Source organism: Mycobacterium sp. E735 (assembly GCF_001666955.1).
Classification (GTDB): domain Bacteria; phylum Actinomycetota; class Actinomycetes; order Mycobacteriales; family Mycobacteriaceae; genus Mycobacterium.
In genome coordinates, this window is record NZ_LZIX01000022.1 from 1 (window position 1) to 56,459 (window position 56,459).

Annotated in this window: 55 protein-coding genes and 2 pseudogenes (1 of these 57 running past the window's edge); 32 read left to right on the forward strand and 25 right to left on the reverse strand. The window is 69.1% G+C overall.

What is annotated here, in order from left to right:
* Nucleotides 1-103 precede the first annotated feature (103 nt).
* A pseudogene (locus tag A5704_RS29675) lies at nt 104-202 on the forward strand (hypothetical protein); the annotation flags it as partial.
* A 143-nt stretch (nt 203-345) separates the two neighbouring features.
* Here the strand turns inward: A5704_RS29675 and A5704_RS02105 are convergent.
* The 4 genes and pseudogenes from A5704_RS02105 to acsA all read right to left on the reverse strand — a co-directional run.
* Nucleotides 346-543: pseudogene (locus A5704_RS02105) on the reverse strand (biotin/lipoyl-containing protein); the annotation flags it as partial.
* Between the two features lie 11 nt (nt 544-554).
* Entirely contained in the window at nt 555-1,532 is a 978-nt protein-coding gene (locus A5704_RS02110; protein ID WP_067780321.1) for an alpha-ketoacid dehydrogenase subunit beta, read from the reverse strand.
* A complete protein-coding gene (gene pdhA, locus A5704_RS02115) occupies nt 1,529-2,500 on the reverse strand; it encodes a pyruvate dehydrogenase (acetyl-transferring) E1 component subunit alpha (protein ID WP_067887165.1) in 972 nt (323 codons plus the stop codon). Before pdhA ends, A5704_RS02110 begins: the two co-directional genes overlap by 4 nt.
* Nucleotides 2,497-4,296, reverse strand: a complete 1,800-nt coding sequence (gene acsA, locus A5704_RS02120; RefSeq protein WP_067761155.1) for an acetate--CoA ligase — start codon at nt 4,294-4,296, stop codon at nt 2,497-2,499. Before acsA ends, pdhA begins: the two co-directional genes overlap by 4 nt.
* A 177-nt stretch (nt 4,297-4,473) precedes the next feature.
* Here acsA and A5704_RS02125 point away from each other — a divergent pair, with 177 nt between their 5' ends.
* From A5704_RS02125 to A5704_RS02180, 12 genes are all read left to right on the forward strand, one after another.
* Nucleotides 4,474-5,460, forward strand: coding sequence for an NAD(P)H nitroreductase (locus tag A5704_RS02125; RefSeq protein ID WP_067887168.1), 987 nt, complete (start codon nt 4,474-4,476; stop codon nt 5,458-5,460).
* Nucleotides 5,461-5,502: 42 nt separating this feature from the next.
* The gene (locus tag A5704_RS02130; protein ID WP_067761152.1) at nt 5,503-5,772 is read left to right on the forward strand and encodes a DUF1918 domain-containing protein; all 270 of its coding nucleotides are present in this window, start codon (nt 5,503-5,505) and stop codon (nt 5,770-5,772) included.
* Between the two features lie 7 nt (nt 5,773-5,779).
* Nucleotides 5,780-6,019 carry a hypothetical protein gene (locus A5704_RS02135; protein ID WP_067761150.1) on the forward strand — a complete coding sequence of 80 codons (240 nt, stop codon included), beginning with the start codon at nt 5,780-5,782 and terminating at the stop codon, nt 6,017-6,019.
* Between the two features lie 156 nt (nt 6,020-6,175).
* The gene (locus A5704_RS02140) at nt 6,176-8,215 is read left to right on the forward strand and encodes an erythromycin esterase family protein (protein WP_156675510.1); all 2,040 of its coding nucleotides are present in this window, start codon (nt 6,176-6,178) and stop codon (nt 8,213-8,215) included.
* A gap of 22 nt (nt 8,216-8,237) precedes the next feature.
* Nucleotides 8,238-9,224, forward strand: coding sequence for a 1-phosphofructokinase family hexose kinase (locus A5704_RS02145; protein WP_067887242.1), 987 nt, complete (start codon nt 8,238-8,240; stop codon nt 9,222-9,224).
* Nucleotides 9,225-9,289: 65 nt separating this feature from the next.
* A complete protein-coding gene (locus tag A5704_RS02150; protein WP_067761147.1) occupies nt 9,290-10,060 on the forward strand; it encodes a universal stress protein in 771 nt (256 codons plus the stop codon).
* Between the two features lies 1 nt (nt 10,061).
* Nucleotides 10,062-10,886, forward strand: a complete 825-nt coding sequence (locus A5704_RS02155; protein ID WP_067761145.1) for a universal stress protein — start codon at nt 10,062-10,064, stop codon at nt 10,884-10,886.
* 58 nt (nt 10,887-10,944) lie between these two features.
* The gene (locus tag A5704_RS02160; protein ID WP_067761143.1) at nt 10,945-11,616 is read left to right on the forward strand and encodes a response regulator transcription factor; all 672 of its coding nucleotides are present in this window, start codon (nt 10,945-10,947) and stop codon (nt 11,614-11,616) included.
* Nucleotides 11,617-11,800: 184 nt separating this feature from the next.
* Nucleotides 11,801-13,450 (forward strand): GAF domain-containing protein, encoded by a 1,650-nt coding sequence (locus tag A5704_RS02165; protein WP_197508434.1) that lies wholly within the window; start codon nt 11,801-11,803, stop codon nt 13,448-13,450.
* Between the two features lie 85 nt (nt 13,451-13,535).
* On the forward strand, nt 13,536-14,063 hold the full coding sequence (locus tag A5704_RS02170) for a GNAT family N-acetyltransferase (protein ID WP_067887177.1): 528 nt from the start codon (nt 13,536-13,538) through the stop codon (nt 14,061-14,063).
* A gap of 12 nt (nt 14,064-14,075) precedes the next feature.
* The gene (locus A5704_RS02175; protein WP_067887179.1) at nt 14,076-14,954 is read left to right on the forward strand and encodes a universal stress protein; all 879 of its coding nucleotides are present in this window, start codon (nt 14,076-14,078) and stop codon (nt 14,952-14,954) included.
* A 34-nt stretch (nt 14,955-14,988) separates the two neighbouring features.
* The gene (locus A5704_RS02180) at nt 14,989-15,357 is read left to right on the forward strand and encodes an STAS/SEC14 domain-containing protein (RefSeq protein ID WP_067887182.1); all 369 of its coding nucleotides are present in this window, start codon (nt 14,989-14,991) and stop codon (nt 15,355-15,357) included.
* Between the two features lie 7 nt (nt 15,358-15,364).
* Here the strand turns inward: A5704_RS02180 and A5704_RS02185 are convergent, their stop codons facing one another.
* A complete protein-coding gene (locus A5704_RS02185; protein WP_067887186.1) occupies nt 15,365-16,159 on the reverse strand; it encodes a universal stress protein in 795 nt (264 codons plus the stop codon).
* A 120-nt stretch (nt 16,160-16,279) separates the two neighbouring features.
* A complete protein-coding gene (gene otsB / locus A5704_RS02190; protein WP_231968726.1) occupies nt 16,280-19,984 on the reverse strand; it encodes a trehalose-phosphatase in 3,705 nt (1,234 codons plus the stop codon).
* 118 nt (nt 19,985-20,102) lie between these two features.
* On the opposite strand from otsB, the gene A5704_RS02195 reads away from it, so the two are divergent.
* From A5704_RS02195 to A5704_RS02215, 5 genes are all read left to right on the forward strand, one after another.
* On the forward strand, nt 20,103-20,990 hold the full coding sequence (locus tag A5704_RS02195) for a universal stress protein (RefSeq protein ID WP_067887245.1): 888 nt from the start codon (nt 20,103-20,105) through the stop codon (nt 20,988-20,990).
* A gap of 15 nt (nt 20,991-21,005) precedes the next feature.
* Complete coding sequence (locus A5704_RS02200; protein ID WP_156670280.1) at nt 21,006-22,466, forward strand: bifunctional aminoglycoside phosphotransferase/ATP-binding protein; 1,461 nt, start codon at nt 21,006-21,008, stop codon at nt 22,464-22,466.
* Between the two features lie 107 nt (nt 22,467-22,573).
* Nucleotides 22,574-23,563 (forward strand): NAD(P)H nitroreductase, encoded by a 990-nt coding sequence (locus tag A5704_RS02205; protein WP_067887191.1) that lies wholly within the window; start codon nt 22,574-22,576, stop codon nt 23,561-23,563.
* Between the two features lie 50 nt (nt 23,564-23,613).
* The gene (locus A5704_RS02210) at nt 23,614-24,717 is read left to right on the forward strand and encodes a 3-oxoacyl-ACP synthase III family protein (protein WP_067761178.1); all 1,104 of its coding nucleotides are present in this window, start codon (nt 23,614-23,616) and stop codon (nt 24,715-24,717) included.
* Complete coding sequence (locus A5704_RS02215) at nt 24,701-25,609, forward strand: 3-oxoacyl-ACP synthase (protein WP_067887194.1); 909 nt, start codon at nt 24,701-24,703, stop codon at nt 25,607-25,609. The genes A5704_RS02210 and A5704_RS02215 overlap by 17 nt, the downstream gene beginning before the upstream one ends.
* Nucleotides 25,610-25,625: 16 nt before the next feature.
* Here the strand turns inward: A5704_RS02215 and ppsA are convergent, their stop codons facing one another.
* Both ppsA and A5704_RS28160 read right to left on the reverse strand, forming a co-directional pair.
* Nucleotides 25,626-28,046 carry a phosphoenolpyruvate synthase gene (gene ppsA, locus A5704_RS02220; RefSeq protein ID WP_067781871.1) on the reverse strand — a complete coding sequence of 807 codons (2,421 nt, stop codon included), beginning with the start codon at nt 28,044-28,046 and terminating at the stop codon, nt 25,626-25,628.
* Between the two features lie 25 nt (nt 28,047-28,071).
* Entirely contained in the window at nt 28,072-28,224 is a 153-nt protein-coding gene (locus tag A5704_RS28160) for a hypothetical protein (RefSeq protein ID WP_156670279.1), read from the reverse strand.
* A 108-nt stretch (nt 28,225-28,332) separates the two neighbouring features.
* On the opposite strand from A5704_RS28160, the gene A5704_RS02225 reads away from it, so the two are divergent.
* Nucleotides 28,333-29,709 (forward strand): wax ester/triacylglycerol synthase family O-acyltransferase, encoded by a 1,377-nt coding sequence (locus tag A5704_RS02225; RefSeq protein ID WP_067781873.1) that lies wholly within the window; start codon nt 28,333-28,335, stop codon nt 29,707-29,709.
* Here the strand turns inward: A5704_RS02225 and A5704_RS02230 are convergent.
* The gene (locus tag A5704_RS02230; protein ID WP_067761117.1) at nt 29,704-30,384 is read right to left on the reverse strand and encodes a PAS and ANTAR domain-containing protein; all 681 of its coding nucleotides are present in this window, start codon (nt 30,382-30,384) and stop codon (nt 29,704-29,706) included. The two genes, A5704_RS02225 and A5704_RS02230, sit on opposite strands and share 6 nt — an antisense overlap.
* 88 nt (nt 30,385-30,472) lie before the next feature.
* Nucleotides 30,473-30,922 (reverse strand): Hsp20/alpha crystallin family protein, encoded by a 450-nt coding sequence (locus A5704_RS02235; protein WP_067761176.1) that lies wholly within the window; start codon nt 30,920-30,922, stop codon nt 30,473-30,475.
* A 145-nt stretch (nt 30,923-31,067) separates the two neighbouring features.
* On the opposite strand from A5704_RS02235, the gene A5704_RS02240 reads away from it, so the two are divergent.
* Entirely contained in the window at nt 31,068-31,430 is a 363-nt protein-coding gene (locus tag A5704_RS02240) for a helix-turn-helix transcriptional regulator (protein ID WP_067761115.1), read from the forward strand.
* A gap of 73 nt (nt 31,431-31,503) precedes the next feature.
* Nucleotides 31,504-32,037, forward strand: coding sequence for a DUF1360 domain-containing protein (locus A5704_RS02245; protein ID WP_067761114.1), 534 nt, complete (start codon nt 31,504-31,506; stop codon nt 32,035-32,037).
* Between the two features lie 5 nt (nt 32,038-32,042).
* Here the strand turns inward: A5704_RS02245 and A5704_RS02250 are convergent, their stop codons facing one another.
* The gene (locus A5704_RS02250; protein ID WP_067781875.1) at nt 32,043-33,353 is read right to left on the reverse strand and encodes an NAD(P)/FAD-dependent oxidoreductase; all 1,311 of its coding nucleotides are present in this window, start codon (nt 33,351-33,353) and stop codon (nt 32,043-32,045) included.
* Nucleotides 33,354-33,665: 312 nt separating this feature from the next.
* On the opposite strand from A5704_RS02250, the gene A5704_RS02255 reads away from it, so the two are divergent.
* The 5 genes from A5704_RS02255 to A5704_RS02275 all read left to right on the forward strand — a co-directional run bounded on the left by A5704_RS02255 (nt 33,666) and on the right by A5704_RS02275 (nt 40,571).
* Nucleotides 33,666-34,373 (forward strand): GAF and ANTAR domain-containing protein, encoded by a 708-nt coding sequence (locus A5704_RS02255; protein WP_067761110.1) that lies wholly within the window; start codon nt 33,666-33,668, stop codon nt 34,371-34,373.
* Between the two features lie 60 nt (nt 34,374-34,433).
* A complete protein-coding gene (locus tag A5704_RS02260) occupies nt 34,434-35,615 on the forward strand; it encodes a zinc-dependent alcohol dehydrogenase (protein WP_067761108.1) in 1,182 nt (393 codons plus the stop codon).
* A 69-nt stretch (nt 35,616-35,684) separates the two neighbouring features.
* Nucleotides 35,685-37,835 carry a glycogen debranching protein GlgX gene (gene glgX, locus A5704_RS02265; RefSeq protein ID WP_067761106.1) on the forward strand — a complete coding sequence of 717 codons (2,151 nt, stop codon included), beginning with the start codon at nt 35,685-35,687 and terminating at the stop codon, nt 37,833-37,835.
* Nucleotides 37,836-37,957: 122 nt separating this feature from the next.
* A complete protein-coding gene (locus A5704_RS02270; protein WP_067781887.1) occupies nt 37,958-39,712 on the forward strand; it encodes a sensor domain-containing diguanylate cyclase in 1,755 nt (584 codons plus the stop codon).
* 91 nt (nt 39,713-39,803) lie between these two features.
* Nucleotides 39,804-40,571: an SDR family oxidoreductase gene (locus A5704_RS02275; RefSeq protein WP_082954751.1), complete on the forward strand. Its 768-nt coding sequence runs from the start codon at nt 39,804-39,806 to the stop codon at nt 40,569-40,571.
* Here the strand turns inward: A5704_RS02275 and A5704_RS02280 are convergent.
* From A5704_RS02280 to A5704_RS02290, 3 genes are read right to left on the reverse strand one after another with little or no spacing between them, the layout of a single operon-like run.
* Nucleotides 40,568-41,536: an aldo/keto reductase gene (locus A5704_RS02280; RefSeq protein WP_067887197.1), complete on the reverse strand. Its 969-nt coding sequence runs from the start codon at nt 41,534-41,536 to the stop codon at nt 40,568-40,570. The genes A5704_RS02275 and A5704_RS02280 overlap by 4 nt on opposite strands.
* Before the next feature lie 9 nt (nt 41,537-41,545).
* Entirely contained in the window at nt 41,546-42,550 is a 1,005-nt protein-coding gene (locus A5704_RS02285) for a sensor domain-containing protein (protein WP_067887201.1), read from the reverse strand.
* Between the two features lie 53 nt (nt 42,551-42,603).
* The gene (locus tag A5704_RS02290; protein WP_231968730.1) at nt 42,604-43,629 is read right to left on the reverse strand and encodes a hypothetical protein; all 1,026 of its coding nucleotides are present in this window, start codon (nt 43,627-43,629) and stop codon (nt 42,604-42,606) included.
* A gap of 147 nt (nt 43,630-43,776) precedes the next feature.
* Between A5704_RS02290 and A5704_RS02295 the strand changes: the two genes are divergently transcribed.
* Together A5704_RS02295 and A5704_RS02300 are read left to right on the forward strand one after the other, a co-directional pair.
* Nucleotides 43,777-44,337, forward strand: a complete 561-nt coding sequence (locus A5704_RS02295) for a hemerythrin domain-containing protein (protein WP_067761092.1) — start codon at nt 43,777-43,779, stop codon at nt 44,335-44,337.
* A 74-nt stretch (nt 44,338-44,411) separates the two neighbouring features.
* Nucleotides 44,412-45,062: a UdgX family uracil-DNA binding protein gene (locus A5704_RS02300; RefSeq protein WP_067887207.1), complete on the forward strand. Its 651-nt coding sequence runs from the start codon at nt 44,412-44,414 to the stop codon at nt 45,060-45,062.
* Nucleotides 45,063-45,077: 15 nt separating this feature from the next.
* Here the strand turns inward: A5704_RS02300 and A5704_RS02305 are convergent, their stop codons facing one another.
* The 5 genes from A5704_RS02305 to A5704_RS02325 all read right to left on the reverse strand — a co-directional run bounded on the left by A5704_RS02305 (nt 45,078) and on the right by A5704_RS02325 (nt 50,533).
* A complete protein-coding gene (locus A5704_RS02305) occupies nt 45,078-46,868 on the reverse strand; it encodes a thiamine pyrophosphate-requiring protein (RefSeq protein ID WP_067761087.1) in 1,791 nt (596 codons plus the stop codon).
* A gap of 392 nt (nt 46,869-47,260) precedes the next feature.
* Nucleotides 47,261-48,307, reverse strand: a complete 1,047-nt coding sequence (locus A5704_RS02310) for a DNA topoisomerase IB (RefSeq protein ID WP_067761084.1) — start codon at nt 48,305-48,307, stop codon at nt 47,261-47,263.
* A 107-nt stretch (nt 48,308-48,414) separates the two neighbouring features.
* Entirely contained in the window at nt 48,415-48,813 is a 399-nt protein-coding gene (locus tag A5704_RS02315; protein ID WP_067761081.1) for a heme-binding protein, read from the reverse strand.
* A gap of 262 nt (nt 48,814-49,075) precedes the next feature.
* Nucleotides 49,076-49,492 carry an STAS domain-containing protein gene (locus tag A5704_RS02320; protein WP_067887209.1) on the reverse strand — a complete coding sequence of 139 codons (417 nt, stop codon included), beginning with the start codon at nt 49,490-49,492 and terminating at the stop codon, nt 49,076-49,078.
* Between the two features lie 234 nt (nt 49,493-49,726).
* Nucleotides 49,727-50,533, reverse strand: a complete 807-nt coding sequence (locus A5704_RS02325; protein WP_067887211.1) for an SDR family oxidoreductase — start codon at nt 50,531-50,533, stop codon at nt 49,727-49,729.
* A gap of 184 nt (nt 50,534-50,717) precedes the next feature.
* On the opposite strand from A5704_RS02325, the gene A5704_RS02330 reads away from it, so the two are divergent.
* Together A5704_RS02330 and A5704_RS02335 are read left to right on the forward strand one after the other, a co-directional pair.
* Nucleotides 50,718-50,954, forward strand: a complete 237-nt coding sequence (locus tag A5704_RS02330) for a general stress protein CsbD (protein WP_067761077.1) — start codon at nt 50,718-50,720, stop codon at nt 50,952-50,954.
* Nucleotides 50,955-51,079: 125 nt separating this feature from the next.
* A complete protein-coding gene (locus tag A5704_RS02335; protein WP_067887214.1) occupies nt 51,080-51,355 on the forward strand; it encodes a DUF3349 domain-containing protein in 276 nt (91 codons plus the stop codon).
* A 12-nt stretch (nt 51,356-51,367) separates the two neighbouring features.
* Here A5704_RS02335 and A5704_RS02340 read toward each other — a convergent pair whose 3' ends face one another.
* From A5704_RS02340 to A5704_RS02360, 5 genes are all read right to left on the reverse strand, one after another.
* Entirely contained in the window at nt 51,368-52,132 is a 765-nt protein-coding gene (locus A5704_RS02340; protein ID WP_067761073.1) for an endonuclease/exonuclease/phosphatase family protein, read from the reverse strand.
* Between the two features lie 66 nt (nt 52,133-52,198).
* Complete coding sequence (locus tag A5704_RS02345; RefSeq protein WP_231968728.1) at nt 52,199-52,825, reverse strand: cyclopropane-fatty-acyl-phospholipid synthase family protein; 627 nt, start codon at nt 52,823-52,825, stop codon at nt 52,199-52,201.
* The gene (locus A5704_RS02350; protein ID WP_067761071.1) at nt 52,822-53,595 is read right to left on the reverse strand and encodes a PIG-L deacetylase family protein; all 774 of its coding nucleotides are present in this window, start codon (nt 53,593-53,595) and stop codon (nt 52,822-52,824) included. The genes A5704_RS02345 and A5704_RS02350 overlap by 4 nt, the downstream gene beginning before the upstream one ends.
* Before the next feature lie 7 nt (nt 53,596-53,602).
* On the reverse strand, nt 53,603-54,544 hold the full coding sequence (locus tag A5704_RS02355; protein ID WP_067761068.1) for an acyl-CoA dehydrogenase: 942 nt from the start codon (nt 54,542-54,544) through the stop codon (nt 53,603-53,605).
* Nucleotides 54,541-55,266: a glycosyltransferase family 2 protein gene (locus A5704_RS02360; RefSeq protein ID WP_067761066.1), complete on the reverse strand. Its 726-nt coding sequence runs from the start codon at nt 55,264-55,266 to the stop codon at nt 54,541-54,543. Before A5704_RS02360 ends, A5704_RS02355 begins: the two co-directional genes overlap by 4 nt.
* A 104-nt stretch (nt 55,267-55,370) precedes the next feature.
* On the opposite strand from A5704_RS02360, the gene A5704_RS02365 reads away from it, so the two are divergent.
* Nucleotides 55,371-55,946 carry a nucleotidyltransferase family protein gene (locus tag A5704_RS02365; protein WP_067887217.1) on the forward strand — a complete coding sequence of 192 codons (576 nt, stop codon included), beginning with the start codon at nt 55,371-55,373 and terminating at the stop codon, nt 55,944-55,946.
* On the opposite strand, the gene A5704_RS02370 is transcribed toward A5704_RS02365, so the two are convergent.
* Nucleotides 55,940-56,197 carry a Rho termination factor gene (locus tag A5704_RS02370; protein WP_067761060.1) on the reverse strand — a complete coding sequence of 86 codons (258 nt, stop codon included), beginning with the start codon at nt 56,195-56,197 and terminating at the stop codon, nt 55,940-55,942. The genes A5704_RS02365 and A5704_RS02370 overlap by 7 nt on opposite strands.
* A gap of 154 nt (nt 56,198-56,351) precedes the next feature.
* Between A5704_RS02370 and A5704_RS02375 the strand changes: the two genes are divergently transcribed.
* A protein-coding gene (locus tag A5704_RS02375; protein ID WP_067761058.1) for a chemotaxis protein CheB crosses the window boundary here: on the forward strand, nt 56,352-56,459 show its 5' portion. Its footprint extends 900 nt past the window's final position; 108 of the gene's 1,008 nt are visible here — the first part of the coding sequence; it begins with the start codon at nt 56,352-56,354; its stop codon lies beyond the right edge, outside the window.

A 56,459-nucleotide genomic window follows, 5' to 3' on the forward strand; every position in this document is an offset into this window, starting at 1 on the left:
CGCGGCGGCCAAGCCGGCCGCGTCCAAGCCCGTCGCCCAGCCGGGAACCAAGCCGACGGCGGCCGACCGTGCGACACAGATGCGCAAGTCGATCGCCGCGGCGATGAGCCGGTCCAAGCGGGAGATCCCGCACTACTACCTGGCCGAAGAAATCATGCTGGAGAAGTCGTTGTCGTGGTTGACGACGCGTAACGCGCAGCGATCGATCGACGAACGAGTGCTGCCGGCCGTCCTGCTGCTCAAGGCCGTCGGCGGCGCGGTCGCCGGCTTGGCGGCCGCCTTCGGCGCCGGCGTGGCCTCGGGCCGCTTCTCCGCCGTCTCGCCGGCGGCCGTCAGGGTGGCCAAAGTCGTTCCCACCTGGACGGTTTCGCCCACGGGCACGACGAGCTCGTCGACGATGCCCTCCTGCCAGCATTCGACCTCGACCGCGGCCTTGGTGGTCTCGACGATGGCCACGACCTGGCCGCGCGTCACCTTGTCCCCGGGCTTGACCAGCCACTCGTTCAGGGTGCCTTCATCCATGTCGGAGCCGAGCGAGGGCATCTTGAATTCGATCACGGCTGTTCCCCGAACAGGCTCTGCACGGCGGCGACGATCTTGGCGGTCTGCGGCAAAGCGGCCTCTTCGAGGTGCTTGGCGTAGGGAATGGGCACCTCGGCGCTGCACACCCGCGCCACCGGCGCGTCCAGGTCGTAGAAGGCGCCCTCCATCACGCGTGCGGTGACTTCGGCGGCGAGGCTGCCGGTGCGCCAGGCCTCGTCGACCACCACCGCGCGATGCGTCTTGCGGACCGATTCCAGGACCGTGGTCTCGTCGAGGGGGCGCAGCACGCGCAGATCGATGACCTCACAGTCGATTCCGGCCAGGGACAACTCGTTGGCGGCGTCGAGCGTCTTCGGCAGGCAGCCGCCGTAGGTGATCAGCGTGACGTCGGCGCCGGTGCGGCGAACCGCCGCGTGCGAGATGTCGGTCGGGGAGAGGACGTCGACGTCGGTCGAGGTGTTGTAGAGCTGAACGTGCTCGAAGATCACCACCGGGTCGGGGTCCTCCAGCGCGGGCGCCAGCATGCCGTACGCATCCTCGACGGTGGCCGGAGCCAGCACCTTGATGCCCGGAATGTGGGCGTACCACGGCTCGAGACTGTGCGAATGCTGCGCGGCGAGCTGGCGACCGGCGCCCGTCGCCATGCGCACGACGATCGGCACGGAGAACTGCCCGCCGGACATATGACGCAGGGCCGCGGCGGTGTTGACGATCTGGTCGAGCGCCAGCAGGCTGAAGTTCACCGTCATGACTTCGACGATCGGCCGTAACCCGTTGAGGGCCGCGCCGATTCCGATTCCGACGAAGCCCAGCTCCGACAGCGGCGTGTCGCGCACGCGCTCCGGGCCGAATTCTTCCAGCAGGCCCTTGGAGGCGGCGTACGTTCCCCCATAACGCCCCACGTCTTCCCCCATCACCACGACACGCGGGTCATCACGCAGGGCGTCGCGCAGGCCGTCGTGCACGGCGGTTCGATAGCTGGTCTTCATCGCATTGCCTCTTCGGTCAGCACGTCGCGCTCGAGATCCGCCACGTCCTCCCACGTTCCGGCCTCGGCGTAGGCCACCGCGGCCTCGATCTCGGCGACGGCCGCGTCTTCGATCTCACGCACCTCGGCGTCGGAGAGCGTGCCGTCGCCCACGCACTTGTCGGTGAACGCCTGGATCGGGTCGCGCTCGCGCCATCGCTCGACTTCCGCCTTGTCCCGGTACAGTTCCGGGTCGAACATCGAGTGCGCGCGGAACCGGTAGGTGCGGAATTCGATGAAGAACGGGCCACCGGTGTCGCGAACGTGGTCGACGCCCTGCTGCGCGGCGGCATGGCATGCCTCGACGTCCATCCCGTCGACCGCCAGCGTGGGAACCCGGTACGCGGCCGCCTTGACGGTCAGGTCGGTCTGCGACTGGGCGCGGTCCAACGCGGTGCCCATCGCGTAAAGGTTGTTCTCGCAACAGAACAGCACCGGCAGGTTCCACAGCACCGCCATGTTCAGCGACTCGTGGAACGCGCCCTCGGCCACCGCGCCGTCGCCGAAGTAGCAGGCGGTGACCCGCTTCTGCTGCAGCATGGCGTCGGCCAGCGCGATGCCCACCGCGAGCGGCAGGCCGCCGGCGACGATGGCGTTGCCCCCGTAGAACCGCTTGGCCGCGTCGAACAGGTGCATGGAACCGCCGCGGCCCCGCGAGCAGCCCTCCTGCTTGCCGAACATCTCGGCCATGATCGAGGTCATCGGGATGCCACGCAGCAGCGCGTGCGCGTGTTCGCGGTACGTCGCAACCACCGCGTCGTCGTCGGCCAGTGCGCGCAGGGACCCCGCGGCCACGGCCTCCTCGCCGACGTAGAGGTGCAGGAATCCGCGAATCTTGGCCGCGCTGTACAGTTCCGCGCACTTCTCCTCCATGCGCCGCACCCGGATCATGTCGGACAACAGCTCATGGGCCAGTTTCGTATCGGTCATGATGGCACCCCTTCGGCGTGCTGGACGGGGCGCTGCTCGATGGTGGATGTATCACCTTCGGGCAGGCCGAGTTCGCGGGCCTTCAGCAGGCGCCGCATGATCTTGCCGCTGCTCGTGTGCGGCAACGAGTCGACGAATTCGATCTCCTTGGGCGCCACCGTGGCCCCGAGCCGTTTGCGGGCGTGGCCCATCAGTTGCAGCCGCAGGTCCTCGTCGGCCAGGACGCCGTTCTTCAGCGTGACAAAGGCCTTGACCATTTCGCCGACCGTCGGATCGGGTATGCCGATGACGGCCGCCTCGGCGACGGCGGGGTGATCGGTCAGCGCGCTTTCCACTTCGAACGGACCGATCAGGTGTCCGGCGGACTTGATCACGTCATCCTTGCGGCCGACGAACCAGAAGTAGCCGTCGGCGTCCTTCTTCGCGAGATCCCCGGACAGGTAGAGGCCGTCGGCGAACGCGTTGCGGTAGCGCTCTTCGGCGTTCAGGTAACCGCGGAACATCGATGGCCAGCCGGGCCTGAGCGCGAGCTCACCCTCCACGCCGGGTTCGTCGACGACCTCGACGGGCCCATCGTCGTCGCGGTGCACGATGAAGGCGTCGACCCCGGGCAGCGGCCGGCCCATCGACCCGGGCTTGATGTCGAAGGCGGGCGTGTTGGCGATCATGATGCCGCCCGTCTCGGTCTGCCACCAGTTGTCGTGAATCGGCAGGCCCAGCACCCGCTTTCCCCACCAGACCGCCTCGGGGTTGAGCGGCTCGCCGACGCTGGCGATGAACCGAAGCCGCGGAAAGTGGTAGCGCGCGGGCAGTTCCGGTCCGGCCTTGATCAGCATCCGGATGGCGGTCGGTGCGGTGTACCACACGGAGACGCCCTGGTCCTGCAGGATGTGGTACCACCGTTCGGCGTCGAATTCCGCCTCGTCGACGATGGAGGTGACCCCGTGCAGGAGCGGGCTGATGATGCCGTAGGACGTGCCGGTCACCCAACCGGGATCGGCTGTGCACCAATAGGTGTCGTCGGGATGCAGGTCGAGCGCGTACAAGCCGGTGACGTAGTGCATCACGACGGCGCCGTGCACGTGGATGGCGCCTTTGGGCGTGCCCGTGGTCCCGCTGGTGAAGTGCAGCAGCGCCGGGTCGTCGGCGGTGGTCGGTTCGATCGGCGCGTTCTCGTCGGCCGCGTCCAGCCATTGCCAGAAGTCGAGCGTCCCCGGCGGCGCGCCGCCGCCCTGGCCGTCGTCGACCACGAAGACGTGCCGGAGCGAGGGGAGCCGATCGCGGATCTTGGCGACCTTGCGCTGGTAGATCGCCCTCGTGGTTACCAGCACGTCGGCCTGCCCGATGTTGACTCGGGTGGCGATCGGCTCCGGCCCGAAGGCCGAGAACAACGGTGAGACGACGCTGCCGTTGCGCAGCGCGCCCATCATCGCGATGTAGAGCTCCGGGGTGCGGCCCATGAGCGTGAAGACACGGTTGCCCTTGTTGATGCCCAACGAGCGCAGCGCGCTGGAGAACCGCCGGGAGAGCCGGCCGAGCTCGGCGTAACTGAGGTCTTGGGTGGCGATCACGCCGTCCCAGGGCCGGTCCGGGACGAACCGCAGGGCCGTGCGCGTGGCGGCCGGACCAGCGGTGTGACGATCGACGGCGGCGTAGGCGATGTTGCACAGGCCGGGGCCCATGCCCTCGCACGGATCCGGCACATCGGACCAGTGGAACTGGGCGCGCTCGTGTTCGTAGTCCGTGAGGTTGGGCCGAACGGAGAAGTCGGTGGCCGTTTTGCGGATGACGTCCATGACAGGGTCCTCGCTTCGGGTAGTCGCCTTCATCGTTTGCCGCGGGGCATCGCCGCAATAGAGACAAAGGTCATCAGTCGACCCCGGGTCCAATGACCCGACGCTGGGGACCAAGGACCCTGGCGCGCGCTGCCCGCATGCCCGAGGGTCCAGGTAGGAAAGGAGGGGCGACGAGCGATGACCCCGACGTTGGTCGACACCAAGGTGCTCACCAGGGCGGTGGAGCTGGCCTGTCGCGCCCCTTCGCTGCACAACACCCAGCCGTGGCGATGGGTCGCGGGCGGCCCGAGCGTCGACCTGTTTGCCGACCCGGACCGCACGGTGCCCTCGGCCGACGGCTCCGGCCGCGAGTCGATCATCAGCTGCGGCGCGGTGCTCGACCATTTCCGGGTCGCGATGGCGGCCGACGGGTGGGCGACGAGCGTCGACGAGTTTCCCAACCCCAACAACCTCGACCACCTGGCCTCGGTCGACTTCCTCCCGACCGACTACGTCGCCGCGGCCCGGCGCGATCGCGCCGCGGCGATCCTGCGCCGCCGGACAGACCGGCGGCCGTTCGGCGCACCGAGGGACTGGGCGTCGTTCGAGCCGGTGCTGCGGAGCGCCTTCGACCCCGGCCTGGTCTCCCTCGACGTGCTCGCCGACGACGCGCGGCCGCGGCTGGTGGAGGCGGCGCGTCTCACCGAGGCGCTGCGCCGCTACGACGACGTCTATCACCACGAATTGCGTTGGTGGACAGCGCCGGGCAGGCACGACGACGGCATCCCCACGGCCGCACTGGTGAGCGACGCGCAGCGGCGCGCCGTCGACGTGAACCGCCGGTTTCCCGCCGACGCGAACGCCCGGCCCGGTTCGGCGGGACTCCAAGATCAAGCGGAGGTGCTCGTCCTGTCCACCCCGGGAGACACCCGTGCGGACGCATTCCTGTGCGGCCAGGTGCTTTCCGCGATCCTGCTGGAATGCACCATCGCGGGTCTGGCGACGTGCACCGTCACCCACGTGACGGAGTTGCCGGCCAGCCGCGATATGGTCCGTCAGCTGATAGCCGACACCGAAGCGGTGCCCCAGGTCTTGATCCGGGTGGGCACCGCCTTCGCGGGCAAGGGCGGCCCGGAACCGACGCCGCGGCGGCCCCTCGGCGATGTCTTGGAGATACGCCGCTAGGGCGGCCCGGATTATGGCCATGGATTTCGAAGGGAGTCGACGATGATTGCCGATGCCGGGGACTGGCTCGTCATCAAGAGCGGCACGATCGGTCGCCCGGATCTGCGCGGGCTGATCACCTCCGTGCGTTCCCCCGATGGTGAACCGCCCTACCGGGTGCGGTGGCTGGCCACCGGGGAGGAGGCGACCGTGTTCCCGGGCCCGGACGCCATCGTCGTCACCGCCGCCGAGCAGCAGGCCGCCGACGAGCGGGCACGAGCACGATTCGCCGCGGTGCAGGCCGCCATCCGGGATCACAGCCGAGTCGGGTAGCAGCCAAATGCCTTCTACCACAGACGGATGCCCGTCGATAACCGACGCCGACGTCGACGAGCTCGCCTTTGAATTTCTGCACTCGCCCTACGCCGGCCACACCTACGTCGACTGGCGTTTGGACCAGCGCCTCGACGGCTTCCTGCGCCACCGCGGGCTCGTGCGGCTCACCCAAGACGGTGACGCCTACGGCCTCATCCTCAACCGGGTGATGGCCTACATGGCCGAGCTGCGCCGGAAACGGTGACCCGACGAACGACCCGTAAGCCTGGGACTTCGGTCCCTACCGCCGATTACGGCGGACTGGTCGGATGAAAGTCGTCAATGGTGAAAGGGATCGAGGAGATTGCCATGGCGACCCTTCCCGTCCGCCCGCCGAGCGGCCTAGTGACCGCGGTGCGCGATGACCAGAGCAGCTGACGCGACCCGGCGCTCGCCGCGCCGCGTGTTCCGCGACCGCAGCGAGGCCGGCCGGGTGCTGGCCAACCTCCTCGGGGCCTACCGCGATCGGCCAGACGTGATCGTGCTGGGTCTGGCGCGGGGCGGCATACCCGTCGCGTGGGAGGTGGCGGCGGCGCTGCGCGCGCCGCTGGACGCCTTCATCGTGCGCAAGCTCGGCGCGCCCGGCCACGAGGAATTCGCGGTGGGAGCACTGGCGAGCGGGGGCCGCGTGGTGGTCAACGACGACGTCGTGCGTGGCCTGCGCATCACCCCGCAGGAGTTGCGCGCGGTCGCCGAGCGTGAGGGTCGGGAATTGATTCGGCGCGAGGCCGCCTACCGCGACGGGCGCCCACCCGTGGAGGTGGCCGGCAAGACGGTCATCCTCGTCGACGACGGATTGGCCACCGGCGCAAGCATGTCCGCGGCGGTGCAGGCGCTGCGCGAAGCCGAGCCGGCGCACATCGTCATCGCCGTGCCGGCGGCCCCCGAGTCGACGTGCCGGGAATTCGCCGGGCAGGTCGACGACGTCGTGTGCGCGAGCATGCCCACCCCGTTCCTCGCGGTCGGGGAGTCCTTCTGGGATTTCCGCCAGGTCACCGACGACGAGGTCCGCCGGCTGCTCGCCACGCCGACGACCGGGGCGTCGCGGGGCGCCGCGGCGCGGACACCGGCCGACGTGATCAGCCGGGTCGCCATCGACGCGCCGGCGGGCGTGCCGCCGCAAGCGGCGCTGGACGCGCTCGTCGGTGACGCGCGCATCGTGCTGATCGGCGAAAGTTCGCACGGCACACACGAGTTCTACGAGGCCCGGGCCGAAATCACCAAGTGGCTGATCGAGGAGAAGGGTTTCTGCGCCGTCGCGGCCGAGGCGGACTGGCCCGACGCCTACCGGGTGAACCGCTACGTTCGCGGCATCGGCGAGGACACCACCGCCGACGAGGCGTTGAGCGGCTTCGAGCGCTTTCCCGCCTGGATGTGGCGCAACACCGTCGTCCGTGACTTCGTCGAGTGGCTACGCACGCGAAACCGGCTGCACGAGAACAACGGCCAGCGGCAGGCCGGCTTCTACGGCCTGGATCTCTACAGCCTGCACCGGTCGATGCGGGAGGTGATCGGCTACCTGGACAAGATCGACCCCAAGGCGGCGGCGCGGGCGCGGGAACGCTACGCCTGCTTCGACCACGCCTCGGCGGACGACGGTCAGGCGTACGGCTTCTCGGCGGCCTTCGGCGCGGGCCCGTCGTGCGAGAAGGAAGCGATCGATCAACTCGTCGAGATCCAGCGCAACGCGCTGGCCTACGCGCGCAGGGACGGCCTGCTCGCCGAGGACGAATTGTTCTACGCCCACCAGAACGCCCAGACGGTGCACAACGCGGAGGTGTACTACCGGGCGATGTTCAGCGGCCGGGTCACCTCGTGGAACCTGCGGGACAAACACATGGCGCAGACCCTCGACGCACTGCTCAAGCATCTGGACCGTCACGACGACGTGCCGTCCGCGCGAATCGTGGTGTGGGCCCACAACTCCCACGTAGGCGACGCCCGCGCCACCGAGGTGTGGGCCGACGGACAACTCACGCTCGGCCAGCTGGTCCGGCAGCGGCACGGCGACGAATCCCGCCTGCTCGGCTTCAGCACGTACGCGGGCACCGTCACCGCCGCCAGCGACTGGGGCGGCATCGCCGAACGCAAGGTCGTCCGCCCGGCCCTCAACGGGAGCATCGAAGAACTCCTGCACGAAACGGGCAGGGCGGCGTTCCTGGTGTCACCGCACCTCAACCCCGGGGCCGCGGAGCCCCTCGGCGCGGTGCGCCTGGGGCGTGCCATCGGGGTGATCTACCGCCCCGAGACCGAACGGCAGAGCCACTACTTCCACGTCCGGCCCGCCGACCAGTTCGACGCGATGATTCACATCGACCGGACGCGGGCGTTGGAGCCGTTGGAGGTCACCAGCGTGTGGATCGCCGGCGAGACGCCGGAAACGTACCCGAGCGGCCTCTAGGCACGAAGCGATGGAGATACAGATGCCGGCCGATCGGGCGCTGAGCCGAAGAATCGTCACGTTGACCATGAATCCCGCGCTCGACATCACCACGAGCGTCGGCGTGGTGCGGCCGACCGACAAATTGCGCTGTTCGGCGACGCGCTACGACCCGGGCGGCGGCGGCATCAACGTCGCGCGGATCGCGAAGGTCCTCGGCAGCCCGGTGCTGGCGGTGTTTCCGGCGGGCGGGTCGCACGGTGGCCTCGTCACCACCCTGCTCGGCGAGGCGGAGGTGCCGTTCCTGCAGATCCCGATCGCCGCCCAGACCCGCGAGAGTTTTTCCGTCAACGAGACCAGCACGGGCCAGCAATACCGGTTCGTCCTGCCGGGCCCGGAGCTCAACGCCTTCGAACAGGAGCAATGCCTCGCCGAACTGCGGGCCGCCGCCCAGACGGCCGAAGTCGTCGTGGCCAGCGGCAGCCTGCCGCCGGGCGTCCCGGCCGACTACTACCAGCGGGTCGCCGACATCTGCCGGGAGCTGGGCGTGAAGCTGATTCTGGACACCTCCGGCGGCGGCCTGCAGCACATCTCCTCGGGCGTGTATCTGCTCAAGGCGAGCGTACGCGAGCTGAGGGAATGCGTCGGCCGCCGACTCGCCACCGAGTCCGAGCAATTGGCCGCCGCCCATCAGCTGATCGACAGCGGCCACGCACAGGTCGTCGTGGTGTCCCTGGGGTCCTACGGCGCGCTGCTCGCGACAGGCCATGCCAGCCAACGCTTTCCGGCGGTCCCGATGCGTAGCGGCAGCGGCGTCGGGGCCGGCGACGCGATGGTCGCCGCGATCACGGTGGGTATCACCCGTGGGTGGCCGCTCGCCAAATCCGTTCGGTACGGGATCGCGGCGGGCGCGGCGATGCTGATGACGCCCGGTACGGCGGTCTTCGAGCGCGTCGACGTGGAGCGGTTGTTCGAGCTGGTGGCCGAACCCGCGGAGGTGGGGCCGAACGACTTCGCAGCTGGGGCCTAACGGCCCCTCCGTCGCGGGGCGCCGGCGCAATAGCCTTGAAAGCGAATGGAACCCTAGGAGCCGACATGAACCAGCTGGACGCCAAGGCCGTGGTCGTCGGCGTCAACGGCTCGAAAGCCGCGGTGAACGCCGCGAAGTGGGCGATCGACGAGGCGATCGGCCGGCAGATGCCGCTGCGCCTGGTCTATGTCATCCCCCCACGAGGGGGCCACGCCGGGTCGGGCCCCACCTCGGAATGGGAGGTCGAACGCGGCGAAATCGCGCTGTGCGAAGCGGAGTCCGCCATCCAGAGCGAGCGCAAGGCGGTCGAGATCGAGACGGCGATCGTCTCCGGTGACCCCGCGCAGGCGTTGATCGACCAATCGCTGGACGCCGCCCTGGTGTGTGTCGGCACCGCCAGGCGGGGATGGGCGTCCGACGGGCTGTTGGGCCCGACCGCGGCCGGCCTGGTGGCGCGCGCGCACTGCCCGGTCGCGATCATCCGCACCAATCCCGACGGGTCGCCGACGGAGCTCGGGGTGATCGCCGTCGTGCTCAACGACGAGCCCGACAACGACGAGGTGGTACACCAGGCCATGGAGGAAGGGCGCCGCCGCCACGCCACCGTCCGGCAGATCGACCGGCGGCTGAACAGCTGGGTCCGCCGCTACCCGGACGTCCACGTCCAGACCGTCGCTGCGGGCACCGGCGCCAGACCCAGCGAGAAGCCCGGTGGCACAATCGAACTCGCGGTGGTCGGCAGTGCCGATGCCGACGAGATCGCGGGGCTGGTCACCCCGAACTGTCATCCGATCGTCGGCTACCCCGACTGCTCGGTGCTCGTGGTTCGCCACTGAGATGACGGAGACCGCCCGAACCGAGTCGGTCGTCGCCGGTATCGATGGTTCCAAGGCGGCGATCCGCGCGGCGCTGTGGGCGGTCGACGAGGCGGTGAGTCGTGACGTTCCGCTGCGTCTGCTCTACGCGACCGAGGCCGAAGGCGGCGAACAAACGGCGGAGCTCGCGGTCGGCCAGGCGGTCAGCGCGATCCGCGCCGCGGGCAGGCCGGTGGCGATCGAGACGGAAATCGTCCACGGACCCGCGGTCGGGTCGCTGATTCGTTCGTCGGCGTCGGCGGTGATGGTCTGCGTGGGAGCCGTCGGGCTGCGCCACTTTCAACCGGGCCGGGTCGGCTCCACCGCCGCGGCGCTGGCCGTCTCGGCGCACTGCCCGGTGGCGATCGTCCGCGGCCGCGACGACCACCACCGGCAATCCGGAGGAAAGGCGGTCGTCGAGATCGACGGGTCCCCGGACTCGGTGCTGCTGGACGCGGCCGTCGACGAGGCGCTGTTGCGTGGCGCCGCGCTCCAGGCGGTCGTCTCGCGGCGCACCGCGCAGAGCGAGCATGGCGTGTGGGGCAGCGAGGCCGATCGGCGGGCGCTCGCCGACCTCGATCGCCGGCTCGCCCGCTGGAAGCGAAGCCATCCGCAGCTGCGTGTCGAATCCGTGGCGATCCACGCCGGACTGCTCGAATACCTCGCCGCCCCGGACGGGCCGGTGGGGTTGGTGATCGTCGGCGCCCACAACCGTCGGCACGTGGCCGAACTCGTCGGACCGGTCGGCAGCTCGGTGATGCAGGACGCCCGGTGTTCGCTGTTGGTGGTGAATCAGCAACATTTGTGAACTCGGACGATGATGGATGTGTGATATTGAGGTCATACGACCATCGGAAGGGTTCTTAATGGTCAAGGTTTTCCTGGTCGACGACCACGAGGTCGTCCGGCGCGGTCTCGCCGACCTCCTGGCGTCGGACCCCGAGCTCGAAATCGTCGGCGAGGCGGGTTCCGTCTCCGAGGCGAAGGCGCGTATCCCGGCGCTGCAGCCCGACGTCGCCGTGCTCGACGTGCGGCTTCCCGACGGCAACGGCATCGAGCTGTGCCGGGACCTGGTGTCCGATCACCCCGACCTGCGGTGCCTGATGTTGACGTCCTTCACCTCCGACGAGGCGATGCTGGAGGCCATTCTGGCCGGCGCCAGCGGCTATGTGGTCAAGGACATCAAGGGCATGGAGTTGGCCCACGCCATCAAGGAGGTGGGCGCGGGCAAGTCGCTGCTGGACAACCGCGCCGCGGCCGCGCTGATGGCGAAGCTTCGCGGCGCGGCCGAACGCGAAGACCCGCTGTCCGGCCTCACCGAGCAGGAGCGAACGCTGCTGGGGCTGCTCAGCGAGGGCCTCACCAACAGGCAGATCGCCGCACGGATGTTCCTCGCCGAGAAGACGGTGAAGAACTACGTGTCGCGGCTCCTCGCCAAACTCGGCATGGAGCGCCGGACCCAGGCGGCGGTGTTCGCGTCGAAGCTGGATCAACGGCCCGGCCATTCCCAACCGCCAGCGGACGCGCCTGCCGACTAGCCGGCAACCGCAACACGTCACGTCATCGACGGGAACTCTTCGCTTGGGCGCTTGACAAATTGCGACTACGCTGATTTTGCCATCTGACATTGAGCAAAAGTGTCGTGGAGGTTTTGACGGGTTGAGGAGCGACGACGGCGGCTCGGCATTCGCCGGACTCGGCCAGCGCGGGCTGGTCGGGAGGATGCACGAGCAGCTCGACGAGTTGCTGGCCGCCCGCGACCAGATGGAGCAGTTGCTCCGCGTCATCGTCGAGATCGGTGCGGGCCTCGACCTCGACGCCACGCTGCACCGGATCATCGGCGCCGCCCGCAAGCTGACCTCGGCCCCCTACGGCGCGCTGGCCATCCGTGACCTCGAAGGAAACTTGCTGCGCTTCGTCCACGAGGGCATGGACGCCGACACGGCCTCCCGCATCGGTCACCTGCCGTTCGGCAAGGGCCTGCTCAGCCTGTCGCTGCTGGACACGCCGGCCCTGCGGATGACTGATCTGACCGCCCATCCGGCCGCCGTCGGGTTCCCCGAACACCATCCTCCGATGCGCGCCTTCCTCGCGGTGCCGATCACCATCCGGGGCAACGTGTTCGGCAACCTCTACCTCACCCACGTCGATCCGGTGCGGGTGTTCTCCGAATCCGACGAGGTGGCCGCCCGCGCGCTGGCATTCGCCGCCGCCGTCGCGATCGACAACGCGCAGGTCTTTCAACGCGAGCGGACGGCCGTCAAGTGGATGGAGGCCAGCCGTGAGATCACGACCGCCCTGCTCTCCAGCGCCGCTCCGCACCGGCGCCCGCTGCAGCTGATCGCCGAACAGGCCCGGGTCCTGACCGACGCCGAACAGGCGATCGTCCTGGTGCCCGGCGATCCCGACCTGCCCGACGACGAGGTCGACACGCTGGTGGTCTCCGCGGCCGTCGGGGTGCACGCCGACGAGGTGGTCGGCCAACGGGTGCCCGTGGACGCGTCCACCAGCGGCACCGTGTTCCGCTCGGGCGAACCGCTGATCACCGAGACGTTGCGGTACCCGATTCAGGCGTTCACCGACGTCGGGCAGCGCCCGGCGATCCTGATGCCGCTGCGCGCCCGCGACGAGGTCGTCGGTGTCATCGCGATCGCACGTGGCGCCGACCAGCCGCCGTTCGACGACAGCTACCTCGATCTGGTCAACGACTTCGCCACGCACGCCGCGATGGCGCTGGTGCTCGCGTCGGCCCGCGACGACGCGCGGCAGCTGAGCATCCTGGCCGAGCGCGAGCGCATCGCGCACGATTTGCACGACCACGTCATCCAGCGGCTTTTCGCCGCCGGCATGGACCTGCAGGGAACGCTCGCGCGGGCGCGCTCCCCGGAGGTCGCCGACCGGCTCAACCGCACCCTCGACGACCTGCAGACCATCATCGAGGAGATCCGCACGACGATCTTCCAGCTGAAATCCCCGATGGGTAAGAACGGCGACTTCCGGCGCCGCATCCAACAGGTGGTCGCCGATCTGACCGAGAATCGCGACGTCGTGACCACCGTGCGGATGCACGGACCGATGACCGCCGTCGGCGGAGAGCTTGCCGACCACGCCGAGGCGGTGGCCACGGAAGCCGTCAGCAACGCCCTGCGCCATTCCGGTGGATCGCGCCTGACCGTCGAGATCAGCGTCGCCGACATGTTCGTCCTGGACATCATCGACAACGGCTCCGGCATCCCTGTCGGCAACACGCGCAGCAGCGGCCTGGGCAACATGCGGCGCCGCGCCGAACAACTCGGCGGTGCCTGCGAGATCACCGGCCCCCCGGAGGGTGGCACCCGGGTGCACTGGGTCGCCCCGCTCATCGATCAGTAACGTCGCCCCGGCGGGACCAAAGGGGGGCGGCCCTTGGGCCTAACGGCCCTGCCCGACGGCGCCGCCCCGGACTACCGTCGGGGTCGTGAGTGATCGGTCGGTGGACGCGGCGGAATCTGCTCGGCTGCTCGACGGACGCCTGGTGTCGTTGCGCGCTCTGACCGTTGCCGACGCCGAGGCCGTCTTGGCGCTGCATGAGCAGCTGTCCGACTATGACCGGTACTTCCGCTTCTTCACGCTGCAGCTGTCACCGCTGCATGAGCTCGTCGCGAAGCTGACCGGGCCCGCGGATGGTTTGTACGCGCTGGGCGCCTTCGACGCCGACCGGCTGATCGGCGTGGCGCACTGCGTCGTCGTCGACGATCCGCAGGTGGCCGAGGTGGCGATTGTGGTTGCGCACCAGGATCATTCGGTGGGCGTGGGCACCACCTTGCTCAAGCACCTGGCCCCGATCGCTCGGGCGCATGGCATCGATCGGTTCGTCGCCGACGTCCTCGAAGAGAACCACCCGATGCTCACGGTCTTCTTCGATCTCGGCTGGCCTTGCCGGCCAATCGATCACGGCTCGGTTCGCCATCTCGAGATCGAGCTGCCCGAATTCGACGGCGTGTAGAGGAGCAGAACAATGACGCAGAGCGCGACGAAATACGGCGTACTGGTGTGTGTCGACGGGTCGGCGGCATCCGACGCCGCCGTGGCCTGGGGGACGCGGGAGGCCCTCATGCGTGATCTGCCCATCACGCTGGTGCACGCGGTTCCCCCCGTCGTGGTCGGATGGCCGGTGGGCCAGCTGTACGCGGACATGCCCGAATGGCAGCACGACAGCGCCCAGCACGTCATCGACCAGGCCCGCAAGACGCTCAACGCCAGCGTCGGCGACTCCGCGCCGCCCGAAATCCACACGGAGACCAGGTATTCAGCCATCGTTCCGGCACTTGTTGAGGCCTCCAAGGATGCCCGGATGATCGTCGCCGGAAGCCAGGGGCTGGGCGCGGTGGGTCGCCTGCTGTTGGGCTCGGTGACCACGGGACTCGTGCACTACGCCCACTGCCCGGTCGCGGTGATTCACTCCGCCGAAGGGTCGGCGCCCGATCCGGCCGCGCCCGTGGTGCTCGGCATCGACGGCTCCCCGGCGTCGGAGGACGCGACCACGCTGGCCTTCGACGAGGCCTCCCGCAGGCGGGTCGGCCTGGTGGCCGTGCACGTCTGGAGCGACGTGGGGGTGTTCCCCATCCTCGGCATGGACTGGCGCGACCGCGAGATCCAGGCGGCCGAAACCCTCGCCGAACGCCTGGCCGGCTGGCACGAGCGGTATCCCGACGTGCGAGTCGAACGGAAACTGTTCTGCGACAAGCCGTCCGAGTGGTTGCTCAAGGAATCCGAACGCGCCCAGCTGGTGGTGGTCGGTAGCCGCGGCCGTGGCGGATTCCCCGGAATGTTGCTCGGCTCGGTGAGTTCGGCCGTCGCGCAGTCGGCTCGGGTGCCCGTGTTGGTTGTCCGTTGAGAAGAAGAACCTTGCGCGTGAGGGAGGCTCGTAAATGATCGAACTGTTGCCGAACATGCCGGAGAAAGTGATCGGCATCCGGGTGTCGGGCCGGCTGCGCGGCGACGAGCTGCGTGACTTCAAGCCCCGGATCGAGCGGGTGCTTGAGACCGGCGAGGTCCGCATCGTCGAGGTGATCGCGCCCGATTACGAGGGATTCGGGCCGGGCGGATTCCTCGAGGACCTCAAGCTGGGCTTGGGCACCGTGCTGCCGCACCACGCGGCGTTCAAGCGGATCGCGGTGGTCTCCGACAAGGACTGGGTCGCCCATGTCCTGCACGCCGTCGCGTGGCTGGTCCCCGGCGAGTTCGCCATCTTCTCATCCGACGAGCTCGACAGCGCCACCGAATGGGCGGCCGGGTAGCTCGCCGTCAGTCACGCACGACGAGCACCGAACACCCCGCGTTTCCGCTCGGGTGCGCGGTGATCGGTCCCACGATCCGGGCGACCTTGTCCGCGTCCTCGCCGCCCACCACCGCGAGCTGAACCGGCTCGGTTGTGTGCGTGAGGAATTCGGCCGCGCCGCGCCTGGCCGCGGCGGGCTGGACGTGCACCTCGCGGTGCTGCGCCACCCAGGGGCCGAGCCGCTGCTCGAGCTGGCTGTAGGGGATCTCGCCGAGGCCCCACCGCCAGACGCCCATCGCCAGGATCGGCGCCTCACGCAGGCGGGCCTCGCGGAAGCCGTGTTCGAGCACGGCGTCGTTGCCGGCCGATTCCCCGACGGCGACGGCGACGAATCCGTCATCCGGCTCGGCGCCACGGCTGCGGATCACGGCCACCGGGCAGCGCGCCTTGTGCGCCAGGGTTTCCGCGGTCGAGCCCAGGACCTTACGCGCCACCCAGCCCGTGCCGACAGAACCCACGCAAACCATTGCGGCACTGCGTGATTCGTCGATCAGCGCGTCCTCGGATGAGCCGCGCACGATGTCGCACTCGATCTTCACCTGCTGACCCGTGGCCTGAAGCGCCGCATCGGCGGCGCGCAGCGCGGTTTGGGCGTATTGGATGTCCAGGCTGTCGTCGCCGGCGTTCCGCCGGGGGACGGCGTGAATCAGCCGGAGCGGGACGTCACGGCTGACGGCCTCGGCGGCGGCCCACTTGGCCGCATTGATCGCGGCGTCCGAGCCGTCGATACCCACCACGATCCGCTGCTGCGGATTGTTCATCGCGTCCTCCCGGAGACTGGCCAGCGGACCCTGAAGGCCCGGCACTGGTCACGTTATGGGGGCGCGGCGCGGTTCAGCAGGGCCGTTCGGCCCCCGTTCGCGGGCATTGGTCACCTGACCTCAGGCGACCTCGACCGTGCGCCCGGGTAGCAGCTGGTGCACGCGGCCACGGCATTCCACCGTGACCGATGCGCTGTTGCCGGCCTCGGACGTCAGCTCGGCCGCCCGCCCGCTGACCCGCAGGTGCAGCCGTTCGCCGCGATAGACGAACGGAAACTCGATCGGATCCAGCGCCTTCGGCCACTGCGGGCTCAGGATCAACCGGTCGTCGCGGGTCTCCAGTCCGGTGAAACACCGTTGCAGCAGATCGATGCTGCCGGCCATCGCGGCCAGGTGGATACCCTCCGCCGTGGTGCCGCCCTGGATGTCGACGATGTCGGACGCGAGCACCTGCACGAAGTACTTCATGGCGTGGTGCCGGTTGGCGCGGGTGAGCACCCATGAATGGACCAGGGCGCTCAGCGTCGATCCCTCGGAGGTGCGCGCGAGGTAGTAGTCCACCGTCTCAGGGATCCGCTCCGGCGCGAAGCGGTAGCCGAGCCGGCCCAACAGAGCCAGCAACTCGTCCGACGACAGCAGGTAGAACAGCATCAACACGTCGGCCTGCTTGGACGCCTTGTAGTTGTTCACACTGTCGTTCTCGGCCTCCAGGATGCGGTCGAGCCGCTGGATGTTGCCGTAGCGCTGCCGGTATTGGTCCCAATCCAGTTCCGCCAGTTGCGAATAGCCCTCGAACTGGCTGATCACGTTGTCGTGGAACGGAACGAACATGCGCCGCGTCACGTGCTCCCACCGGCCGAGCTCTTCGCTCGTCAGGTCGATCTTGCCGACGAGGTCCAGGCGGTCCCGCAGCGGGAGCAGGTCCAAGGCGTCCATCGCCCGCAGGATGGTCCAGACCGCCATCACGTTGGTGTATGCGTTGTTGTCGATCCCGTCGTATTCCTTGCCCGGATAACCCGAATGGAACTCGTCGGGGCCGACGATGCCCTTGATCGTGTAGCGGCCGCGCGTCTCGTCGAAGCTGGCGAGCCCGACCCAGAAACGCGCGATCTCCACCAGCATCTCGGCGCCGTAGTCGACGAGAAACTGCCGGTCTCCGGTCACCTGGTAGTGCTGCCAGGTGTTGTAGGCGATGGCCAGACCCACGTGGTGCGCCCGGGCGCTGGCATCCGGATTCCAGCGGCCGGACTCCGGGTTCAGGTGCACCTCCTGGCTCACCTCGCGTCCGTCGCTGCCCGACTGCCAGGGGTACATCGCACCCAGATAACCGGCCCGGTGTGCCGCCCGGCGGGCCTCCGGAAGGCGCCGATAACGGTAAATCAGCAGCGAGCGTGCCACATTGGGCATGCGCACGCTCAGCACCGGGGAGACGAACAGCGAGTCCCAGAACACGTGTCCGCGGTAGGCCTCGCCGTGCAGGCCCCTGGCCGGCACACCGGCGTCGAGTTCGGCGGTGTGTGGCGAGAGCGTCTGCAGCAGGTGCACCAGGTGCAACCGCAGGATCCGCAGCGCGTCGGCGCCGTCGGTCAGGCCGATCGCGCATTGTTCCCACAACAGGTCCCAGGCGCGGGCGTGCTGACGATGCAGCTCGGCATACCGGCCGGCGGCATCGAGATGTAGCTGCGCGGTGCTCGCCGGCTCCGATATCGCGTTGTCCCGGCCGGTGAAGACGGCCGCGATCTTTTCGCAGGTGACCGATTGACCCTCGGCCAGCGCCACCTGGATGTCGTGGCCGCCACGGTCGGGCTCGGCCACGACCTTGTACTGGGCGACGGCTCGGGCGTCATCGCACCACACGGTGGTGCGAGCGGCCACCGCGATGGCGATGCGAGACTGCGACGTCTCGGTCCGCAAGATCACCGATTCGTCGGCGAATTCGTCGATAGCCGGTGACGTGAGGTGTCTGCTCGACAGCGAACGGTAGCGCTCGACCATGGTGTTGCCCACGCCGCCGTCCAGCAGGGACCGGAACTCGACGGTGCCCGACCAGTTCTCCGCGACGACCGTCGTCTGCAGGGCGAGCAGATGCGGCTCGTGCATGGATGCGAACCGCTGTTGGGTCATTCTCGTGATCTGGCCCGCACCGTCGGAGAATCGCAGCGTGCGCGTCAGCGTCGCGTGCCGCAGGTCGAATGTCTGCCGGTAGGACAACAATTCGGTGTCGTCGATGTGAAACCACGGCCCGCCGTTGATCCGGAAGGTCAACGGCAACCAGTTGGGCAGATTGACCAGGCTTTCGTTCTCGATCGTCCGGCCGGCGACCCGATCGGCCAGCGTGTTGTAAACCCCGGCCGCATACGTCCCCGGGTAGTGCGCCGCGCTTGCGGTGGCCTCCGGGGCGCAGCCGCGGCTGGCGACGTAGCCGTTGCCGACGGTGCACAGCGTTTCGCGCAGCCGCTCGTAGGTGGGGTCGTAACCCTCATAGACCAGTTCCCACGCGTCGTTGGGTGCGGCGGCGGCCTCGTGCAGATCGTCGGCCAGCCGCCGGACGAAGTCGCGGACGGCGAACGGATCGGCCAGGCTGACGAACGCGGCCGATGGGCGATCCCCATCCTCGTTGTGCCGCACCACAATTCCGACTCCGTCGAATTGGACCGCATCGAAGGCGTCCTCGTCGGTGATGTCGTCGCCTACGTAGATCGGCAACACCGCATCGCCGCCGGTTCCCTGGATTTGTTCGAGGATCCAGTTGAGCGTCGTGCCCTTGTCCCAGTCGAGGCTGGGGCGCAGTTCGATGACCCTGCGACCCATCGTGATCCGCAGGCATTCGGATCGCGCGAGCTTGCGTACCGCCGCGATCACCCCATCGACCCGTTCGGAGTCGACGTGGCGGTAGTGGACCGCGACCGCAAACCTCTTGCGCTCCAAATGGATTCCCGGGACACCGGCGAGCAGCTCCGTCAACCGGTCGGCCGCACGCGCCAGCGCGTCGATGGCGCCGAGGGCGTCGGCGTTGTCGTGGTGGGTCCCGTCCGGTGCGACGAGCTCGAAACCGTGGCTGCCCGCGTACCAGATCCCGTCGACGCGCACGCGGTCGCGAAGATCACCCACCTCGCGTCCGCTGACCACCGCGACGGGGCACTCCGCCGCGAGCGCGCGCAGCGCTTCGGACGCACCCTCGACCGGTGTGGCGGACGCCGGCTGGGCGACGATCTCGGACAGCGTGCCGTCGAAGTCGAGAAAAACCGCCGGCCGCCGGCTGGCCACCAGCTCCTTCAGCTGGCTGTAGACACCCGTCGCGTCCGCGATGGTCGACAACGGTGAGCCCCCGCGCCGCACCGTGATCCCGGCGAAGTCGGCGACGATGGCGTCCGCCCCGAGGGACAGCAACCCGTCTCCACCCCCGTTGCGCTCGAGGCCGATGACGAGCCCGAAGCCGTGGTCCCGGCCCGCCGCGATTCCCCCTTCGTCGCAGTCGACGAGGACGCAACGGACCGGGCGCACCCCCAGGCGCGCCACCGCCACGGTCAGCGCCGCGTCCCCCTGCGCGGCGGACTCGGCCGGGCAGACGGCGACGTCCACCAATTCCTCAATTCCCGCGGCGCGCAACAGGGGTGCGCATTCGCGGCCCGAGGAATAGACGGCGGCGGCGATGCCGGCCTCGCGCAGCCGCCGCAGCAGCACGGCGGTCGAATCGCGGGCCTCGACGACGTCCGGCGAGGTCTGTTCGATCACACAGTCGAGCCCGAGGATCACCGCGTCGTGGTAGCGCCCGTCCACGGTGACAGGCCATTCAGTCATTGCTGTGACGATGCCACAGCGCACGCGGCCGTCAAGGCCCGTCGGCGCAGGGGGGCCTCATGGCCATGCGGTTGGTGACTAAAGCCTCATGATCGACGGTCGGTCGCGCCATAGCGTTTTGGGGGAGGAGAGGGAGAACATCATGTCCGCAATGGCAAACCGCCACGGCATCGTCGTCGGAATCGATGGGTCGCCGGCTTCGAACGCCGCCGTCTGTTGGGCGGCCCGTGACGCGGCGATGCGACACGTCCCGCTGACCATCGTCCACATGGTGAACGCGATGGTGCCGATGTATCCGGCCCTCCCCCTGTCGACGGGCGTGGCCGTGTGGCAGGAGGAGCAAGGCCGAGAGGTGCTCGAGCAGGCGGTCAAGATCGCCGAGGACGCCGTCACCACCGACCGCAAGATCGACGTCCGAAGCGAGCTGCGTTGTGCGCCCCCGGTGCCCACGCTGGTCGAGATGTCCAAAGAGGCCGAGATGGTCGTCGTCGGAAGCAACGGACGCGGCGCGGTGGGCAGGCTGCTGCTGGGCTCGGTGAGCAGCAGCGTGGTCCGCGGCGCGCGCTGCCCGGTCGCCGTGATCCGCGACGAGGATCCGCTGATGGAGCACCCTCAGCAGGCGCCGGTGCTCGTGGGCATCGACGGCTCGCCCGCCTCGGAGGTTGCGGTGGCCGTCGCTTTCGACGAGGCGTCGCGTCGCGGAGTCGGGCTGACCGCCCTGCACGCGTGGAGTGACGTCGACGTCTTCGAACTGCCCGGGGTGGACTGGTCGGCGGTGAAGGGGGAAGCCGAGCGGAGCCTGGCCGAACAGCTGGCCGGCTGGCAGGAACGTTATCCCGACGTCACCGTGCACCGGGTCGTCGTATCCGACCGGCCCTCGCGGCAGCTCATCGAACAGTCGGAGTCCGCCCAACTCGTCGTCGTGGGCAGCCACGGCAGGGGCGGCCTGTCGGGCGTGTTGCTGGGCTCGGTCAGCAACGCCGTCGTCCACTCGGTCCGCATGCCCGTCATCGTCGCCCGACCGTCGTAGGGTCGCGCCGCCGCCGTGCCGTTTCTCGATGTGCACGAAACCCACACCGGCGTCGTCATTCTCGCCGGCGACCGCGCATACAAAGCCAAGAAGCCGGTGCTGACCGACTTTCTCGACTTCCGCGCGCCGCAGCAGCGCGAGCACGCCTGCCGCCGGGAGGTCGAGCTGAACGGCCGGCTCTCGCCCGACAGCTACCTCGGCGTCGCCCACCTCACCGACCCGCTCGGCGGGCCGGCCGAACCGGTCGTGGTCATGCGGCGCTACCGCGACGAGGACCGCCTCGCGCACCTGGTGGCCCACGACACCGCGGAGTCCGTGCACCGCGTGCTGGACGCGGTCGCGGCCGTGCTGGCCCGCTTCCACGAACGCGCCGAGCGCGGCGAGCGGATCGACGCCCAGGGCGAGGCCGGCGCGATCGAGGGGCGCTGGCGGGAGAACCTGTCCGAATTGGAACGCTATGCGAGCCAGTCGATTCCGGGGGTCGAGGCCGACGACGTCGACCTGCTGCGGCGCCTGGTGGCCCAGTTCGTCGCCGGGCGCTCGCGGCTGTTCGAGCGGCGCATCCGCGAGGGGCGCATCGTCGACGGGCACGGCGACCTGCTCGCCGACGACATCTTCTGGGTCGGTGGCAGCCCCGCGCTGCTGGACTGCCTGGAGTTCGACGACCGGCTGCGCCACGTCGACTGCATCGACGACGCCGCCTTCCTCGCGATGGACCTGGAGTTTTTGGGCCGCAAGGACTTCGGCGACCACTTCCTGAGGCGCTACGCCGAGCACGCGGGTCGGGCGGCGCCACGGGCGCTGGCTGACTTCTACATCGCCTACCGGGCCGGGGTGCGGGCCAAGGTGGACTGCGTCCGGGTTTCGCAGGGCAGCCCAGGCGCGTCCGGCGACGCCGCGCGCCACCTGGCCATCGCCACCCGGCACCTGCAGAGCGGCACCGTTCGGCTGGCGCTCGTCGGCGGCAACCCCGGCACCGGGAAGTCCACCGTGGCGCGCGGGCTGGCCGAATCATTTGACGCTCAGCTTATTTCCACCGACGACGTGCGCCGGGAGCTGAGGGACTCGGGTGCCATCGCCGGTGAGCCCGGCGTGCTGAACGCCGGGCTCTACAGCCCCGACCAGGTGACGGTGGTCTACGAGACCGCGCTGAGCCGCGCGCGGCGGTTGCTGGGCGAGGGGCACTCGGTGATCCTCGACGGCACCTGGCGCGATCCGCGGACGCGCGAGCAGGCTCACCGGCTGGCCACCGAGACGCATTCGGCGCTCGTCGAATTCGTGTGCTCGGCGACGGCCGACGTGGCGGCCGACCGGATCAAGACCAGGCCCGCGGGCACTTCGGAGGTCACCCCGGAGATCGCCGCCGCCCTGGCCGCCGGGCATGCCGACTGGGTCGGCGCGCACCGGATCGACACCTCGCGGCGCCCCGACCTCGTCGCCCGCGAGGCGCACGACCTCTGGGCGCGCACGACATAACGCCCTCGGCAGGTGCCAACGTCCCGGCCGTCGGGGACCAACGGCCCTGCCCGCACCCGCGCACGGCGCATACAGTTTGCCTCACCGAAGTCGACGAAACGGTGGACATGGACGCGAAAGTGCCGACCGAGCAGGTCATCCGGGACGCGGTGACCCTCGCGTGCCGCGCGCCTTCGCTGCACAACAGCCAGCCCTGGCGGTGGGTCGCCGACGGCACGAGGCTGCACCTGTGGGCCGACCCGCACCACGCGATGCACGCCACCGACCACACCGGCCGGGAGCTGATCCTGAGCTGCGGGGCCGCCCTCGACCACCTAAGGGTCGCCATGGCCGCCGCGGGCTGGGAAAGCGTCACCGACCGGTTCCCCACCGAGGGCAGGCCGGATCACCTCGCGAGCGTGGGCTTTCTGCCCGTGGAGAACGTGACGCCGCAGCGCCGGCTGCGGGCCGAAGCCATCCTTCGCCGCCGCACCGACCGGCTGCCCCTGGGCGCACCGGCCGCGTGGCCCACGCTGCATGCGGCCCTGATCCGCGCGGTGACACCATACGACGTTTCACTGGACGTGGTCGACGACGACGAGCGGCCGAGGCTGGCCGAGGCGTCGCGGCTCACCGAGCAGCTGCGCCGAAGCGACACCTCCTATCTGACCGAATTACGTTGGTGGACATCACCCTTCGAAGCGAACGCCGAACACGTGCCCGAAAGCGCTCTGCTGTCCAGTTCCGAGGCCGCGCGCGTCGACATCGCCCGCGCGTTCCCGCCGGCGGGTGGGGGCCGCCGCCGCGCCTCCATCGAGGCGGACCACTCCAAGATCGTGGTCCTGTCCACCCGTCACGACGATGCGCCGACCGAGGTGCTGCGCTGCGGTGAGGCGCTGTCGGCGGTGCTGCTCGAATGCACTGTGGCCGGCATGGCCACCTGCACGTTGACCCACATGACGGAGATGTCGCAGAGCCGCGACATCATCAGGCAGATCACCGGCGGTTCCGGCCAGCCGCAGCTGCTGATCCGGGTCGGCCGGTCACCGGCCGGGGACCCACACGCGAAACCCACCGCCCGGCGTCCGGTGACCGAGGTCCTCGAGATGCGTGGGTGACCGGACATGCCCAGGACCACCGCAAGGACGAAGCCAAGGAGGTGTCATCGATGACTCGGCACTGGCTGGTGATGGAAACGAACGGGGAGGGCGGTGAGGCTCCCTTCGTCGCGCGAGTCGCGGGCGCGGGCCGGCATCTGCCCGGCACCCACCTGACGACCGACGAGCTGATGGCATCCACCCGCCACCGCACCCACATCGACCTGGAACGGCTGACCGGGATCCGCGAACGCCGGGTGTCGGTGGGCGATGAGGATTCCTACACCCTGGCCAGTTCGGCGGCGCTGAACTGCCTGGCCACCGCGCAGCAGGATCCGGCGGCGCTGGACGTGGTGATCAGCTGCAGCATCACCAAGTTCCGCGACGGGCTGACCCAGTGGCTCGAGCCGACCATGAGCAGCGCCGTGGCGCGCGGGATCGGGGCGGTGAACGCGATGACGTTCGACGTGTCCAACGCGTGCGCCGGAATGCTCACGGGCGTAACGATCTTGAACAACTGGATTCGCCAGGGCGTCGTCGAGCGCGGGCTCGTCGTCAGCGGTGAGTACATCTCGCAGCTCTCCAACAATGCCGCCCGGCACATCCGCAACATCATGAGCAAGGAGCTGGCCTGCCTGACCCTGGGCGATGCCGGCGCGGCGCTGCTGCTGGAGCGGGCGCCGGCCGGTTCGGCCGGCATCGCGCTGGCGGGCTTCACCACCGTGGCCGACTACAGCCGGCTCTGCCTGGCGTATCCGCAGGGCGACGACCCGGGCGCGCGCATGTTCACCAACTCCCGCGCCATCCAGAAGGCCGCGATAGCCAACACTCCGCTGCTGCTGAGCGAAGTGCTTGACACCGTTGGCCTTTCGATCCACGACATCGATCACGTCATCACCCACCAGACGTCCGCGCGCGCGATCCGCAAGGGAATGGCCCGGATGTCGGAAGTGTTCGGCGACAGCCCGCGCCACGACGCGGTGATCACCGTCGACCGCTACGGTAACACCGCCTCGACGACCCACACGGTGGCGCTCGTCGAGGAACTCGAGGCCGGGCGAATCAAGCCGGGAGAGCGAATCGCGTTGCTGGCGTTGGCCTCCGGGCTGGAAATCGGTGTGGTCTTGTTGACCCTGGACGAGGATGTGGTGAGCCGCTATGGGCACGGTGATTGATCGGATCGACGTCTCGCACCCGCGGCTGCGCGGGCGCCACAGCGCGTTGCACCTGGCCGTCGTCGCCGCCAAGGACTGCCTGAAGCGGGCCGGATGCGAGGCGAAAGACCTCGACCTCGTCATCAACGCAGGCATTTACCGCGACCGCAACCTCGGTGAGCCGGCGCTCGCCGCGCTGATCCAGGACGACATCGGCGCCAACCCGGAGGATCCGCACGCAGGCGCCCACGGCACGTTCTCCTTCGACATCGCCAACGGCACGTGCGGGCTCCTGACTGCGCTGCAGATCGTCGACGGCTTCATGCGCAGCCGCGCCATCCGGCGCGCGCTGGTGGTCGCCAGCGACGCCGACCCCGGCCACGGGATGAGCGAGCACTTCGGATTCTCGGGCGCCGGCGCGGCGATGCTGTGTGGTTGGTCCGACGGCGACTACGGCCTCAGCCGGGTGTCCTGGGTGAACGACCACAGCGAAAATGGTGACGAAACCTTCAGCGCTACAGTTGGTTTCGCCGACTCACGCAACGTCCTGCGGTTTTCCGAGTCGGCGGCGATGGACGAGCGGTTCGCCGCGGCGGCCGGTCGGGCGGTGTCGGCGTGCCTTGCCGAGCAATCGGTGCGCCTGTCCGACGTCGACGCGATCGTCGCCGCCCCCGCCCGTCCCGGATACCGCGCCGCGCTGGGCGCCCGGCTGGGCGTGCCGGTCGAGGAGATCAGCGTCGCCGACGACGAACACATGCACACCGCCGCCCTGGCCGCCGCGTTCGGAGCGCGGGCCGAGCGGTTGCCGTCGGGAGCGCGGGTCCTGTTCGTCGCGGCCGAGGCCGACGTCGTCGCCGGCGCCGCCCTCTATCGCCAGCCACCGCGGGACGCCTCAAGCGCCACGCTGGCGTGACGCTCGAGCTCCTGCGTCACGCTGGCGTGACGCTCGGCCGTTGCACCGCACGCTCGAGGTCCAGGATCTGCCGGGTGGTCTTGACCACCACGTCGGGGTTCAGGCTGATCGAGTCGATGCCGCAGCGAACCAGGAACTCGGCCATGTCGGGGTAGTCCGACGGCGCCTGACCGCACAACCCGGAGTGAATCCCGTTGCGGCGGCAGCCCTCCACGGCCAGACGGATCATCTCTTTGACTCCCGCGTCGCGTTCGTCGTAGTCGAAGGCCACGATCTCGCTGTCCCGGTCGACCCCGAGGGTCAGCTGGGTGAGGTCGTTGGATCCGATGGAGAACCCGTCGAAGCGCTTGGCGAACTCGTCGATGAGGATGACGTTGTTGGGGATCTCGCACATCGCGTACACCTTGAGCCCGTTCTCCCCGCGGCGCAGACCGTGTTTGGCCATCTCGGCCAGGACCAGGTCCGCCTCGGCCACCCGGCGCACGAACGGCACCATCAGCACGACGTTGGTCAGCCCCATCTGTTCGCGCACCCGCTTCATCGCCCGGCACTCCAGCGCGAATCCCTCGGCATAGGCCGGGTGCGCGTAGCGCGAGGCGCCGCGGAAGCCGATCATCGGGTTGCTCTCGGCCGCTTCGAAGCCGCTGCCGCCGACCAGGCTGGCGTACTCGTTGGTCTTGAAGTCCGACATCCGCACGACGACGGGCTTGGGCCAGAAGGCGGCGGCGATGGTGCCGATCCCTTCCGACAGGCGCTCGACGAAGAATTCGGCGCCGTCGGAATAGGCGTAAGTCAGCGTGTCGATCGTACGCCGGGCCTCGGGGTCGTCCACCCGGTCGGGGTGGAGCAGGGCCAGCGGGTGCACCCGGATGTACTCGTTGATGATGAACTCCATCCGGGCCAGTCCCACGCCGTCGTTCGGCAGGAACGACGTCTTGAACGCCAGGTCCGGGTTGCCGAGGTTGAGCATGATCTCGGTCTGCGGGCGCTCCTGGTCGGACACCTCGGTGTGGTCGACGCGAAAGCCCAACTCGCCGCGGTAGACCCGCCCCGTGTCGCCCTCCACGCACGACACCGTGACGAGCTCGCCGTCGGGCACGGTCGTGGTGGCGTTCCCCGCGCCGACGACGGCGGGAATGCCGAGCTCGCGGGCGATGATCGCCGCGTGGCAGGTGCGCCCGCCGCGGTTGGTGACGATGGCCGCCGCGATCTTCATGATGGGTTCCCAGTCGGGCGTGGTGATGTCGGCGACCAGCACGTCGCCGGGCTGGAACTCCGACAGCTTCCCGAGGTTGTCCATCCGCCTGGCGATGCCCGTGGCGACCTTCTCGCCGACCGAGCGGCCCTCGGCGAGCACCTCCTTGCGTTCGGCGCCCTTGCCCTCGAGCACGTAGCTTTCGATCATCGTCTGGCTGCGCTGGGAGGCCGCGGTTTCGGGGCGCGCCTGGACGATGTAGATCCGCCCGTCGAGACCGTCCTTGGCCCATTCGATGTCCATCGGCCGCCCGTAGTGGCCCTCGATGGCGCAGGCGTAGCCGGCCAGCTCGAGGACGTCGTCGTCGGTGACGCAGAACCGGGCCCGGTCGGCCTTCGGCGTGGGGATGTTGCGCGTGGTGTTCTTCGTCTCGCCCTCGACGAAGATCATCTTGACCGCCTTGTCCCCGATCAGCCGGCGCAGCACCGCCCGGTGGCCGGCCTGATACGTCGGCTTGTGCACGTAGAACTCGTCGGGGTCGACGGCGCCCTGGACCACGTTCTCGCCGAGCCCGTAGGCGCCGGTGATGAATACGACGTCGTGGAAGCCGGATTCGGTGTCCAGGGTGAACATCACCCCGGACGAGGCGAGGTCGGAGCGCACCATCTTCATGACGCCGATCGACAGCGCCACCTTGAAGTGGTCGAAGTCCTGGTCGATCCGGTAGTGGATGGCCCGGTCGGTGAACAGGCTCGCGAAACACCGGCGGCAGGCGTCCAGCAGGCTCTCGGTGCCCTTGATGTTGAGGAAGGTCTCCTGCTGGCCGGCGAAGCTGGCGGTCGGCAGGTCTTCGGCGGTCGCCGAGCTGCGCACGGCCAGGCTGACGTCTTCGCCGTATTCCTCCTGCAGCTGCCGGTAGGCGGCGGTGATCTCGGCGGCGAGTTCCGGGGGAAGCCCTGCGCCGTAGACGATTTCGCGGGCCCGCTTGCCCTTGCGGGCCAGCGCGGTGACGTCGTCGGGGTCGAGGTCGTCGAGCGCGGCGTGCAGCGCGTCCCAGGCGCCGGCGCTGTCCAGCATGTGCCGGTAGGCCTCGGCGGTGATCGCGAACCCATGCGGGACCCGCACGCCCTGTCCGGTCAGCTTCTGGAACATCTCGCCGAGCGAGGCGTTCTTCCCGCCGACGAGCGGGACGTCGGAGATGCCGATCTCTTCGAAGAAGCGGACGTAGGTGAAATCGCTCATGGTGTTCTTCCTTCGGTGGGTTGCATCAGTGCGCTTCGTCGATGCGGCAGGCGTGGACCGGGCGGCGGTCGCGGGCCGAGCCCATGCGCGGCCGCGCGTGCAGAAGGGCGGGCGGCGCGGTGAGGCCGGGGCGGGCGGCGAAAGCATCTGCCTCGCTGCTCAATTGATCTCCCGTCACCCGCCTCACGATATGCCCGGGGGCACGAGGCCACAGCCGCCGTTTGGCCTCAGTACTTGGGGACTTACGGCCCTGCCAGCAGCGCATTGCGGCGCGGAAAGTAGCACCATGGAGCAATTGACCGCCCTGGATGCCGGTTTCCTGGAGGTCGAGGATTCCGATCCGCACGTGAGCCTCGCGGTCGGCGGGGTGTCGATCGTGGAGGGGCCGGCCCCGACGTACGAGGAGTTCTTCGCGTCGTTCGCCGAACGGGTCGCGACGATCCCGCGGTGCCGGCAGGTGCTGCGGACCCATCCGCTCGACCTGCGCCCGCCGAACTGGGTGGATGACCCGCACTTCGACCTCGCGCGCCATCTGCACCGCATCGCGCTGCCACATCCCGGTGGTGACGCGGAGCTGTTCGAGTTGATCGCGTCGCTGATGGAGCGCCGGCTCGATCGCGAGCGCCCGCTGTGGGAGTGCTGGATCATCGAGGGGCTCAGCCGAAATCGATGGGCGGTGCTGACCAAGATTCACCACTGCATCGCCGACGGCATCGCCACCACGCAGCTGCTGTCGAAGTTCAGCGACGACGGCGACGGCGACACGTTCGCCGCCGACGTCGGCGCTGCCAGGTTGTCGGCCCGGTCGGGGCCCGCCAAGGTGAACCTCAACCCGTTGAGCTGGGCGAGCGGTATCGGCCGCAGCGCATTCGCTGCGGTGACCGCGGCGGAACACGCGGCGATCGGCGCGGCCGAGCTCGCGGCGGGGCTGCTGCATCCCGCCCCCGATTCGTCGCTGCACGGGCCGGTGACCACGATGCGGCGGTACAGCGCGGCCCGCGCCCGGTTGACCGACATGCACAAGGTGGCCCGGGCCTTCGGGGTCACGCTGAATGACGTTGCGCTGGCGGCGATCACCAACAGTTACCGCGGTGTCTTGCTGGCGCGCGGGGAGCGCCCGGGCCGCGACTCGCTGCGCACCCTCGTGCCGGTTTCGGTCCGCGCCGTGGACCACTTCAACGTCGCGGGCAACCGGGTGTCGGCAATGCTGCCGTTGTTGCCGGTCGACGAGGAGGACCCGGTGCGGCAGCTCAAGCTGGTGCACGATCGACTCAGCCACGCCAAAGCCAGCGGGCAGAGCGAGGGTGGCAGCGCAATGGTGGTGGCGGCCAAGCGCACCCCATTCGCGCTGTCCGCGTGGGCCATTCGCCTGCTCTCGCGGATACCCCAGCGGGCGGTGGTGGCGTTGGCGACCAACGTGCCCGGTCCACGGAGCCGGCAGCGGCTTATGGGCCGCCGGGTGCTGGAGTTGTTGCCGATCCCGCCGATCGCCCTACAGGTGCGCACCGGCGTCGCGATGCTCAGCTACGCCGACACGTTCGTTTTCGGCATCACCGCCGATTACGACACCGCACCCGACATCGATGCGCTCGCCGCCGGCATCGAGGAGGGCATGGCGCAACTGGTGGCGGCCGCCCGCAAGAGGCGCCGCAAGTCGTCATGACCGGCTGCGTTGGGCGGCGCGCTCGTGCGCGGTCAACAACAGATGGTCGAATTCCGATCGGGCGTCGAGGCGCCCTCCGGCGCCGCGGAAGTCCTCGGCGATCTGCTCGGCAAGCGGCCGCAGCTTGATATTGGCCTCCTGCGAAAGCCATTTGAGCAACTCGAAGGCCGCGTTGGCGTCGATGCCGTAGACCAGCATCAGCATGCCCTTGGCCTGTTCGATGCCGGCCCGGTTCTCGTTGATCTCGGCCAGCCTGGCGCTGACCAGCTCCTCATCCGGCCGTCCGGTCGCCGGGGAGACGTCGATGTAGAACCCGTGCGTGCCGGCCACATCCCCGTCGTCGTCGAAGAACCGGTCACCCACGACGACGACGTGGCGCACGTTGCCGCCGGTGTCGACGATCCGGTGGCGGGTGCTGAACGCCTGGCGGGTGTTCACGATCTGGTCGATGGTGGCCGCGACCTGGCCGCGATCGTCCGGGTGCTTGTGCGAGAGCACCAGTTCGGTGGTGGGCGTGACGGTGCCCGGCTCGTAGCCGTGTATCCGCTGCACCTGCTCCGACCACTCCCAGCGCTGATCGGTGAAATAGAAGCGGAACCAGCCGGCCGGTTGCGCGGAGCCACCGGCCAACGCCCGTTCGACGTCAACCGTTTGACCGTCGAGTTCCCACTTCATCTCGCACCCGGCTTTCCTGCCGTTGGGCCGGCGATGGGCGGCGGCCCGTGTCTGCTACCCGGAATCGAGCCGCCGCCCAGCCGGGCGATCAGGCGTTGATGACCTCGCGGTGCGAGGCGTTCTCGTCGATGGCCGTCTGCGTGTCGCCCCGGCCGACGGTGATCTTGCGCGGCTTGGCACGTTCGGCCACCGGAATACGCAGGCGCAGAACGCCTTCCCGGTAGGACGCCTCGATCTTGTCGGTGTCGAGGTTGTCGCCGAGAACCAGCTGCCGGCTGAACACGCCCCGGGGGCGCTCGGTGGCGAGCATCTCCCGGTTGGGGTCCAGGGCAGGCCGCTCGGCCCGCACGGTCACGACGTTGCGCTCGATGTCGATGTCGAGCGAGTCGGCGTTGATGCCGGGCAGGTCGAACTCGACGACGAACTCCTCGCCCTGGCGCCAGGCGTCCATCGGCATCACCGCAGGCCGGGCGGCGGTGCCGAACACTTGGTGGGCGAAGCGGTCGAGGTCACGGAACGGATCGGTACGCATCAGCATGGTGGTCACCTCTCACTCCAATCTAGGCTGTGGTCTGGCAATTACCTATGTCCAATGACATAGATTTGATATAGCACTATCGACACAATGGCGCAAGTGTGATAGATAGATTTTCTGAGCCCGTGAGTTCTGGGGGAGACGCGTGATGACCGACCAACGCAGCGATTTCGGCGCCCCGGCGCCCGATCACGGCGTATACGGCATCTCGGTGGCCGCCGAACTTTCCGGCATCGCGGTGCAGTCGTTGCGCCTGTACGAGCGGTACGGGCTGGTCACGCCGGCGCGAAGCGATGGAGGGACGCGGCGTTACAGCGCCGACGACCTGACCAGGCTCAAGCGCATCAGCGAGCTGGTCGACGCCGGCGTCAACCTGGCCGGCATCGCGCGGATCCTGGAGCTCGAGGACCACAACGCGACGCTCTCGGCGGCCAATACCGACCTGCAGTCCACCAACCGGACGCTGCGCAAGGCCGCGAAAAACGGGGGGTCCGCGCGCCAGGACGCGTGAGGCGCCCGCCGTCCGCCGATTGCGTTCACCGACATCGGGTACCCAGCCAGCTGTCCCTAGTGAAGGAGCGGCAATGGCAGAGGTGGCGGAGGCCAAGGCCCAGGTGGTCGACGAAGCGCGGCGCGAAGCGGACGAGTACCGGGGCGACGAGCCGCGGCCGCTGGGCGGCTACCTCGTGGTGCTGGCGATCTACGGCGCCGTGGTGGGGGTCGCGACCGTGGCCGCGCTGCTCACCGGGCGCACGTTGCCGACGCGCTGGCGCATCCAGGACCTGGTCACGGTGACCCTCGGCACCCACAAGCTCTCGCGCACCCTGACCAAGGACGCGGTGACGAGCCCGTTGCGGGCGCCCTTCACCCGCTTCGCCGGCAGCGGCGGCCCGGCGGAGGTCATGGAGGAGGTTCGGGACGAAAGCCCGCTTCGGCACAGCCTGGGGGAGTTGCTGACCTGCCCGTTCTGCCTGGACATGTGGGTGGCGACCGGCTTCGCGATCGGCCTGGTGTTCGCGCCGCGGTTCACCCGCCTGGTGGCGGGCGTCTTCACCGTGTTGACCGGCGCCGACTTCTTGCAGCTCGCCTACGCCAGGGCGCAGCAGGCGGCCGGCTGAGGGGTTCAGCCGGTCTTCGGCATGGGGATGCCCTCGCTGGCCGCGAATTGCGCGTCCTCCTCGGACGCCAGCCCGATGGACACCACCGACCGGTCGAACAGCAGGTCCGTCAGGTAGGCCAGCGACACCGCCCATCGGTTGACCCCCCGCGGAATCGCGTACAGGTGATAGGACCGGGTGACGAATTTCGCGGGCAGCCCGGACAGGTGGATGTTCAGCGGGTTGGCCACCGCCTGCCACGGTCCCAGGTCGACCACCAGGCCCAGATTGCGGTGCTTGTACTCCTTGGGGCTGCCGTACCCGAGGCTGGCCGCCACGTTGCGGGCCAGCACCTTGCCCTGCCGGGTCGCGTGCTGGGCGGTCGGCGGCGTGATCTTGCCGGGCTGGGTCAGGTCGGGAACCGCGGCGGCGTCACCGGCCGCAAACACGTCCGGCTGCTCCGGCACGCGCAGATCCGCACCGACTTTGAGCCGGCCCCGCTCGGTCGGCAAGCCCAGCTCCTGGATCAGCGGTGCACCGGTGACACCGGTCACCCACGCGATCGTGCGGGTCTCGATGCGCGAATCATCGCTGAGCACAACGTGATCGGCGTGCGCCTCCTTGAGCGTCACGCCGAGCCGGACGTCGATGCCGCGCCGGCGAAGTACCTTCTGCGCGGCGTCACCCAGTTTCTTGCCCACTTCCGGCATCACCTGCTCCGCCAGGTCGAGGAGCAAGAACTTGACGTCGGCGGGATCGAACCGCATCTGCTTGGCCGCCGCGTCGGCCAGCGCCCGCAGCTGCGCCACCAGCTCGGTGCCCGAATAGGAGGCGCCGACCACGACGACCGTGCGCCGGGCCGCCGCCACCCGCGGGTCGTCCTCGATGTTGGCCAGCTCGAGCTGCTCCACGAAATGGTCTCGCAGGTAAAGGGCCTCGGCGGTGGTCTTCAACCCGCGCGCGCAGGTTGCCAGCCCCGGCACGTCGAACAACCGCGTCACCGAACCCGGCGTGAGCACCAGCCGGTCCCAGGACATGGTGTGGTTGCGTTCCTCGGGATCGCACCACGTCAGCGTCCGCCGATCGAAGTCCACGCCGTCCACGCGCCCGCGTACCGCGTGCACACCCTTGAGGCTGTTGGCCAGCGGGACCGCGACGAAGCGGGCGTCCACGACCCCGCCGGCGACGTCCGGCAGCAACGGTGTGTAGAGCATGTAATCCACCGGGGAGATGATCGTGATGTCCACCTGCTCGCGCCGTCGCCGCAGAATGCGTGCCAGACGGTGCGCGCAGGTGAATCCGGTGAAGCCGCTGCCAACGATCACGATTGAGGTCACCAAGCCGAGTGTAGGACGGCGTCCCGCGAAGATCCGGGGCGTCGCCGCGCGAACGTCGACGACCGCGACGAAAACTGTTCAATGCCAACGTGTTACGTGCAGGCAAACCTGGTGAAGGTTATTCGCACGGTGGTCGCCGAGCGCCGCCGCTTGGTTGCGCTTCGTATTCTGGCACCTAGACTTCGTTTTGTGGGTTGACGCACCGAATTTCCATTCGCACGCTTGAATGAGCGAGGCGTGGCCCTCGGCACTCGGCCTGCGCGGATTCGTTGCCGGGGGCCGCCAAAGGGCAGGCCATCGAAAGGGGGTGCTGTGCAAGACGGCAGTGCGGCGGTGGTCACCCAGCTGGCCGAACTGGTGTCCAGCCTCGAGCGCCGGGAAAGCAATACCACCGCGGGCCTGAATCAACTCATCGACAACGGCGTCCTGCACGTGGCGGGTTGCCAGTACGCCGGCATCACGCTGGCCGAGCGGAGCAAGTCCGTCATCAACGTGGCCGCGACGCATCGTTACCCGATCCTGCTGGACGCCATCCAGAACCGCTACGGCGAGGGACCGTGCCTGGATGCCGCCTGGCGGCACCACCTGATGCACGTCGAAGACCTCGCCGAGGACCAACGATGGCCGCGGTATCGGCGGTACGCGATCGAGCAGACGCCGATCCGGTCCATCCTGTCCTACGAATTGTTCGTGGGCCACGGCACGATGGCCGCGCTGAACTTCTACTCCGACTCCCCGTACGCGTTTCACGACGACTCCGTGGAGTTGGGCGCCGTCTTTGCCACACACGTCGCGCTGGCGTGGTCGATGTTGCGCCGGCAAGACCAATTTCGCAGTGCCCTGGCGTCGCGGGACATGATCGGTCAGGCCAAGGGAATCATCATGGAGCGGTTCAATCTGGACGCCGTCGAGGCTTTCGAGCTGCTCACCCGGCTGTCGCAGAAATCCAACACCCGGCTCACCGACATCGCGAAGTCGCTGATCGACAACGAGCATCCCCTCAAGCGTCCGCACCGCTGACGCGCTGCGACGAGGGGCCGCGGCGTTTCGGCCCGCGCCGAGCGGGTATGTGCCACGCGCATGAAGGCTGTTACGTGGCACGGGAAGCGCGATGTGCGGGTGGAGTCGGTTCCAGACCCGAAGATCGAGAAGCCCTCCGACGCCATCATCGAAGTCACCTCGACCAACATCTGCGGGTCGGACCTGCACCTGTACGAGATTCTCGGGGCGTTCATGAAACCCGGGGACATCCTCGGTCACGAACCCATGGGTATCGTGCGCGAGGTCGGTGGCGAAACCGGTGACCTGCGGGTCGGCGACCGGGTGGTCATCCCGTTCCAAATCTCCTGCGGCAGTTGCTACATGTGCGACCAGCAGCTCTACACCCAGTGCGAGACCACCCAGGTGCGCGAGCAGGGCATGGGAGCTGCGCTATTCGGCTACTCGGAGCTCTACGGCGAGGTCCCCGGCGGGCAAGCCGAACTGCTGCGCGTCCCGCAAGCGCAGTTCACCCACATCAAAGTCCCTGTGGGCCCGCCGGATTCGCGATTCGTCTACCTGTCCGACGTGCTGCCCACCGCCTGGCAGGCGGTGGCCTACGCCGACATCCCCGACGGCGGGACGGTCACCGTGCTCGGCCTGGGCCCCATCGGTGACATGGCCGCGCGCATCGCCGACCACCTCGGCTATCGGGTGATCGCGGTCGACCTGGTGGCCGAGCGCCTGGGCCGCGCCGCGCAGCGGGGCATCCACACCATCGACCTGGGGCGACTCGACTGCTCGCTGGGGGACGCGATCCGGGACCTGACCGACGGGCGGGGTTCCGACTCCGTCATCGACGCGGTCGGCATGGAAGCGCACGGATCCCCGGCGGCCAAGTTCGCCCAGCAGGCCACCGGCATGCTGCCGGACTTCATCGGCAAGCGGCTGATGCAGACCGCCGGCGTGGACCGGCTAAGCGCGCTCTACTCCGCCATCGACATCGTCCGCCGCGGTGGGACGATATCGCTGATCGGTGTGTACGGCGGGATGGCCGACCCCCTGCCGATGCTGACGCTGTTCGACAAGCAGGTGACCCTGCGGATGGGCCAGGCCAACGTCAAGCGGTGGGTGGACGACATCATGCCGCTGCTGACCGACGACGACCCGCTGGGCGTCGACACGTTCGCCTCCCACGTGCTGCCCCTGGACCAGGCCCCGCACGCCTACGAGATCTTCCAGAAGAAGCAGGACGGGGCGGTGAAGGTCATGTTACGGCCCTGAAAATCGTTTTGCTGCAAGGCCTTCCGAACCACCGTTTGGGGGAGGCCCCGGTAGGGTATTGATTGCGCCATGACATCCGCAGAAGCCATCGCCCCCACGCCCACCGGAGAGGTGTGGCCGGGCCGCGCCTACCCCCTGGGCGCCACCTACGACGGGGCGGGCACCAATTTCGCCGTCTTCAGCGAAGTCGCGGAGCGGGTGGAGCTGTGCCTGTTCGACGCCGAGGGCACCGAGAGCCGGGTCCCGCTGCCCGAGATCGACGGCTACATCTGGCACGCCTACATCCCCAACATCGAACCCGGCCAGCGCTACGGCTACCGCGTGCACGGCCCGTACGACCCGCCGAACGGCTTGCGGTGCAACCCGAACAAGCTGCTGGTGGACCCGTATTCGAAGGCCATCGACGGATCGTTCGAGTGGAACCAGGCCCTGTTCAGCTACAACTTCGGCGACCCGGACAGCCGCAACGACGACGACTCCGCCGCGTTCATGCCCAAGTCGGTGGTGATCAACCCCTACTTCGACTGGGGCAACGACCGGCCGCCGGACCACCAGTACGCCGACACGGTCATCTACGAGGCGCACGTCAAGGGGCTGACGCAGACCCACCCCGACCTGCCCGAGCAGTTGCGCGGAACCTACGCGGGCGTGGCGCACCCCGTGATCATCGAGCACCTCAAGAGCCTGGGCGTCACCGCGATCGAGCTGATGCCCGTGCACCACTTTGCCAACGACTCCACCCTGGTGGACAAGGGCCTGTCGAATTACTGGGGTTACAACACGATCGGGTTCTTCGCGCCGGACTTCAAGTACTCCAGCTCGACCTCGCCCGGCGGTCAGGTGCAGGAATTCAAGGCCATGGTGCGGGCGCTGCACGAGGCCGGCATCGAGGTGATCCTCGACGTCGTCTACAACCACACGGCCGAGGGCAACCACATGGGCCCGACGCTGTCGATGCGCGGCATCGACAACGCCGCCTACTACCGGCTCGTCGACGACGACAAGCGGTACTACATGGACTACACGGGGACCGGCAACAGCCTCAACGTCGGTCACCCGCACGCCCTGCAGCTGATCATGGACTCGTTGCGGTACTGGGTGACCGAGATGCACGTCGACGGCTTCCGCTTCGACCTCGCGTCGACGCTGGCCCGCGAGTTCTACGACGTCGACCGGCTGGCCACGTTCTTCGAACTGGTGCAACAGGATCCGACGGTCAGCCAGGTCAAGCTGATCGCCGAGCCGTGGGACGTCGGGCCGGGTGGCTACCAGGTGGGCAACTTCCCCCCGCAGTGGACGGAATGGAACGGCAAGTACCGCGACACCGTCCGGGACTTCTGGCGCGGTGAGCCGTCGACCCTCGACGAGTTCGCCTATCGGCTGTCCGGATCGGCCGACCTCTACGAGCACACCGCGCGCCGCCCGGTCGCGTCGATCAACTTCGTCATCGCCCACGACGGGTTCACGCTGCGAGACCTGGTGTCCTACAACGAGAAACACAACGAGGCCAACGGCGAGGGCAACAACGACGGCGAAAGCCACAACCGGTCGTGGAACTGTGGCGCGGAGGGGCCCACCGACGACCCGGGTGTCAACGCGCTGCGCGCCCGCCAGCAGCGCAACTTCCTCACCACGCTGCTCCTGTCGCAGGGCGTGCCGATGATCTGCCACGGCGACGAGCTGGGCCGCACGCAGAACGGAAACAACAACGGGTACTGCCAGGACAACGAGATCACCTGGATCGACTGGTCGAAGGCCGACAACGGCCTGCTGGAGTTCACCCGCGTCGTGTCGGCGCTGCGCGCCAACCATCCGGTCTTCCGCCGGCGCCGGTTCTTCTCCGGCAAGCCGTTGGGCCGCCGCGGCCAGGACGGGCTGCCGGACATCGCCTGGTTCACCCCCGAGGGCACCGAGATGACCGAGGAGGACTGGGGCGCGGGGTTCGCGAAGTCCGTCGCGGTGTTCCTCAACGGGCACGGCATCCCCGACCGCGATGCGCGGGGGCAGCGGGTGCTCGACGACTCCTTTCTGCTCTGCTTCAACGCCCACTACGAGCCGATCGAATTCACGTTGCCGCCAAAGGAATTCGGCGCCGCCTGGCAGCTCGTGGTGTTCACCGGCCCCGACGAGGAGACGCCCGCGGAGGAGGTGCCCGGCGGGGGCACGCTCACCGTGGACGCGCACACGGCCGTGGTGCTGCAGGCCCCGGACGGGGGCTGATCCCGCCCGGGTGGCCGGGGGACCTTTCGCCCATGGATTGATTACCTTGTGCCCTCGGGCATCGGCCGTCGATCCGCGCACACTGTCGGGTGCGCGCCGTTGGGGGAAGGAAGGGGCAGCCGATGGACGGGCGGAGCCCCGAGGCGTGCCTGAACGACGTGGCCTGGTGCCGGCGGATCGCCCTGCTGATGGTGTTCGCCCTCGCCACGATGACGTGGGTGGGCTGGGCGACGGGTGTTGACCGGCTGACCCGCATCCACCCGACCTGGCCGGAGATGATGCCATGGACGGGCGCGTGGCTGGCGGGGCTGGGTGCGGCGATTCTGCTCCAGTCGGGTAGCCCCTCGCGGGGGCGCGCGTGGGCCGGGCGAGGACTGGCGCTGGTCGTGGGCGCCCTCGCCGTGATCGTGCTCGCGGAGTACGCCACCGGCAGGCCGTCGTCCGGATTCGACCAGGTGTGGTTCGGTGACGCGGTCCGTGCGTCACGATGGAGCTGGCCGGGGCGGCCGAGCCCGCAGACAGGCGTGTCGGCGCTGTTCCTGGCGGCGGCCACCGGCCTGATCCGAGTGGATCGCGGGACCCGCGTGGTCCGGCCCGCGTGCACCGCCGCCGGCGGGGCCATCCCGTTCGTCACGGTCGGTGCCTACCTCTTCGACGCGCTGGCGCTGGTGGGCACCTCGCCTTCGACCGGCCAGGCACTGATGACGGCGTCGGCGCTGTTGCTGGTCGCCGCGGCGACGGCGCTGGCGCGCCCCGACCGGTTCCCGGTCGCCTGGCTGCTCGCGCGCCCCGACCGGAAGTCGCTGCTTCGGCTGGCCGGCCTGCTCGCCGCGCTTCCGGTCGTCGTCGCGGTATCGCGGCCGATCTTCCTGGGGCTCGGGGTCGGACCGCACGCCGAGTGGACCTTCTCGATCCTGCTGGGCACCCTCGTCGTCGGGGTGATCACCTTCGTGTTCATCCAGAACGAGCAGAAACTGCTGATCGAAAAGGAGCTGGCCAGCACCGAGCGCGCCGAGGCCGAGGCGCGCTACCGCATCCTCGCCGACAACGCGGTGGACATCGTCGTGCTCCTTCGCGGTGACGAGGTCGTATGGGTGTCGCCGTCCGTGGAGGCCGCGCTGGGCCGCCCGCCGGACGGGTGGATCGGCCCAGGTTTCAACCGCCACATCCATCCGCAGGACATCGAGACGGTCGCCGACGCTGTGGGCAGGGTCGCCGCCGGCGAATCGGTCGTGCAACGGTTCCGAATTCGCTCCGCCGACGGTCAATACCATTGGGTCGAGAGCCACGGCAAACCGTACGTCGACGCCGACGGCAACACCGACGGCATGATCGCCGCGGTGCGCATCGTCGACGAGCAGGTGAAGGCGGAGCAGCGACTGGAACGGCTCGCCCGGTTCGATACCCTGACCGGCCTGGTGAACCGTGCCGAGGCGCTCGGCCGGCTCGCCGCCGCGCTCGAGGAACCGCAACCGGCGGGGACCTATGTCGGCGTCTTGTTCTGCGACCTGGACCATTTCAAGGAAATCAACGACACCTGGGGACACGGGATCGGGGACTTCGTGCTCGCGACCGTGGCAGCGCGGATTCGGGGAAGCGTTCGCCGTGGCGACACCGTCGGCAGGACCGGGGGCGACGAAATCCTCGCCCTGTTGCCCGGCGTCCGCAACATCGACGAGCTCGCCCGGATCGCCGAGAAGATTCGCTGCCGGGCCGCCGAACCCATCCGCGTGTCCGGCAATACGATTTCCGCCACTCTGAGCATCGGCGCCACGCTTGCCCTTCCCGGCGATACCGTCGACGCGGTCACCGCCCGGGCGGACGCCGCCATGTACCAGGCCAAATTTGGGGAGCGGAACACCGTCGTCCGGAATTAGGCCGCCCAGCCATCGACATGCGCCGGGTGCTATCCGGTAGGTTTTTGCCGACGGCAGCTCGTTACAAGAGAGGGCAAATATGTCAAGGACAGTGGTGGTGGGCGCCTCCAGCGGGCTCGGTCGTTGCATCGGTGTCGGCCTCGCCGAGCGGGGCGATCAGGTCGCGCTGCTGGCCCGGCGCCGCGAGCGCATCGAGGCGGCGGCCAAGGAGGCCGGCCCGGGCGCGGTCGCCATCGAATGCGACGTCACCGACGAGGCGTCGTGCCGGTCGGCGATCGCCTCCGCCGCCGACGCCCTCGGCGGCATCGACAACATCGTCTACACCCCGGCCGTCGGCCCGCTGGTCCGCATGGTCGACACCGATGCCGCCACCTGGCGGCGCATCTTCGACACCAACGTGATCGGCGCCGCGCTGGTGACCGCCGCGGCGCTGCCGCACTTGACGGTCTCCGCCGGCAAGGCGGTCTACCTGTCCTCCGACGCGGGCACCTTCGGGCCGCCGTGGCCGGGCCTGGGCGCCTACGGCGTCAGCAAGGCCGCCCTCGAGCGGATGGTGGACGCGTGGCGGGCCGAGCATCCCGACATCGGGTTCACCACCTTCATCGTCGGCGAGTGCCCGGGCGGCGAGGGGGACGCGGCGACGGGCATGAACATCGGCTGGGACATGGACCTCGCCATGAAGGCCGTCCCGCTGTGGGCGTCCCGCGGCTGCATGCCGGGAAAGCTGATGCCCGTCGAGGACCTGGTCGACGTCGTGCACACCATCCTGCGGACCAACTCCGCGACCTCGATGCCGGTGGTGGTGGCCCGGGGCGCACCGGCCAGCCCCGCCGCGTTCGCCGACTCCGCGCAGTCCTAGCGGCCCAGCTTCTCGCGAACCAGGTCGGTCAGGAAACGCCCGGCCGAGGTCGGCCGGAAGGCGCGGGCGGCCCCGGTGAGTGCCTCGCGGGCGTCCGGGGGCAGGTCGATGTCGGCGGCGGCGACGTTGAACTCGAGCTGCTCGACGCTGGACGCGCCGGGGATGGCGACGACACCCGGATAACTGATCAGCCAGGCCAGCGCGACCTGGGCCGGCTTGGCGCCGACGGTGGTCGCGACGTCGCGAAGCGTCTGCAACAGCGGCTCGACCCGGCGCAGGTTCTCGGTGCCGAACAGCGAGTTCAGCGCCCGGATGCCCCCGGGCCGGTTGTCCAGGCCGTACTTGCCGCCGAGCAGCCCCTGCTCGAGCGGGCTGTAGGCGATGACGATGCGGTTCTCCCGCTCGGCGAAGGGCACCAGGTCCTCCAGCGGCCCGGCGTGGGCCAGCGAGAAGTGCACCTGGTTGCTGACGACCGGCCGACCGAGCGCGGCGTCGGCCTTCCGCCACCGCGCGAGCGAGTAGTTGGAGACGCCGACCGCGCCGATCTTGCCGGCGTCGAGTAGGTCGCGCATGCCCGGCATGATCACCGTGTCCGGAACCAACGGGTTGGATTGGTGAATCTGGTAGAGCGGGATGCGGTCGACGCCCAGCCGCCGCGCGCTGGCGGCCTCCCGCTGCTTGACCACGGCGGGGAACGGCGCCACCGGCATGATCTTGCTGGCGACGGCGACGCTGGCGCGCCCGTCGCCGAGTGCCTCGCCGAGGATCCGCTCGCTCTTGCCCAGCCCGTAGACCTCGGCGGTGTCGAAGAGCGTCACCCCCAAAGCCAGGGCGCGGCGCACGATCTCGCCCGCGGCGCCGGACGCGTAGCCCTCCCCGTAGCCCCACTCCCGTGACCCGAATTGCCAGGTGCCCAGGCCGATCCGGCTGACCCGGCCCACTCCGTCGACGTCGACATACCTCATAGGCCCACCCTAGCCAGGCAGCTTGCCCAGCACGTAGGTGGCGATGCCCAGGCCGCCCTGCCGCGGCTGAGCGCCGTCCGTCGTGCCGCTGCAGGACACCATCAGGTCGACGACCACGTTGGCCTTGGCCGCGATGACGCGGGCCGAGCGGATCTGCACTCCCCGGGGCGTCAGATCCTGGGTGGTGACGCCGTTGCCGGCGTCGGCGGGTGCGCCGACCGAAAACGTGAGCGACTCCCCGTTGCGGGGTGTGAGCGTCACGGTCGAGCCGCCACATTGGCGCCATCCCGAGAGCAACGCCGCCAGCTGTGCCCGGGCGGCGGCCGGGTCGTGGAAGGCCACGACCGCCTCGATCACCTGGGTGGACTTCAGGAAGCTGCGCGAGTCGCGGAACTCCGCTGCGCGGTATCCGGTGACGGCGGCACCGGCGTAGGCGTCGGGCGTTCCGGGCGCGATGCTGCCCCAGCATTCCGGCCGGTCGATGGCCCCCTCCGCGCTGGATCGGCCCAGGCTGTCCCACGTCTGGCCGGCCTCGAGATTTTGATCGGACGTGATGTTGCGCAGGGCGTCGGCGCCGGGCAGCAGCGCCGCCAGGGCGTCCGGCGCGACCGGACCAGGGGGCGCCGGGGGTGCCGCGCCGGAGGTGGTGGCGGGCGCGGCGGTCTGGGTGGACGGGGTCGCGCCCAAGGTGGCCCACGCGACGACGGCGACCACGGCGAGCGTCATGAACGCGTACGACAGCGCCAGCCCGACACGGGCGCGGTCCCGGCCGAGCTCCCCGCTGCGGCGGATTTGCGCCAGTCCTGCGTGGCCCAGGACCGCCCCGACGGGCGCGAACACGAACGCGAAAACCAGCGACAGCGTCGCCAGCACGTTGACCGGCGGCCGATAGGGCACCGCGGGCGGGGGCGCCAAGACGGGCGGCGGTTCCACCGGCGACGGCGCGGGCGGAACCCGGCCGAGCGGGTCGTAGGTATAGGGGTTCTGCCAATACGGGTCCTGCGGGTTGGTCACGCCAGCGCCTCCTTACCGGCCAACCTGCCCGAAATGTAGCCGAAGCCCGGGCGTCAGAGGCGCGGCTTGGCGACGCTGACCACGTAGGGCACGTCGGCGAGGGTCAGGTACACCCGGTGGGGCCCGATCGCCATGCCCGACAGGGGCGCGGATTGGGCCGCGGGCGGCAGCCCCGCCCGGTAGCCGATCGCGCGGACCACCGGGATCGTCCCCGCCGGGAAGCCGGTGAAGCTCGCCGTCTCCAGCACCACCACCTCGTGGTCCGTGGCGGCGTAGATCCGGGTGTCGTCGGTGCCCAACTCGCGGATCGGGGACGGCAGCCGGGTGCGGGCCAGCACCGTGAGCCCCTCCCCGCCCCGGCGGGAATCCACGGCGTAGAGCGTGGCGTCGTCGTGGCCGGCCACGTAGCTGCGCGTCACCGCGGTGCCGTCGCCCGCCGACACCGCGACGTCGATCCCCAACGACCCGCGCTCCGCCGGAGGTGACGAAGAGCCTTGGTAATGGCGGATTCCGGACGGCGCATAGGCGTGGTAATCGATCTCGCGGCCGCGATTGGCGCCGTCGATGGTGTCCGCGGGATCGCCGGTGATCCGGGCGGTGGGTAGCTTGCGATCACCGTGCTGATCCACCGGTGTCACCGTCGTTCCGTCCGCCGACAGCGCGAGCAGCGTGCGCAACCCGGCGTCCTCGGACAGATACGCCGGGGCGGGCCCGGCGTCGAAATCGCCGATCTGGCGCAGGCTTTCGAGGTCGACCTCGGCGACCCTGCCGCGCTCGGGCTGCGGCACGAACACGATCCGGTCGTCCCGCTGGCTGATCTGCAGGTTGCGTCCGGCCGCCACGGGCGCCGACAGCCGCGTCCTGGCGTCGCCCGGGCGGTCACCGGCGGTCACCTCGGCCAGCCGGCGGTCGCCGGTGAGCGCGACGAGGGCGTGCGTCCGATACGACCACACCGGCCCGCGCAGGGGCGCGGCGACCGACCACAAGGCGACGTCCGGCGCGCTTTCCAGCGACGCCCCCGGCGCCGCGCAGCCGGCCGTCACGACCAGCGCGCCCAGGATCGCCGCCCGACTGCGCATTCCGGTTGTCACCATCGTTCTCCTCGTTCGCGACTTGATGAGGAACTACCCACTGGTGCACGGCCGTACCGTTTGGTCGCCGAATTCGTCGGGTAGCCGAACAGAAGCGCGCAACAGCCCGCGCGCGGAACAAATGGGAAGGACATCATGGCTCAGAGCGCCATCACGTCGCCCACCGATGTGGTCGACTTTCTTGTCAGTCAGCACGAGCAGATCAAATCGTTGTTCGCCGAAACCCTGGCGGCGTCGGGCAAAGAACGCGAAAAGGCGTTCGTCGAACTGCGCCGACTGCTCGCCGTCCACGAAACCGCCGAGGAGGAAATCGTGCACCCGCGGGCCAAGCGGAAGCTTTCCGACGGCGCCGCGGTGGTCGACGAGCGACTGCACGAAGAGCACGAGGCCAAGACGGTCCTGCAGAAGCTGGAGAAGCTCGACGTGGACAGCGCGGAGTTCACCAGCCTGCTGACTCAGCTGCGCGACGCGGTCGTCGCGCACGCCGAGCACGAGGAGCACGACGAATTCTCCAAGCTGGGCCAGGAATTGAGCGGCGACGAGCTCGAGCGGATGGGCCGCGCGGCCAAGCTCGCCGAGGCGATCGCGCCCACCCGGCCGCACGCCGGAGTCGAGTCGCAGGCGGCCAACCTGGCCGCGGGACCGTTCGCGGCGATGCTCGACCGGGCCCGCGACGCCATCGTCGGCAAGGGCTAGCACGACTCGATGGGGCGCCCCCGCAGGACCTGGGTGGGGGCGCCCCAGCCCCGTCGGGTAGGCAAGGGAGCGCCATGACCGCAACCAAGGCACCGGGGGCCGAGCATTACCTGCCCGAGCAGCGGTGCCTGGATTCGCTTCGGGCCGCGGCCGAATGCTGCCGGGGCTGCCCGCTTTTCGCCGACGCCACCCAGACGGTGTTCGGCCGCGGGCATCCCGGCGCACCGATCATGCTGGTGGGCGAGCAGCCGGGCGACCAGGAGGACCGCGCCGGTGAGCCCTTCGTCGGGCCGGCCGGGCGGCTGCTCGCGCGCGCTCTGGAAGACGCCGGCATCGATCCCTCGCTGACGTACGAGACGAACGCGGTCAAACACTTCAAGTTCACCCGCAAGGGCGGCAAACGGCGGATCCACCAAAAGCCGGGACGCACCGAGGTGGTCGCCTGCCGGCCCTGGCTCATCGCCGAAATCGAGGCGGTGCGGCCGCACGTCGTCGTGTGCCTCGGCGCGACCGCGGCACAATCCTTGCTGGGCACCGACTTTCGCGTCTCCACCCAGCGCGGCCAGCAGTTGCGGCTGCCCTCCTCCGTCGTCGACGTCGACCCCGAGCCGGCCGTGGTGGCGACGGTGCATCCGTCGGCCCTGCTGCGCGACCGCAGCGACGGACGCGAGGAGGCCTACCGGCTGTTCGTCGACGACCTGCGCAGCGCCGGCCCCAACCTCTGAGCCGGCAACGCGTCGTCACTTCTTGTGCGGCATGAATTCCTGCGCCTTGGTCTTGAGGCCGACCTTGACGAAGCCGACTCGGTCCTCGTCACCCGAGAGCACCGCGGTGGTGGCGGCCTTGAACTGATCCCAGGTGGCGTGCGGCGGGATCGGGGGCATGTTGGGATCGGTGAACACGTCCAACACGGTGGGGCGGTCCGCCGAAAGCGCGTTGCGCCACGCGTCCCCGAGTTCCTCGGGGTCCTTGATGGCCATCGCGTTCAGGCCCAGGCTCGCCGCGAACGCGGCGAAGTCCACGTCGGGAAGGTTTTGGGACTCGGCGAATTTCGGCGATCCGGCCATTGCGCGCATCTCCCAGGTGACCTGGTTGAGATCGTTGTTGTGCAGGATCGCCACGATCAGCCGCGGATCGCCCCACTCCTGCCAGTAGCGCTTGATCGTGATCAGCTCGGCCATGCCGTTCATCTGCATGGCGCCGTCACCCACGAAAGCGATGACCGGCCGCCGCGGGTGAGCGAACTTCGCGCCGATCGCGTACGGCACGCCGGGGCCCATCGTGGCCAGCGTGCCCGACAGCGAGCCGCGCATGTTGCCGCGGAACTTCAATTGGCGCGCATACCAGTTGGCCGCCGAGCCGGAATCGGCGGTGACGATGGCGTCGTCGGGCAGCATGGGGGACAGCTCGGAGAACATCCGCATCGGGTTGACCGGGTCGGCGCTGACCTTCGCCTCCATCTCCATCGTTTCCCACCAGCGGGACACGTTGGATTCGATGGTCTCGCGCCACTTGCGGTCGTCCTTGCGCCGCAGGTGCGGTATCAGCGCCCGCAGTGCCGACTTCGCGTCGGAAACCAGGTTGACCTCATACGGATAGCGCATGCCGATGAAGCGGCCGTCGATGTCGATCTGCACCGCGCGGCACTGATCGAACTGCGGCAGGAACTGCGTGTAGGGGAAGCTGGAGCCCACCGTCAGCAGCGTGTCGCAGTCCCGCATCAGCTCGTAGCTCGGCCGTGTCCCCAGCAGTCCGATCGAGCCGGTCACCCAAGGCAATTCGTCGCTCAGCACGTCCTTGCCCAGCAACGCCTTGGCCGCGCCGGCCCCCAGTAGGTCGGCGACCTCGATCAGCTCGTCGCGGGCCCCGCTCGCGCCGTTGCCGACCAGCATGGCAACCTTCTTGCCGGCGTTGAGCAGGTCGGCCGCCCGCCGCACCGCCGCGTCTTCGGGGTCGACCGCCGGCCACTCGATGCCAAGGCTGGAGGGCACCATCTTGAACGCGTGCGTGGGCGGCGAATACGGAAGCTCCTGCACATCCGACGGGATGATGATGGCCGTCGGCGCGCGCTGAGCGATCGCCACCCGGATGGCACGGTCCAACACATTGGGCAATTGTTCTGGCACGGTGACCATTTGGACGTAGTCGCTCGCGACATCCTTGAACAAGCTCAGCAGGTCGACCTCCTGCTGATAGGAACCGCCCATAGCGCTGCGGTTGGTCTGTCCGACGATGGCCACCACCGGAACGTGGTCGAGCTTGGCGTCGTACAGGCCATTGAGCAGATGGATCGCCCCCGGACCCGAGGTGGCCATGCAGATCCCGACTCGATCGGTGAACTTCGCGTAGCCCACCGCCTCGAATGCGCTCATCTCCTCGTGCCGCGACTGGATGAACATGGGCTTGTTGTCGGCGCGGCCAAATGCGGCGAGGATCCCGTTGATGCCGTCGCCCGGGAAGGCGAAGACGTGCTCAACGCCCCACGCCCGCAGTCGCTCCAGCAGGTAGTCCGAGACCTCTTGCTTAGCCATTGGTGTTCCTCCTAGACAGACGGTTTTCGATGACGATTCGCTAGCTACGCCGGCCGACGCCGAAGCCCCGGGGGCGTGCGGTTTGCTGCGAAGGCCCACGGCCGTCCGTTTCGACCGCAGTCAGACGTGAATGGGCAGGCTGAAGCGCTTCCCACACGACGTGGCATACCCACGATCGCCGCCGTTATTCGTCGGGTTTCCTGTGAACGAGCCGCCGGTCGGCTTTATTCGGCTAAAAGCCTTGCGGTGCGCCGTTTCCGACGTAGCCCAAGCCCCTCTTACGCCATGGTCGGGTCGAGCGAGTCGTGGTGTTCAGCACGACGATCGCTCGCCCGCCTTGGCCGCGCCGACTCGTCGCGCCTCACCTGTGCAGGAGGCCGGCCCACGGCGCGTCAGGCGCTCTTCAGCAGCACGGAGGTGCCAGCGCCCTTGGCCACTCGGCGGATCAGCATGCGGGTGGCCTTGTCCAGGATTTCCTGAGCCGCGTCGGGATCACGCGCGCGCTCGGCGCGGCGGGTCGCCGCGGCGATCGTCAGCCCCTGCTCGTAGCCGGCGACGACGCGGGGATCCACATAAGACCCGCGGGCCACCGCCGGGGTGTTGCCGAGCTCCTCGGCGACCTCCTTCATGACGGCGGACTCGACCCGCTTGGCCACCCGCTGCGAGACGGCCGGATCGGCGTCGGCGAACGCGGTGGCCGCCAGCACCGTTCCGTGCCAGGTGCGCAGGTCCTTGACAGTGAATTCGTTCCCGACCAACTCCTTGAAGCGGGCGTTGAGGTCGTCGGATCGGACATCGAGCCATCCGGTTGCGTTGCGGCACACCAAGAGTCGTTCGGTTCGCTCGGGCCGGCGCATGAGGGCGCGCACCGCCCGGACCACTTCGGGGTCCTCGATTTCCACCGTGCGCCGCACGCCGCTCTTGGCGGGGAAGTCGAAGGCCACCGCGTCGCGCCGGACCTGCACGTGTTCACACAGCAGGGTGGCCAGCCCGTACGACTCGTTCTCCTCGGCATACTGCTCGCTGCCGGCCCGGAAGTAGCCGCGATCGAGCAGCCGCAACGCCACCGCGAGCACCCGCTTACGCGTTAAGCCGCTGCGCGTCAGGTCTTTTGCGATGGCGGCGCGCCAATGGGGCAGGCGCGTGGACAGTTCCAGGACGCGGTCGAACTTCTCTTCGGCACGTTCCTGTTGCCACGCGGTGTGGTAGAGGTACTGGCGGCGGCCGGCGGCGTCCACGCCGACGGCCTGGATGTGGCCATTGGGATGCGGTGAGATCCACACGTTCTTCCAGGCCGGCGGAATGACCAGATCCTTGATGCGCTGCAGGGTTTCGGGGTCGGACAGCAACTCGCCGTCGGGCCCGTAATAGGCGAAGCCCTTACCCCGGCGCTTACGCGCGATCCCCGGCTTGTTGAGCACACTGCGACGCAGCCGCATCTTTCCCTCCAGTCACGTTGACTGGACAATTACCCGTCACGAGGGCCGTTCACACGTGAAGCGAAACGACCCGCCACAGCGTCGTGGCGGGTCGCTTCGAGCCGGGATCAACCGGCCATGAACTCCTGGTAGGCCGACTCCAGCGTCGGCGGCAGGGCCTTGACGTTGCACTGCCGCTCGGTGTCACCGATCGGTGCCAGGATGCCGCGCAGGTCGAAGTACTCCTGGGGGTGCGCGGTGAAGTAGCCCCGCAGGTTGGACTCGGCCTCCGGCCTCGGCTGGGTGTAGGCGGCCCTGACCACGTCGTTGGCGCCCGGGTGCGCGGCCAGGTACTGCTCAGCCGAGCCCTGCGCCGACGAGACGGTGGCGTTGACCCCGCCGGGGCTGCAGTCGGGCGCTGCGGCCGCCGACGGCGCGCCGACGAGCCCCATGGTGATCCCCCCGAGCAGGCAGCCGGCACCGACGCCGGCCAGCCGCCGGCGCGCGACAATACTGCTGATTTTCATGATGAATGTGTCCTTCGAAATTACGAATTGATTCTTGCCAGAGAGGCTCCCGATCCTCGAAAACCAAAGTAGCGGAATTCAACAGTGGTCGTGATCGCCCGCGAGGAACGGAAAGTGCGCCAACCCCGCGAAGCGGCCACGGAACGCGGGCGTTCACTAAGCGAACAGTCAAATCCGCCCGGCTATGTTGAGAATTCTTAGAAACGGGCCGGCAATTCTTAAGGATTCGTGATCAGGATCGTGACGGAATCGTGACCTGAAATCACCGTCGCTGCGTGCCATTTGCGGAGGCGCGGATCAGTTGGAGCGCCTCGCCGATCGAATCGACCAGGGGCAGGCCGAGTCCGGTCACCACGCGGGTGAGCCGACGCAGGGCGACACCGCCGATCACGCTGCAGTGCAGCCGGGCGAGCCGGCACTCATCCTGCACGAGCAGCAGCACACGAAGGCCCGCGCTGCCCAGGTAGTCCACGCGGCTGAAGTCCAGGATCAGCGGGGCCCGCAGTCGCACGAAGCGCCGGATCGCCTTGGCGATGAGGTCGGCGTTGGACGCGTCGATTTCGCCACTGACGCCGAGTACGGTGGCCAGGCCGTGCGCCTGCACGTCCAGTCGCGCCCCGGCGCAATCGATTTCGTAGCAGTGGAGTCGTTGTTCGACTCGGTAGGGTTGAGCAGTCATATCGTCGCCCCATCGGATGGGTGAGTGAGGAGCGACCGGTGCCCACGGCCGCTCGCGTGAGGGCAGCTGTGGATTCAACCTGAGGTGACCATAACGCCGTTGCCTCCGTCGGCGCAGGAAAATGACGACGGCCCGCGGTGACCTGGTGTGGTCACCGCGCTCGACCAGCGCATCCGGCACCGAATGGTCCGCGCACCGTCGGCAACTCTTCGTTTTCTGGCTAAGGACGACCGGTCAGGTCTGGGAGAAATCCGGCCGGTGCAGCGTCGCGCCGTCGCCGTCCCCGTCGGTGCTCGCCGGCGGCACCGTCCGGAGCCAGGTTTCGACGTCGGGCCCGACGACCACCGCGCGTTCGGGGGCGAGCAATGCCCCGGCGGCGAGCGCGGGAACGGCGGGCTGCACCACCCGCACCGCACGGCCATCGCCTTGCTGGGCAAGGACTTTCGAGGTCAGCTCGGGCAGCCGGATGGCATCGGGACCCGTGATGGTGCGCGGCGTGTGCGTCTGTCCGAGGGCCGCCTCGACGAGGACGTCGGCGACAGTGTCGGCCGCGATGGGCTGTATCAGCCAATCCTCCACGATCACCTCGTTCCCGTCACAAATCACCGGCCCCGCTGGGCCGGTGGCGGATTCATACCACTGGGTCGACTTCACGACCGTGGCCGGGACCGGGCCCTCGAGAAGGATCTCTTTCGCCGCGCGTTTGCCCTCGAAGTAGGGCAGCCCGTCGAACACCGGATCGTCGATGCCGGCCAACGTCGCCACCACCAGACGCTGCACGCGCCGCGCGGAGCAGACACCCATGACGTTGCGGGCGGCCAGCGTCTCGGTGGCGGTGGGGTGACCGTCGTGCGGCTCGGGGTTGGCGACGTCGATCGCGACATCGACTCCTCTGAGCGCCCGGTACAGGCTCTCGCCGTCGAGCACGTCGACGCCGTGGGTGCGGGAAACCTCCACGACCGCGACGCCCCTGGCCCTGAGCCTGGCGACGACGCGCGACCCGGCGGTCCCGGTCGCCCCGATCACGGCGACGGTGGTCAAGAAACCTCACCCGCTTTCGTTGGTGGTCGCTCATTACTACCCACCGGATCGCGTCCCAAACGGTCCAATTTGAAGGTGGAATCGTTCCGTGATCGCGCGCACAGCGGTCTGCGCGTTTGACGGTTCGGCCGACGGGAACGCCGTATGAGCGAGATGCACAGTAAACAAAAGGGAGGTCGACCCCATGGGGGATGACAAGAGCGGACCGCAGGAAGCGGTCAAGGGCGCCGTCGAGGGCGTCAAGGGCAAGGTCAAGGAGGCCGGCGGGACGGTGCTCGGCCGCGACGACATGGTCGAGGAGGGCCAGGCCCAGCAGGACAAGGCCGACGCCCAGCGCGACGCGGGCAAGAAGGAGGCCGAAGCCGAGTCTGCGCGGGCCGGCGCGAAGGCCGCCGAGGAGCGTCAGAAGGAAAACCAGTAGCACGCTGACGAAGGGGTCCGGTTCCGTCTAGGGGCCGGGCCCCTTTTTCGCTTTCGCGGGCGTGCCGGGTTTCAAACCGCGCGGGCCGGTTATTCCTGGCTACGACCGGATGAACGAGGTGGAACATGGGCCTGAGCGATCGCGTCTTGAGCATCGTCGCGTTCCTGCGCGCGGGCTACCCGGACGGTGCCCCCGCCCTCGGCCACTCGCCGGTGCTGGCGCTGCTGCCGCGCCGGGTGTCCGACGACGAGGTCGCCACCATCGCGACGAAACTGCTGGTCCCGACGTGTCGTTCGATCTCCAATGTGGACGTCGGGGTGGAAATCACCCGGGTCACCGACGCGCTGCCCTCGGTAGACGAGATCGCGCGCGTCAAGCGCCGGCTCAGCGCGATGGGATAACCGGCCGGCGATTCACGAATGCACGAGGTCGACGACCAGCGGCCGGTGATCGGAGATGTTCATCGGCTCGGCCGTAACGGCCTTGCCACGCAGTCCGCGATCGTCGGTCAGGATGTGATCCAACTGGCGGTCGGGGGCGTGCGCGGGGAACGTCGCCGCGGCCGCCAGCGCCCGCATGCCCGACCAGCGCCGCACGGTCTTGGGTGTCATGTTGAGGTCCCCGGTCAGCAGCCGCGGGCCCGGGAAGCCGCGCAGGTCGTGCACCAGCCGGCGCAGCTGACGCCGATTCCAGCCGGGCACGAAAGACAGGTGGGTGTTGGCTACCGTCAGCTCGCCCATCGGGGTGCGCATCCGTGCGATGACCGCCGCCCTGGGCTCCTCGTCGACGACCATCACCCGGTTGGGACCAGGCAGGTACATGGGAAAGCGCATCGGAATGCGGGGCAGCCGCACCACCTGCCAGCTGGTCACCGGGTACCGCGACAGCAGCGCGATGCCGTAGGCGGCGGTCCCGGGCTGTTCTCGACCCGTCGCGGCCATCCACGTCGCCCCGGGCGTGCCGGAGATCGCGGCCACGAACCGGTGCTCCACGGCGCCCATCGCCTCGGCCGCCACCGCGGTGAGATCGGCCCGCTCGGACCGCGGCTGATCGCAGTCGACCTCTTGCAGGCTGAGCACGTCGGGATCGAGCCGGCGCACGCAGTCCCGCAGCCGTTGCACCTCCACCCCGTCGCCGACGGTGCGGCCGTGCAGGATGTTGAAGGTCGCCACGCGCATAGGGTTTCTCCTACCCATTTCTCCTAGCCACTCTCGGGGTCGCACTGTCATGCGTCGGCGGCGGATTCAGCGCACGCCCGGCACCCCTTCGCGTCCTGCCACCGACCTTCCGTCGCCGGTGTCGAACGCCTCGATGACGACATCGTGATCCTGGTAGCGGCCCAGCGACGTCAGCCCGGGTGTCCCCGCGATGACGGCGTGGGCCGCGTCGCCGGTGAGTGGGTAGTCGGTCACGTCGTGACGCCAATGCGCGGCGAGGATCATTGCGCCGCGCTCCAGCCGGGGAAATTCGCGACGCAGCACCGCGGTGAGTGTTTCAGGCGCCAGGTAGTAGGCGACCTCGCTGAGTACCACCAGGTCGAACGGCCCCGCGGGCCACGCCGCGTCCAGCGACGACCGGGTCAGCGTCACCCTGTCGCGACAGCCGGCCCGCCGCAGGCGGGCGTCGGCGCCGCGAAGCGCGGCATCGGCGACGTCGACGGCCGTCACGTGGTCGCAGCGCTCCGCCAGCCGCGCGGTCAACGTGCCGATGGAGCAGCCCGGCTCGAAGGCGTGCCGATACCGGAGGGCTGGCAACAGCGCCAGGGTGATCGCGTACTTGCGTTGCTCGTACCACCGCGTCGAGAGCTGCCAGGGATCGTCGGTGCCGACGTACATCCGGTCGAAGTAGGCGTCGGGCAGCCGCGTGGTCACCGGAAGACCACTTCCCCCACGGTGAGCAGGCGCTGCAGGACGAACGGCGGCAAGACGGGTGGTGTTTCACCGCGACCGGGCCGCAACTGACTCCGATAGCACTGCGCCGCTTGGCGTTTGCGGTTGACGGCCCAACCCGGGGCGGGAACCGATCTGGCGCGGTCCCACGGCACCGCGGGGTCGGCCGGAGCGGCCCAGTGCCACATCCAGACCGGATATTCCAGCAACGCGACGCCGGTGCGCACGCATGCCGCCACGGCCGCGCGGCCCACGGCTTCGTGGTCCGGATGTCCATCGCCTCGCCAGGTGGCGGCGCACCAGGTGTCGGGGCCCGCCGTCCGCAATATCCCCACCAACGCCTCGGTGAGCCGATCCTGGTGGTTGGCCAGCTCGCCGTCGGGCAATCCTAGCCGGACCGGCGGAGCGGAACCCAAAATACTTGTGGCCCTGCGGAGTTCGTATCGACGGGTGGTGGACAGCCGAATCCGGCCGGACAGCGTCGCGCCCGGCTGGGCGGCACCGCCGTCGCTGACCGACACCACCCGGACGTCGACCCCCGCCGCCGCCAAGTGTGCGATGGTCGCGCCCAGGCCGAAGGTTTCGTCATCGGGGTGGGCCGCCACGACGATCAGGCGTCGGCATCCGGCGAGGTCGAGCGCGGGCAGGGGAGCGCGCTCAAACGCGGCTAGCCACAGGGGTGCTGGGGTGCCGCCGGAGGTCAGCGGCTTGGCCGCGAACCTGGCGCTGTTGCTGATCGGCGCGGTCCTCACGGCGTCCTCAACGCTGGCTGCCCGCGAGCCGCCCGAGCTCGGCGAGGTCGCGCTCGGCGTGGCTTTGCCGAATGTAGATGCTCAGGTCGGCGACCCGTTGGGCGTGCCGACCATCCTGGCAGAGTGGCCCCGGGCCCAAGGCGCGGCCGGTGCGGGTGATGGCTTCATCGACCGCGTGCTCCACCACCGTGCGCACGCGACGGGCCAGCAGTTGAGCGGTGCCGGTACGGTCGAACGGGTCGGCGTCGACCTGCGCCGCCGCGGCGGCCAGCATCGCGTCGCCGGCGGCCAGCGCGGCGTCGACGGCGCCGAGATGGGCCAGCGAATAGGCATCGGCGGATTCGCTCTTAGCGCAACGGTATAGCGGATCTGCGACGCGGCGTGCGCCCCCGAGCCAACAGGCGGCCACCCCGATCGCGCCGTGCCAGAACCCGGGCCGGTCCAGGTAGTCGCCGGGGTCGCCGACCGCGACGGCGTGGGTGTTGGTGAACTGCACGGGCCGCGTATCGCTGCCGGCCATGCCGGCGTTCCACCAGGTGCTGGGCAGCGGTTTCACGCTCCCGTCAGTCACCTGGACGGCGAACAACCCCCGCGTGCCGTCCTCCAGCCGGGCGGTCACCAGAGCGTGGGTGCAGAACCCGGCGCCCGAGCACCACACCTTGGTGCCCGCGAGTGTGAATGCACCGTGGGTGTCGGTGGCGGTGAGCACCGCGTCCGGGGACTCCGCGGCCCAAACTCCCCACAGTTGGCCGGATTCCGGTGGCTTACCGCCCAACTCGTGAAGAATCGCGACCGCATCGACGTGCGCTTCGGCGACCCTGGCCGCCACGATGTTCTCTTCGGCCAGCGACGAGAGCCGTTGCCAGCGCTCGGCGGTGCGCCCGGAGGCGGGCAGTGGGAGCTCGAGTCGTTCCGACTCCAGCCAATGCCTGACCAGTCCCGCCGTCACGCGCAATCACCCGCCGCCGATCTCCCCAGTTGCCTGAGGTGGTGAGCGAACCCGTGTGGCGCCCGAGCCTGGGTTCGCGCCGACGTGATGACGGAGAGTTCGGTGTCGCGGTGAACGCGGTAGCCGGCGGCCTCGAACCGCTCGACCAGGTCGGAATCCTCGCCGGAGGCGAGCGTGCGAAAGCCGCCGACGCGCCAGTAGGCCCGTGCGCTGAAACCCATGTTGGCGCCGTGTATGTGGTCGTGTTGGTCGCGCCGGTAAAGCGGGTTCGCTTGGTAGGACTGCAAATAGCGGTTGACGACTTCGGCGCCGTGGTGGCGCCAGTCGGTGACTCGCACCACGCCCAGCACCATGTCGGCCCGCGCCCGGAGTTGGTGCACCAGCCAGTCGGGGTCGACTCTGCTATCCGCATCGGTGGTGGCGTACCAGCACCGGTCGGGGTCCCCGACCAGCGACCGCGCGTAACCGAACCCGACCGCCCGCGCCGTGCCGACGTTGTGCGCCTCGACGCTGATGAAGTGCACATCGGGCCCGTACTCGCCGGCCAACTCGGCACTGCCGTCGTCGCAGTCGTCAAGCACCACAACGACGGTGACCGGGATGGGGGCGCACAGGGCGGCGGTGAGGACGGCGCGCAGGCAGGCCGGCAGCTTCGCCCGCTCGTTGCAGGCGGGGATTACGACGGCGGCGGCTTCGTAGGCGCCGAGCCAAGCGGTTGACACCTCGAAAGATTTTCCCAATTGGGGGCAGATTAAACGGGCTTACCAATCTCCGGCCGCGTTAGCGCAGGTTGCACTGGCCGTCGGCCGGGTATGACTTGGGCACCATGGGACCGATCGAGACCCACGTCGACGCACCCGCTTCCAGCATGCAGCTGCGGGAAGCGCTGCGCGGCGCCGCGTCGGCGCTGAAGGAGAACGGCCCCCGCTTCGCGCTGGCGGGCAGCTACGCGTTGTGGGCCTACGGTGCGCCGGAGCCCACCCATGACGTGGACCTGGTGGTGGCCGAGTCGGACGTGGAGGACGCCGTCGCGACGCTGCGCAATGCGGGCTTCGCCATCGAGCGTCCCCCGGAGGATTGGCTTTTCAAGGCGCGCACCGGCGACACGGTGGTGGATGTGCTGCACCGCCTCAACGGCGTGCGGGTGGAGTCGTCCACGCTGGACTGCGCCGAGCAGCACGACGTGCTCGCCGTCAGGATGCCCGTGCTACCGCCGACGATGGTGCTCGTCCAGCAACTTCGCGCCCTGGGCGAGCACTACTGCGACTTCGCCAGGCTGCTGCCGGCCGTGCGCGCCGTCCGCGAGCAGCTGGACTGGGAGCGGATCCGGGCGCGCACCGCCGGCAACGATTACGCGGTCGCCTTCCTGGTGCTGGCCGAGCGGCTCGGCCTCACTCAGTGATTGCGCAGCTTGGCTACCAGCTTGTCCTTCGTCAGGTTCGAATACCCTGACATGCCAAGCTCTTTCGCCCGCTTCCTCAACTGTGGGACGGTCCAGTCCTGATACGACCCGGACTTCCCGCCCTTGCGCGAAACCGAGGACTTGCCCCGCGCGGCGGCCGCGTTGGAGATGCGGGCCGCCTTTTCCTTGGAGTCACCCTGCTTGCGCAGGTCCTTGTACAACTTTTCGTTCTTGATCGACGAGTTCGGCATGATTCACCCTCCTGTCCGCGACCAGACAACTCAGGGTGCCCGCCGCGGCCGCGGTGAAAACCCAGGTCTGCGAATCCCCGACAGCTATCCCGCGCGGAGTTGAATACCTACTGCGGAGTTGAATACCTACTATTGATGCGGGTAGTCGAAAGTGATGACTGACGAATCCGGCGGCTTGCGTGGCGTGGTGGCGATCGGCGCCTCCGCGGGGGGAGTGGAGGCGCTGTCGAAGCTGGCGGCGGGTTTGTCCGCCGATGTGCCG

Coding starts and splice junctions, on each gene's coding strand:
- A5704_RS02110 (WP_067780321.1), bottom strand. CDS start 1,532: ATGAAGACCAGCTATCGAACCGCCGTGCACGACGGCCTGCGCGACGCC.
- pdhA (WP_067887165.1), bottom strand. CDS start 2,500: ATGACCGATACGAAACTGGCCCATGAGCTGTTGTCCGACATGATCCGG.
- acsA (WP_067761155.1), bottom strand. CDS start 4,296: ATGGACGTCATCCGCAAAACGGCCACCGACTTCTCCGTTCGGCCCAAC.
- A5704_RS02125 (WP_067887168.1), top strand. CDS start 4,474: ATGACCCCGACGTTGGTCGACACCAAGGTGCTCACCAGGGCGGTGGAG.
- A5704_RS02130 (WP_067761152.1), top strand. CDS start 5,503: ATGATTGCCGATGCCGGGGACTGGCTCGTCATCAAGAGCGGCACGATC.
- A5704_RS02135 (WP_067761150.1), top strand. CDS start 5,780: ATGCCTTCTACCACAGACGGATGCCCGTCGATAACCGACGCCGACGTC.
- A5704_RS02140 (WP_156675510.1), top strand. CDS start 6,176: ATGACCAGAGCAGCTGACGCGACCCGGCGCTCGCCGCGCCGCGTGTTC.
- A5704_RS02145 (WP_067887242.1), top strand. CDS start 8,238: ATGCCGGCCGATCGGGCGCTGAGCCGAAGAATCGTCACGTTGACCATG.
- A5704_RS02150 (WP_067761147.1), top strand. CDS start 9,290: ATGAACCAGCTGGACGCCAAGGCCGTGGTCGTCGGCGTCAACGGCTCG.
- A5704_RS02155 (WP_067761145.1), top strand. CDS start 10,062: ATGACGGAGACCGCCCGAACCGAGTCGGTCGTCGCCGGTATCGATGGT.
- A5704_RS02160 (WP_067761143.1), top strand. CDS start 10,945: ATGGTCAAGGTTTTCCTGGTCGACGACCACGAGGTCGTCCGGCGCGGT.
- A5704_RS02165 (WP_197508434.1), top strand. CDS start 11,801: ATGCACGAGCAGCTCGACGAGTTGCTGGCCGCCCGCGACCAGATGGAG.
- A5704_RS02175 (WP_067887179.1), top strand. CDS start 14,076: ATGACGCAGAGCGCGACGAAATACGGCGTACTGGTGTGTGTCGACGGG.
- A5704_RS02180 (WP_067887182.1), top strand. CDS start 14,989: ATGATCGAACTGTTGCCGAACATGCCGGAGAAAGTGATCGGCATCCGG.
- A5704_RS02185 (WP_067887186.1), bottom strand. CDS start 16,159: ATGAACAATCCGCAGCAGCGGATCGTGGTGGGTATCGACGGCTCGGAC.
- A5704_RS02195 (WP_067887245.1), top strand. CDS start 20,103: ATGTCCGCAATGGCAAACCGCCACGGCATCGTCGTCGGAATCGATGGG.
- A5704_RS02205 (WP_067887191.1), top strand. CDS start 22,574: ATGGACGCGAAAGTGCCGACCGAGCAGGTCATCCGGGACGCGGTGACC.
- A5704_RS02210 (WP_067761178.1), top strand. CDS start 23,614: ATGACTCGGCACTGGCTGGTGATGGAAACGAACGGGGAGGGCGGTGAG.
- A5704_RS02215 (WP_067887194.1), top strand. CDS start 24,701: ATGGGCACGGTGATTGATCGGATCGACGTCTCGCACCCGCGGCTGCGC.
- ppsA (WP_067781871.1), bottom strand. CDS start 28,046: ATGAGCGATTTCACCTACGTCCGCTTCTTCGAAGAGATCGGCATCTCC.
- A5704_RS02225 (WP_067781873.1), top strand. CDS start 28,333: ATGGAGCAATTGACCGCCCTGGATGCCGGTTTCCTGGAGGTCGAGGAT.
- A5704_RS02230 (WP_067761117.1), bottom strand. CDS start 30,384: ATGAAGTGGGAACTCGACGGTCAAACGGTTGACGTCGAACGGGCGTTG.
- A5704_RS02235 (WP_067761176.1), bottom strand. CDS start 30,922: ATGCTGATGCGTACCGATCCGTTCCGTGACCTCGACCGCTTCGCCCAC.
- A5704_RS02240 (WP_067761115.1), top strand. CDS start 31,068: ATGACCGACCAACGCAGCGATTTCGGCGCCCCGGCGCCCGATCACGGC.
- A5704_RS02245 (WP_067761114.1), top strand. CDS start 31,504: ATGGCAGAGGTGGCGGAGGCCAAGGCCCAGGTGGTCGACGAAGCGCGG.
- A5704_RS02260 (WP_067761108.1), top strand. CDS start 34,434: ATGAAGGCTGTTACGTGGCACGGGAAGCGCGATGTGCGGGTGGAGTCG.
- glgX (WP_067761106.1), top strand. CDS start 35,685: ATGACATCCGCAGAAGCCATCGCCCCCACGCCCACCGGAGAGGTGTGG.
- A5704_RS02270 (WP_067781887.1), top strand. CDS start 37,958: ATGGACGGGCGGAGCCCCGAGGCGTGCCTGAACGACGTGGCCTGGTGC.
- A5704_RS02280 (WP_067887197.1), bottom strand. CDS start 41,536: ATGAGGTATGTCGACGTCGACGGAGTGGGCCGGGTCAGCCGGATCGGC.
- A5704_RS02290 (WP_231968730.1), bottom strand. CDS start 43,629: ATGCGCAGTCGGGCGGCGATCCTGGGCGCGCTGGTCGTGACGGCCGGC.
- A5704_RS02295 (WP_067761092.1), top strand. CDS start 43,777: ATGGCTCAGAGCGCCATCACGTCGCCCACCGATGTGGTCGACTTTCTT.
- A5704_RS02300 (WP_067887207.1), top strand. CDS start 44,412: ATGACCGCAACCAAGGCACCGGGGGCCGAGCATTACCTGCCCGAGCAG.
- A5704_RS02305 (WP_067761087.1), bottom strand. CDS start 46,868: ATGGCTAAGCAAGAGGTCTCGGACTACCTGCTGGAGCGACTGCGGGCG.
- A5704_RS02310 (WP_067761084.1), bottom strand. CDS start 48,307: ATGCGGCTGCGTCGCAGTGTGCTCAACAAGCCGGGGATCGCGCGTAAG.
- A5704_RS02315 (WP_067761081.1), bottom strand. CDS start 48,813: ATGAAAATCAGCAGTATTGTCGCGCGCCGGCGGCTGGCCGGCGTCGGT.
- A5704_RS02320 (WP_067887209.1), bottom strand. CDS start 49,492: ATGACTGCTCAACCCTACCGAGTCGAACAACGACTCCACTGCTACGAA.
- A5704_RS02330 (WP_067761077.1), top strand. CDS start 50,718: ATGGGGGATGACAAGAGCGGACCGCAGGAAGCGGTCAAGGGCGCCGTC.
- A5704_RS02335 (WP_067887214.1), top strand. CDS start 51,080: ATGGGCCTGAGCGATCGCGTCTTGAGCATCGTCGCGTTCCTGCGCGCG.
- A5704_RS02340 (WP_067761073.1), bottom strand. CDS start 52,132: ATGCGCGTGGCGACCTTCAACATCCTGCACGGCCGCACCGTCGGCGAC.
- A5704_RS02365 (WP_067887217.1), top strand. CDS start 55,371: ATGGGACCGATCGAGACCCACGTCGACGCACCCGCTTCCAGCATGCAG.
- A5704_RS02370 (WP_067761060.1), bottom strand. CDS start 56,197: ATGCCGAACTCGTCGATCAAGAACGAAAAGTTGTACAAGGACCTGCGC.